This window comes from Superficieibacter sp. (genome assembly GCF_032071645.1).
Classification (GTDB): Bacteria; Pseudomonadota; Gammaproteobacteria; order Enterobacterales; family Enterobacteriaceae; genus Superficieibacter.
On sequence record NZ_DAMAPU010000012.1, the window covers coordinates 1 to 57527 of the forward strand.

The following is a 57527-nucleotide window of genomic DNA, read 5'->3' on the forward strand; positions in this document are numbered from 1 at the left end:
GCAGTTGACTTTTAATCAATTGGTCGCAGGTTCGAATCCTGCACGACCCACCAATGCAAAAAAGCGCCCTAAAGGCGCTTTTTTGCTATCCACGATACGAATGATTCGAACCTGCAGCAGGTTCGGGCCGAACGCAGTGAGGTAACGGAGCCGCCTGCGGCGACGGCCCGAAGGGCGAGCGAAGCGAGTCATCCTGCACGACCCACCAATGCAAAAAAGCGCCCTAAAGGCGCTTTTTTGCTATCCACGATACGAATGATTCGAACCTGCAGCAGGTTCGGGCCGAACGCAGTGAGGTAACGGAGCCGCCTGCGGCGACGGCCCGAAGGGCGAGCGAAGCGAGTCATCCTGCACGACCCACCAATGCAAAAAAGCGCCCTAAAGGCGCTTTTTTGCTATCCACGATACGAATGATTCGAACCTGCAGCAGGTTCGGGCCGAACGCAGTGAGGTAACGGAGCCGCCTGCGGCGACGGCCCGAAGGGCGAGCGAAGCGAGTCATCCTGCACGACCCACCAATGCAAAAAAGCGCCCTAAAGGCGCTTTTTTGCTATCTGCACTCCACCGCCTGCCAAATTGGCCTAATTCCGGTGACAATTCCTCTGCAATCCGCTATCTTGTTTAGTATATAAAACATCAGTGCTCTTTATCGCCGTCATAGCGGTAATTACAGAGCATTGCGTTAAGTCGGTAAAACGAGAAGCCCATGAGCATAATGTTTGATCCCCAAACTGCTATCTACCCATTTCCGCCGAAGCCTGCGCCGCTGAACCAGGATGAAAAAGTGTTCTATCGCGAAAAAATCAAACGTCTGCTGCGCGAGCGGGATGCGGTGATGGTCGCGCATTACTACACCGACCCGGAAATTCAACAGCTGGCAGAAGAGACCGGCGGTTGCATTTCTGATTCGCTGGAAATGGCGCGCTTCGGCGCGAAGCATCCTGCCTCAACGCTGCTGGTGGCAGGTGTGCGCTTTATGGGTGAAACGGCCAAAATCCTCAGCCCGGAAAAGACCATTTTAATGCCGACGCTTGATGCGGAGTGTTCGCTGGATCTCGGCTGTCCCATTGATGAGTTCAATGCTTTTTGTGATGCGCACCCGGATCGCACGGTGGTGGTTTACGCCAATACTTCAGCCGCCGTGAAGGCGCGAGCTGACTGGGTGGTCACCTCCAGTATTGCGGTTGAGCTGATTGAACATCTTGATAGCCTGGGCGAGAAAATCATCTGGGCACCGGATCGACATCTGGGCAGCTATGTGCAGAAACAGACCGGCGCGGACATCTTATGCTGGCAAGGTGCGTGCATCGTGCATGACGAATTTAAAACACAGGCGCTGTCACGGATGAAATCCCTCTACCCGGAGGCGGCAATCCTCGTTCACCCGGAGTCGCCGCAGTCGGTCGTGGCGATGGCCGACGCGGTTGGCTCGACCAGCCAGTTAATTAACGCCGCCAGAACGCTGCCACAGCAGGAGTTGATTGTGGCAACCGACCGGGGGATCTTTTATAAAATGCAGCAGGCGGTGCCGGAGAAAACGCTGCTGGAAGCCCCGACGGCGGGCGAGGGGGCAACCTGCCGTAGCTGCGCGCATTGTCCGTGGATGGCAATGAACGGTCTGAAAGCGATTGCTGACAGCCTCGAAACAGCAGATGCCCATCATCAGATTCATGTTGATGCCGCCCTGCGTGAAGGCGCGCTGCTTCCACTTAACCGCATGTTGGATTTTGCGGCTACACTACGTCCATAACAAAATTAACGCGTTTCTACGCTCTGGGGAAAAGATGGATTTTTTTAGCACGCAGAATATTCTCGTTCATATCCCGTTCGGCACCGGCGGTTACGATCTCTCATGGATCGAAGCGATTGGCACGCTGGCGGGCCTGCTCTGCATCTGGCTTGCCAGCCTGGAAAAAATTATTAACTACTTCTTCGGCCTGATTAACGTCACCCTGTTTGCGGTGATCTTTTTTCAGATCCAGCTCTACGCCAGCCTCCTGCTCCAGGTCTTCTTCTTTGCCGCCAATATTTACGGCTGGTATGCCTGGTCGCGACAAACCAGCCATAACGAGGCGGCGCTGCAAATCCGCTGGCTCTCGCTGCCGAAAGCTATCCTGTGGCTGGTGATTTGCGTAGTGGCTATCGGGCTGATGACGGTGTTTATTGACCCGGTATTCGCATTCCTGACCCGCATTGCCTTCGACATCATGTCTGCACTGGGGCTGAACGTCACTATGCCCGACCTGCAACCGGACGCCTTCCCGTTCTGGGATTCCTGCATGATGGTGCTGTCGATTGTGGCGATGATCCTGATGACGCGTAAATACGTCGAAAACTGGATTTTGTGGGTGATTATCAACGTAATCAGCGTAGCGATTTTTGCCCTCCAGGGCGTCTATGCGATGTCGCTGGAATACCTGATCCTCACCTTCATCGCGCTGAACGGCACCCGGATGTGGATTAACAGCGCGCGTGAGAGAGGCTCACACGCGCTTTCTCATTAATGGTGATGATGATGAGCATGACCGGACTGCGCCTCGTTAAGGTCGCATTCCGGTCCGCTACAGGGCTGATACTCCATCTGCACGGTAGCGTGTTCAATCTGATAGTGATGCTGCAAAAAATGGTGAATGCGAGCCAGTAACCCGTCGTGATCGTGCGGCGGAACGACCTGAACGTGGAGCGTCATAAGCGGTTTTTCACCCACGAGCCATACATGCACGTGATGAACATTGCGCACTTCCGGTATTTCTCGGTGCAGTCTGCGCTTCAGCGCCGCAATATCCAGCGCTCGCGGCGCGCCTTCCAGTAATTCATTGACGCTCTCTTTCAGCAACTGCCAGGCGCTGCGCAGCACCAGACACGACACCAGCACGGACAGAATCGGGTCAATCGGCATCCACCCCGTAGTCATAATAATCACCGCCGCGCCTATCGCGCCAATGGAACCCAGCAAATCGCCGAGCACATGCAGCATCGCCGCGCGGACGTTAAGATTTTTTTCCTCGCCGCCGCGATGCAGGATCCAGAAGGCCAGCACGTTTGCCAGCAGTCCGGCTATCGCGATGATCAGCATGGTCATTCCCGCCACCGGCTGCGGGTGATAAAAACGCTGAATCGCCTCCCAGACAATCAACAGGGTGATCACCACCAGTGCAATAGCGTTGACGAAGGCCGCGAGCGTCGTCAGCCGCAGCCAGCCAAAGGTATGTCGCGCATTGGGGGGGCGACGCGCAAACTGCACGGCCAGAAACGCAAACAGCAACGCTGCTGCATCCGTCAGCATATGGCCCGCATCGGCAAGAAGCGCGAGGGAACTGGCTATCAGCCCGCCCACCACTTCGATGACCATAAATCCTGCCGTAACGCTAAACGCCAGCAGCAAACGGCGAGCGTTGCTGTCTTCGGGTAAGTGAGAATGGGAATGGGAGTGCGCCATGACATTATCCTGCAATATTTATCATCATTAACGCATTACATCATTACAGATATTGCACGCGGGCGCATAAAAAAAGGAGAGCCGAAGCTCTCCTCTTTACGACATTCCGGGAAGATGATTAATGCGTAGTACCATCAGTTTTGGTATCAACGTCATTATTTACGCCATTGCCGGTCTCAACTTTTTTGTTAATGTCCGGGCAACGACCATCTTTACACATGGTATTTTTGTGAATGTCTTCTTTGCTCATGCCATCAGCGTCAGTGCTGGTGGATGAGGAGCTGTTCGGATGCAACAGGGTGCCGCCAGACGTGCTGTTAGTGGTCGACGTGCTGTTGGTATTGGTATTACCGGTATTAATGTTGCTGTTATCAACATTATTCGGTGCCACATTCTCTTTCGCGCCCGGATCAACCTGACCCGCATCCGCCGAAGAGTTGGACTGACCATTGTTCGATTGAGAACTTGAACTTGCAGCCAGAACCGCGCCGCTGGTCATAGAAAGGGTTGCTGCCAGAAAAATTGTCGCCAGTTTATTCATTTTCATCATGCTGCTCCTGTTCTCGTCGTCTGTCAGAGAGACCCCTGACAAAACAATGGACGTATTGCTCAGTAGTGAAAGATTCTGTAGCGTAAAATAACGCCAGCATAGAATCTGGTAAATAAAATCAAACACAGTAGTTACATTTAAAAAGTGTAGATTAGATCTCGTTTAGCGCTACTTTCTGGCGTTTTTTTAATTAATTCCAGGAATATTCTGCCCGAAGTGTAAAAGCCCGTTTACAGTTCTGGGCTGAAGAGATAGATTGAAAGGATTGCATTCACACTTATAAGTATGGCACGACTGGAAAGAAAATGAATTATCAGAATGACGATTTACGTATTAAAGAAATTAACGAATTATTACCCCCGGTAGCGCTTCTTGAAAAATTCCCGGCCACCGAAAACGCAGCGAACACCGTCGCCCACGCCCGTAAAGCGATTCACAAAATCCTCAAAGGGAATGACGATCGCCTGCTGGTGGTCATTGGCCCATGCTCTATTCACGATCCGTCAGCGGCGAAAGAATATGCATCCCGCCTGCTGGCCCTGCGCGACGAGCTGAAGGGCGAACTGGAAATTGTTATGCGCGTCTATTTTGAAAAACCGCGCACCACCGTCGGCTGGAAGGGGCTGATTAACGATCCGCATATGGACAACAGCTTCCAGATCAACGACGGCCTGCGTATTGCGCGTAAGCTGCTGCTGGACATTAACGACAGCGGACTGCCAGCAGCGGGTGAATTCCTCGATATGATCACTCCACAATATCTGGCTGACCTCATGAGCTGGGGAGCGATTGGCGCACGCACCACGGAATCTCAGGTTCATCGCGAACTGGCCTCCGGTCTTTCCTGCCCGGTCGGTTTCAAAAACGGCACCGACGGCACCATCAAAGTGGCTATCGACGCCATCAATGCCGCCGGTGCGCCGCACTGTTTCCTTTCCGTGACCAAATGGGGTCACTCGGCGATTGTGAACACCAGCGGTAACGGCGACTGCCACATCATCCTGCGCGGTGGCAAAGCGCCGAACTACAGCGCACAGCATGTGGCGGAAGTAAAAGAGGGGTTGACCAAAGCGGGTCTGCCTCATCAGGTGATGATTGACTTCAGCCATGCTAACTCCAGCAAGCAGTTTAAAAAGCAGATGGACGTCGGCGCGGACGTTTGCCAGCAGGTGGCGAACGGCGAAAAAGCGATTATCGGCGTGATGATTGAAAGCCACCTGGTGGAAGGCAATCAGAGCCTGGAGAGCGGCGAACCGCTGGCTTACGGCAAAAGCATTACCGATGCCTGCATTGGCTGGGATGATACCGACGCTCTGCTGCGTCAGCTGGCGAATGCAGTTAACGCGCGTCGCGGCTAATAAAAAACCGGATGCCGTCAGGCATCCGGTTTATTTCGTTTCTCAGAACGTCAATTACTTCGCTTTACCCTGGTTAGCGACCGCTGCGGCTTTCGCGGCGATTTCGTCTGCGTTACCCAGATAGTAGTGCTTAATTGGTTTGAAGTTTTCGTCGAACTCATATACCAGCGGTACGCCGGTCGGGATGTTCAGTTCGAGGATCTCATCTTCACCCATGTTATCCAGATATTTTACCAGTGCGCGCAGGGAGTTACCGTGAGCGGCGATGATCACACGCTCACCGCTTTTCAGGCGCGGCAGAATGGTGTCGTTCCAGTAAGGGATCACGCGATCAATGGTCAGCGCCAGGCTTTCGGTCAGCGGCAGTTCCTGCTCGGTCAGCTTCGCGTAACGCGGATCGTGGCCCGGAAAACGCTCGTCTTCTTTGGTTAACGCGGGCGGCGTCACCGCAAAACCGCGACGCCACTGTTTCACCTGCTCGTCACCGTATTTTTCAGCAGTTTCAGCTTTGTTCAGACCCTGCAACGCGCCGTAGTGACGCTCGTTCAGCTTCCAGGATTTCTCTACCGGCAGCCACGCCTGATCCAGTCCATCGAGGATATTCCACAGGGTGTGGATCGCGCGCTTCAGCACGGAGGTGTAAGCAAAGTCAAAGCTATAGCCTTCATCTTTCAGCAGCTTACCCGCTGCTTTGGCTTCAGTGACGCCCTTCTCCGACAGATCAACGTCGTACCAGCCGGTAAAGCGGTTTTCGTTGTTCCACTGGCTTTCACCGTGACGAACCAGAACCAGTTTAGTTACAGCCATACACTTACTCCTCAAGCTCATTGAATGATAATAATTCTCATTATATTGCCGTGACTAAGCCGGCGGCAATGCTTAACCCTAACCATAGCGAAAATAGTGGGCGAGTGTAAGATGCTTGTGAATTTGCAGTTATTATTTTGTCTTTAAATGGCGCTAATTTCAGCAAAATGGATAAAAAAAGCCCTCTTTTCAGAGGGCTGGTTATCAGGCCGGAATAAACTGATATGCCGTTACGCTGATATATTCATCGCCTGGACGCAGAACGCAGTCAGGCTGCGGCCATTCCGGGTGGTTCGGGCTGTCCGGCAGAAACTCGCTTTCCAGCGCCAGACCCTGCCACGCCTCGTAGCTTCCCGGCTCGCGGGACGGGGTGCCTTTCAGGAAGTTGCCGGAATAGAACTGGAGTGCCGGGGCAGTGGTATAAACTGCCATCTGCAACCGCTCATCGTCAGACCACAGGTGCGCCGCTTCACGCCTGACGTCGCCTTGCGTCTGGAGCAGGAACGCGTGATCGTACCCCTGCACCTTTTTCTGATCGTCGTCGCTTAAGAAATCATCGGCGATGCGCTTCGCGGTGCGGAAATCAAAGCTGGTTCCGGCTACCGCTTTCAGACCGCTACGCGGAATACCGCCTTCATCTACCGGCAAATACTCATCGGCCAGAATGTGCAGTTTGTGGTTGCGCACGTCAGACCGCTCCCCGTTAAGGTTGAAATAGACGTGGTTAGTCATATTCACCGGGCAGGGGGCATCGACGGTGGCACGGTATTCAATGGTGATGCGGTTATCGTCGGTCAGCGTGTAGCGCGCGGTGGCCTTCAGATTGCCGGGGAAACCCTGATCGCCATCGGCAGAGTCCAGTGAGAAAACCACTTCGCGATCGCTCTGACTTTGATAGGTCCAGCGGCGTTTGTCGAAACCTTCCGGCCCGCCGTGGAGCTGGTTAACGCCCTGGCTCGGCACAACGTTAATTTCTTTGCCATCCAGTTCGAAACGGCTGTCGGCGATGCGGTTCGCATAGCGGCCCACCGACGCGCCGAAATAGGCTTCATGCTGCGGGTACTGTTCCGGCCCGGCACAGCCGAGGATGGCTTCGCGCACGGTGCCATCGGAAAGCGGTACGCGCACGGAGAGCAACGTGGCACCCCAGTCCATCAGGGTGACAACCAGCCCCGCGCCGTTGCGCAGGGTGATCAAACGAAATGGCAGCCCATCCGGGGCGCTGGCGGGTGTATTTCTTAACACTGACCTGCTCCTTGTGACGGTTTACAGACGTAGAAGGTTTCTTTAATACCGGTCTTCGCTTCATACTGCTCCGCGACCGCTTTTTGCACGCGATCGACCAGCGCTTCCGGCATCAGCGCGACGATACACCCGCCGAAGCCGCCGCCGGTCATCCGCACACCGCCTTTATCACCGATTTCTGCTTTCACAATCTCGACCAGAGTGTCGATTTGCGGCACGGTGATTTCAAAGTCGTCGCGCATCGACGCGTGCGATTCGGCCATCAACTGGCCCATGCGTTGCAGATCGCCTTTCTCCAGCGCTTCTGCGGCTTCCACCGTGCGGATATTTTCCGTCAGCACGTGACGGACGCGTTTGGCAACCACCGGATCAAGCTCGTTCGCCACGGTATTAAACTCGTCCAGCTTAACATCGCGCAGGGCAGGCTGCTGGAAGAAACGCGCGCCGGTCTCACACTGCTCGCGGCGGGTGTTGTATTCGCTGCCCACCAGGGTGCGTTTAAAGTTACTGTTGATAATCACTACCGCCACGCCTACCGGCATGGAAACGGCTTTGGTGCCGAGGGTGCGACAGTCAATCAGCAGGGCATGATCTTTCTTGCCCAGCGCGGAGATCAACTGGTCCATAATCCCGCAGTTGCAGCCCACGAACTGGTTTTCGGCTTCCTGGCCGTTAAGGGCGATCTGCGCGCCGTCCAGCGGCAGATGGTAAAGCTGCTGAAACACGGTGCCGACCGCCACTTCCAGCGATGCCGACGAGCTTAAGCCTGCGCCCTGCGGCACATTGCCGCTGATCACCAGATCCGCGCCGCCAAAACTGGCATTACGCTGCTGGAGGTGTTTAACCACCCCGCGCACATAGTTTGACCACTGCTGAGTGTCATGCGCCACAATCGCCTCATCCAGCGAAAACTCATCGATTTGATTATCGTAGTCGGCGGCGATAACGCGCACGGTGCGGTCTTCGCGTGCTGCACAGCTGATAACCGTCTGGTAATCAATCGCGCAGGGCAACACAAAACCGTCGTTGTAGTCGGTGTGTTCACCGATCAAATTTACGCGGCCCGGTGCCTGAATGACATGAGTGGCAGGGTAGCCGAATTTTTCAGCAAACAGGGACTGGGTTTTCTCTTTCAGACTCATTGTTATTCTCCGGATTCGCGAAAATGGACGTCGCTGACCGCACGCAGGCGCTCTGCGGCTTGTTCTGCGGTGAGATCGCGCTGGGTTTCTGCCAGCATCTCGTAGCCCACCATAAATTTACGCACGGTAGCGGAGCGCAGCAGCGGCGGATAAAAGTGCGCGTGCAGCTGCCAGTGCGGGTTTTCTTCGCCGTTAAACGGCGCGCCGTGCCAGCCCATAGAGTAGGGGAAAGAGCACTGAAACAGGTTATCGTAACGGCTGGTGAGTTTTTTCAGCGCCAGCGCCAGATCGCGATTTTGTTCGTCGGTTAAATCGGTGATCCGCAATACGTGGGCTTTCGGCAGCAGCAGCGTTTCAAACGGCCACGCGGCCCAGTAGGGCACCACCGCCAGCCAGTGTTCGCTCTCAACGACCGTCCGGCTGCCGTCCGCCATCTCGCGCTGAACGTAATCGACCAGCATCGGAGAACCCTGTTCACCGTAGTAGGCTTTTTGCAGCCGGTCTTCGCGCTCAATTTCGTTAGGCAGGAAGCTGTTCGCCCAGACCTGCCCGTGCGGATGGGGATTGGAGCAGCCCATCGCTGCGCCTTTGTTCTCAAAAACCTGCACCCACGGATAGTCAGCGCCTAATTCTGCCGTTTGCTGTTGCCAGGTCTCGACGATTTCGGTCAGCGCAGGCACGCTGAGTTCCGGCAGCGTTTTGCTGTGATCGGGAGAAAAGCAGATCACCCGGCTGGTACCGCGCGCGCTCTGGCAGCGCATTAAAGGATCGTCGCTGTCCGGGGCGTCCGGGGTGTCGGTCATCAGCGCGGCGAAATCGTTGGTGAAAACGTAAGTGCCTTTGTAGTCCGGGTTTTTATCGCCAGTGACGCGGGTATTGCCAGCACACAGGAAACAGTCAGGATCGTGCGCGGGCAGCTTTTGCTGCGAAGGCGTTTCCTGCGCCCCCTGCCAGGGACGTTTTGCGCGGTGCGGCGAAACGAGAACCCACTGCCCGGTTAACGGGTTATAGCGGCGGTGCGGATGATCGACCGGATTAAATTGTGTCATCACTGTTCCTTAGTCTAAATAACCCTGGGGATGGCGTGACTGCCAGTGCCAGGTGTCCTGTGCCATTTCATCGAGATTGCGGGTAACGCGCCAGTCCAGTTCTTTATCGGCTTTGCTGGCATCTGCCCAGTAAGCGGGGAGATCGCCATCGCGACGCGGGGCGAAATGGTAGTTAAGCGGTTTGCCGCAGGCTTTGCTGAAAGCGTTAACCACATCCAGTACGCTGCTGCCGACGCCCGCACCGAGGTTATAAATATGCACGCCCGGCTTGTCCGCCAGTTTTTGCATGGCGGCAACGTGACCGTCTGCCAGATCCATAACGTGAATATAATCACGCACGCCGGTACCGTCTTGCGTCGGGTAATCGTTGCCAAAAATGGCCAGCGACTCGCGGCGGCCCACGGCAACCTGGGCGATATACGGCATCAGGTTATTCGGGATACCCTGCGGATCTTCACCCATATCTCCCGACGGATGCGCGCCAACCGGGTTAAAGTAGCGCAGCAGGGCAATGCTCCACTCCGGCTGGGCTTTTTGCAGATCGGTAAGGATTTGTTCGACCATCAGTTTGCTTTTGCCATACGGGCTTTGTGGCGTGCCGGTAGGGAAACTTTCAACATAAGGGATTTTGGGCTGATCGCCGTAAACGGTCGCCGAGGAGCTAAAAATGAAATTTTTCACGTTGGCCGCGCGCATCGCAGAAATCAGACGCAGGGTGCCGTTAACGTTGTTATCATAATATTCCAGCGGTTTCGCCACCGACTCACCGACGGCTTTCAGACCGGCGAAATGGATCACCGCATCAATGGCGTGATCGTGCAGGATCTCGGTCATCAGCGGCTCGTTACGGATATCGCCTTCCACAAAGGTCGGTTGCTTACCGCCAAGGCGCTCAATAACCGGCATTACGCTGCGCTTGCTGTTGCACAGATTGTCCAGAATGATGACCTCGTGGCCATTTTGCAGCAGTTGCACACAGGTATGACTTCCAATGTAACCGCTACCACCCGTAACCAGAACTCTCATATTTCGCTCCATCATGCTTATGATATGTCATTAAGATAGCATAACAAAGATGTGAAAAGTGTGACATGGGATATGTTTGTGGAATCGCTTACACTGGCGCGCAGAACGGCGAGATTTTTCTGTAAAACCATTTAAATCATTGGCTTAGACTGAGGTGTGATAAATCCTAAAATAAGTTGCCCGCAACGCGTGTATTTGTGTCTTTTCGCTGCGGGACAGAAGCACTGATGAGCTCAATTTACTCAGCCGTGGCGGGCGGTCAGGCACGCTGGCAGGGCCTACCTTTATCGCACCCGCGAGCGGGCGGATCTGTGCTTCGCTTAACGCTTTTCCAGCTCGTAACGGTAGCTTTCACCCTCCGGCACAAACGCCAGCCGGTGGGTGATGCACTCCGGCGCGTCTTCGGCATGATGAGACACAAACAGCAGCTGTGTTTCACCTTCGCCAATTAAAATATCAATAAACCGGCGCACCAGCTGACGGTTAAGCGGGTCCAGACCCTGAAGCGGTTCGTCGAGGATCAGCAGCGTCGGATGCTTCACCAGCGCGCGGGCAATCAGCGCCAGCCGCTGATGTCCCCAGGAAAGGCTGTGAAACGGCGCATCAGCGGTACGGGCATCAATACCCAGAATATCCAGCCAGCCCTGCGCCAGCTTATGCTGCCGATCGGATACCGCCTGATAAATGCCAATCGAGTCAAAATAGCCTGACAAAATGACGTTGCGCACGTTGGTACTGACGCGATAATCAAGATGCAGGCTGCTGCTGACGTAGCCAATGTGCTTTTTAATATCCCAGATAGTTTCGCCACTGCCGCGACGGCGGCCAAACAGGGTCAGATCGTTACTGTAGCCCTGCGGATGATCGCCGGTGATCAGGCTTAGCAGGGTGGATTTTCCCGCGCCGTTAGGCCCGATAATTTGCCAGTGCTCACCCGGCTGTACCGTCCAGCTTAAATGATTGAGAACAGGACGATCGTTATACGACACCACCGCATCGTTGAGCACAATGCGCGGCGTGTTGGCAGGCAGCGTCAGGCGGACAGAAGGTTCGTCGGATTCAGGAAGCTGAATACCGTCCAGACGCTCACTATGCGCCAGTTGCCCGATCAGCGCCTGCTGAAGCAGCACATCCTTTTCGCCGGTGTCGAGCAGCGTACAGTCCGCCAGCACGCCCGCGTACTGTACAAATGCCGGGATTTCATCGAAGCGGTTGAGCACCAGCACCAGCGTGTATCCCGACTGATGCAGCGTGGCAAGCAACCCGGCCAGCTGCTCGCGCGACGCCACATCCAGTCCGTCAAAGGGCTCATCAAGGATCAGCAAATCCGGCTCGCTCATCAGCGCCTGGCACAATAATGTTTTGCGGGTTTCGCCGGTGGAGAGATATTTAAAACGACGGGAAAGGAGTGGAGTAATACCAAACTGTGCGGCAAGACGGGCGCAGCGTTCAGGATCGTTGACGTCTGCCTGAATAATTTCCGCCGTCGTCCGTCCGGTGTCCTCTTCGCCCGGACTGAGCAAATCGGTGTTATTGCGCTGCCATTCATCGCTCACCAGCTTTTGTAACTGCTCGAAGGAGAGGCGGGTGGTGCGTGAAAAATCACTCTGGCGGGTGCCTTTTGTCAGCGAAAGCTCTCCCGACAGCGCCCGCGCCAGCGCGGATTTGCCGCTGCCGTTAGTGCCGACGAAGGCCCAGCTCTCGCCCGCACGCAGCGTCAAATCATTAATCGTTAACCGGCGCGCTTCCCCCAACTGAAACGTGCCTTGCGAAATATGCAACAATGACATGATTTATCCCGTTTTTTGCAGTATTTCAAACAGGGATACGATTTCCTGAAGGGAATGTCAATTCGCTTAACACAGCGTGGCGATGATTGCCCGGTCAGCGTTGAAATAAGCAATGACTTCGTTCCCCTCTGCCAGCCCTGCCGCCTGCGCGGTGGGGAGCGTGGCGCACAGGATCTGACCATCCGCCAGGGTCATCAACACTTCGCACTGCTCCGCGCCGCGCTCAACATGGTGAATAATGCCGGTAAGCTGGTTATCTGCCGTCGCTGCCTGCGCGCGATCTGCCGTGACGTTGACCCACGGCGCTTTCAGCAATACCAGCACCTCTTTACCCTCATCAAGGCCGAGCCGTTCACCGCTTTGCGCCGTAATCGCGACTTTCAGCCGGGTGGTGCCGTCGGCCAGCAGCACGTCAATATGCTGCTGTACCCGATCATCGTCGCGCGCCATTACCGTGCCGAACCACTGATTGCGGGCGCTGGTTTGCAGGGAAAAGCGGGAAATTGCCGCCAGCAGGCTGTTCAGCGGCAGCGCATCGTCGTCGCTCAGCACATCAAAGGCTTTTTGCTGGATTTGCGCCAGCAGATCGTAAAGCTGAATCAGCCGCTGACCATAACGCGTCAGCACTGCGCCACCGCCGCCTTTACCGCCGGTAGCGCGATCCACCAGCGGCTGCTCGCTTAACTGATTCATCTCGTTAATCGCATCCCACGCGCTTTTGTAGCTGATGCCCGCATTTTTCGCGCCCTGGCTAATCGAACCGGTTTGTTCAATGTGTTTAAGCAAGGCGATACGACGTGGATCGGCGAAAAGACGCTGCTGGAGTTTGAGAGTGAGGAGGATTTCAGCCTGCATAACCATGTCCTGGCAAAAAGGGTATTGTGACGTAAACGCTCGCTGACGCCAACCCATTGTAGGATAAGTACGTGAGAATATATCGAGGGTTACTATTTTATTAAATCATTTATCTGGCAAGGCCATTGCTGATTGAAAACATTTATTGTTAACGGCAAATAAGGGAATTATACGGGCAGCCGTTTTATTATTAATCTCAATACGCTAATAATTTATTCACATATAGTTTTACCTCGCAATGATAATTCGTAAAGTGGTTGTCCTTCCCCCCGCGCCACAGATACAGACCCTTTCCCCACCGCACAAAAGGGGAGTGCTTTTTGCCCATTTCTCGTTACAATAAAACCATTCACAATATCTGGAGTTCACCATGTTAGAGTTGTTGAAAAGTCTGCTTTTTGCTGTAGTCATGGTCCCAGTGGTGATGGCGATCATCCTGGGATTAATCTACGGCCTCGGCGAAGTGTTTAACGTCTTCTCCGGTATCGGTCGCAAAGACCGCTCTGAGCAGCGCCGCTGATCCCCCGACGCCCGCTTTTGCGGGCGTTTCCCTTCAAGTTTTTCTCTTCATTGCCGATAGTCTACTTACAGAATGGGTGTAATAAACGCTGGGAAATCCATGAGCATATCGTTATATTATTTGATATATAACGACACTCACAGGAGTTACAGATGGCACGTACATGGGTACGCTTTTTTGCAGGGGCAACATTAACGCTGACCGTTGCCGGACACGCGCTGGCAGACGACGCAAAAGTCACGGTTTTTGCGGCGGCATCATTGACCAACGCCATGCAGGATATCGCGGCAGAATATAAAAAAGAGAAAAACGTTGAGGTGGTGTCCTCCTTTGCGTCCTCCTCAACGCTGGCGCGGCAGATTGAAGCCGGTGCGCCTGCCGATCTGTTCATTTCTGCCGACCAGAAATGGATGGATTACGCGGTGGATAAAAAAGCGATTGATACCGCCAGCCGTGAAACATTGCTGGGCAACAGCCTGGTGGTTGTCGCGCCGAAAGCCAGCAAGCTCGGTGACGTCACCATTGACGGCAAAACCCAATGGACGCGCCTGCTGGACGGCGGGCGTCTGGCGGTAGGCGACCCGGATCATGTTCCGGCGGGCATCTACGCCAAAGAGGCGCTGCAAAAACTGGGCGCATGGGATACGCTATCGCCCAAACTGGCCCCGGCGGAAGATGTTCGCGGTGCGCTGGCGCTGGTTGAGCGTAACGAAGCGCCGCTCGGCATCGTTTACGGCTCTGATGCGGTCGCCAGTAAAGGCGTGAAAGTCGTGGGGACTTTCCCGGAAGATTCCCATCAAAAAGTAGAATACCCGCTGGCAATTATCGACGGGCATAAAAACGCGACGGTCAGCGCCTTTTACGACTATCTGAAAGGGCCGCAGGCGTCGGCTATCTTTAAACGTTACGGATTTACGACTCACTAATGATACTGACCGATCCCGAATGGCAGGCCGTGCTGCTGAGCCTTAAAGTGTCTTCTCTCGCAGTGTTATTCAGTTTGCCTTTTGGGATCTTCTTTGCCTGGTTGCTGGTTCGCCGTCGCTTTCCGGGCAAAGCGTTACTCGACAGCCTGCTTCATCTGCCGCTGGTACTGCCGCCGGTGGTGGTCGGTTATTTACTGCTCATCTCAATGGGGCGGCGTGGCGTGATTGGCGCGTGGCTGTATGACTGGTTTGGCATCACCCTCGCGTTTAGCTGGCGCGGTGCGGTGCTGGCGGCGGCGGTAATGTCTTTCCCGCTGATGGTCCGCGCAATCCGCCTTGGGCTGGAAGGCGTTGATATCAAGCTGGAACAGGCGGCGCGCACGCTGGGAGCCGGGCGGACGCGCGTTTTTCTGACCATCACGTTGCCGCTGATGCTGCCGGGCATTATCGTCGGTACGGTACTGGCCTTCGCCCGCTCGCTGGGCGAATTTGGCGCAACCATCACCTTTGTTTCCAATATTCCCGGTGAAACCCGCACCATCCCTTCTGCAATGTACACCCTGATCCAGATGCCCGGCGGCGAAAGCGCGGCCGCGCGGCTGTGTATTATTTCGATTGTACTGGCGCTTATTTCCCTGCTCATTTCCGAGTGGCTGGCGCGCATTAGTCGTGAACGGACCGGGAGATAATCATGCTGGAGCTTAATTTTACCCAGACGCTGGGCAATCACCGGCTTAACATTCACGAAACGCTGCCCGCCAGCGGTATCACGGCAATTTTCGGCATATCGGGCGCGGGAAAAACCTCGCTCATCAATGCGATTAGCGGCCTGACGCGGCCTGAACAGGGGCGCATCGTATTAAATAATCGCGTGCTGAACGATGCCGAAAAAGGCATTTGCCTGTCACCGGAGAAGCGCCGGGTTGGCTACGTCTTTCAGGACGCGCGACTGTTTCCGCATTACAAAGTGCGCGGCAATCTGCGCTACGGGATGGCGAAAAGCATGGCCGGGCAGTTCGACAAGCTGGTGGCGCTGTTGGGCATTGAGCCGCTGCTCGACCGCCTGCCGGGCACGCTTTCCGGCGGCGAAAAACAGCGGGTGGCGATTGGGCGCGCGCTGCTGACCGCCCCGGAACTGCTGCTGCTCGATGAGCCGCTGGCCTCGCTGGACATCCCCCGCAAGCGCGACCTGTTGCCTTATCTGCAACGGCTGGCGCGGGAGATCCATATCCCGATGCTTTACGTCAGCCATTCGCTGGACGAGATCCTGCATCTGGCGGATAACGTGCTGGTGCTGGAAAACGGTGAAGTCAAAGCCTTCGGCCCGCTCGAAGAGGTGTGGGGCAGCAGCGTGATGCATCCGTGGCTGCCGCAGGAGCAGCAAAGCAGTATTCTTAAGGTCAGCGTGCTGGAACATCATCCGCATTACGCGATGACCGCGCTGGCGCTTGGCGATCAGCATCTGTGGGTCAACAAACTGGAGCGCCCGGTGCAGTCGGTGCTGCGGGTGCGCATTCAGGCGTCGGATGTATCACTGGTGCTCCAGCCGCCCCAGCACAGCAGTATCCGTAATATTCTGCGGGCGAAAGTCGCCCAGTGCTTCGATGATAATGGTCAGGTCGAGGTGCAACTGGAGGTGGGCAGCCGCACGCTGTGGGCGCGGATCAGCCCGTGGGCCAGGGATGAGCTGGGCATCAAACCTGGCCTGTGGCTTTACGCGCAGATCAAGAGCGTGTCGATCACCGCGTAATTACAGAAGCTGGCTGTAAATAAAGCGGGCGATGCTGTCTTCTGTATTATCGCCGATGACCACGTTAGCCCGCGCTTTAACGTCATCCACCGCGTTGCCCATCGCCACGCCCGTGCCCGCCGCTTCCAGCATACTGATATCGTTCTGGTTATCGCCAAACGCCACCACGTCCTGCATAGACCAGCCCTGTGCTTCCACCCACTGCGTCAGGCGTTTGCCTTTGCTGTTGCCGTGGCGGGCGACATCAACCTGATCCTGCCAGGACCATTCGCACTCTAATTGCAGCGTTTCGCCGACGTTGAGCGCAAAATCCTGTAGCTTGCCGATATTCTCATCGGTCAGGGCAAACTTCCACACGCAGTTGACGTCGTGCGCTGCCTGGGTCAGGGAAGCGACCTGGTGGAATACCGGACGCTGGGCCTCCGGCAGAGTCTGCGCCCACTGGCTCATGCGGATCACGTGCCCGGTCGGGCGCTCATACAGCATGGCGTCATCCACATACATCAGGCCGTGAATATCATAGTCATTCAGCATTTCAATTAACTGTACTGCTTTCGCGACCGGCATCGGATCGGCTTCGAGCACCTTTTTTGCTTGATAATCATACAAGTAAGTGCCATTGCAGCAGATTGCAGGTGTATCGAGCGCCAGCGCCTGATAAAAAGGATGAATAGCGACGTGATGCCGTCCGGTGACGATAATCAGTTTATAGCCAGCCTCTTTCGCACGCATCAGGGCTTCAAGAGAAGAGGGAAGAAAGGTTTTTTGCGGCGTCAGCAGCGTGCCGTCTAAATCAAGGGCGATAACGCGCGTGGTCATGCGATTTTCCTGTCGTCGGAGAGTATTTTTACTGCCTGCGATGGTACACCGCCGCGCGGACAGGACAAATAAATTCAGCATTAACGGTCAAAAAAGTCTATTTTGGTTATTTACTTCCACGCTGTAGTAAGGAAAGGAGTATTCATGAAACAAACCGTTTATACCGCCAGCCCGGAAAGCCAGCAGATCCACGTCTGGGATCTTAATCCGGGGGGGACACTTACCCTGATTCAGGTCGTGGATGTGCCGGGACAGGTGCAGCCGATGGTGGTCAGCCCGGATAAACGCTACCTGTACGTTGGCGTGCGCCCGGAATTTCGCGTGCTGGCTTACAGCATCGCGCCGGATAACGGTGCGCTGACCTATACCGCCGAAGCACCGCTGCCCGGCAGCCCCACCCATATTTCGACCGACCATAGCGGGCGCTTTATTTTCAGCGGTTCATACAACGCGGGATGCGTCAGCGTCACGCGCGTCGAGAATGGCCTGCCCGTGGCAACCGTTGACGTGGTGGAAGGACTGGAGGGCTGCCACTCGGCAAATATCTCCCCGGATAACCGCACCCTGTGGGTTCCGGCGCTGAAGCAGGATCGCATTTGTCTGTTTACCTTAAGCGACGACGGTCATCTGGTGGCGCAAACCCCGGAAGCGGTGAATACGGTTGAAGGGGCTGGCCCGCGCCATATGGCGTTCCATCCGAATCATCAGTACGCCTACAGCATTAACGAACTGAACAGTTCCGTGGACGTCTGGGATTTAAACAATGCGCACGGTGAAATTGAGTGCATCCAGACGCTGGACAGTATGCCCGGCGATTTTGCCGACACCCGCTGGGCCGCCGATATCCATATCACCCCGGACGGACGTCACCTTTACACCTGTGACCGCACCGCCAGCCTGATCACCATCTTCAGTATTTCCGAAGACGGTAGCGTGCTGGCCGTTGAAGGCTATCAGCCGACGGAAACCCAGCCGCGCGGCTTTAATGTCGATCACAGCGGTAAATACCTGATCGCCGCCGGGCAGAAATCTCACCACATCGCGCTGTATGAAATTCAGGGCAAGCAGGGGCTGCTGGAAGAAAAAGGCCGCTACGCGGTCGGCCAGGGGCCAATGTGGGTGGTCGTTAACGCGTATTAAGAAATAAAAAGTGCTGATCGTTTGAGAGCACCTGAACGATCCAGCCAGTAAGAAGCAATCCGGGAGCGGCTTTCTGCTCCCGGATTTTTTATGTCTGAACATAATATTGAAAAATTCATTTTCTACTCGCTGGAGGCATCACCAGTTTCAGTCAGGCTCTGACTGCTTAAAAATATCTCCACAATTTTAAGCACATTTTTATCACAAGGTTTATAATTTAAATACATATCTATTGTTAAATGATGGTCTGGTATCAGGGTGATATTTTCACGCCGCCTTTTGCTCATATTTTCATACATTAATGCAGATATAAATCCCACCGAATTGGTTTTTTCAATAAATAGCAGGTTGATGTTTTGAGATGAACTCTCGAACACGACTTTTCTTTTTTTAAGTATTCTTGATAAATGACTGTTTTTGCGGATGCTCTGATAATGAATGTTCCCGGAATTGAGCGTTACCCAACATTGGTCAAGTAATTTTTTTTCATTATCTTTTTCAAGTAAAAGATCCTTTTCGGAATGATTGTTGTTAACTACAATATAAGAAGCCATTGTGTATAATTTTACACTAATAATGCCAGGGTGGACAATTTTCTCGTGAGTAAGCACAATATCCGCTTTTCTGAAGGCAAAAAGATCAATAGTTTCATTGGCTTCTAAAATGGCTGTGTGATGAATGACTTTTGGTAACTCTTCAGGGTTTTCTAATTTAGAATATTTATTAATGAAATCCAGCATCGGACCGTCCGGTGCATAGATTACAACTTCATCACGAGTGTCTACATTAAAAATCGACTGGTAAATATTATTAAAGCTTGCGCTGAGAGAGGCATGGAGCTGGTCGCAGAAAATTGTCGACTTAATTCCCTGGCCACATCTGACAAAGAGTGGGTCATTGAAATGCGCACGGAGCTTATTAATACTTTGGGTAATATTCGGCGGTGTCATCTGCATCTCGGCGGCGGCTTTGGTAATGCTCGAATGTTTGTAGACCGAAAAAAATAACGGTAAAACATTAAGATCGAATTGATGCAGATTGTTTAAGTTTGGCATTTTTGGGGGCCTGTCAATATTTCCATTTTAAGGAGAAATCCATTATCCGCGCAGGTTAATGCATTTCACAGGACAATACAATGTCACCACCAAAGAAGACACAGACGTTTAATTGATGGTTATTGATAAGAAAGAGACAGAACAGGGTATGAACTGTGCTGGCATGTGATGCCAGTTTTACCCCTGGTGTGAAATGTACTGCTTCAGGAGAGAATTCATTGATTAAGGGTGCGCTACCTCGGCACTGTTGCCTGGGCGTTGACTGCGCCCACTCACCCTGGCCACTTCCGGGGCTTCCCTCGCTTGCCGCGTTACCCGGTCTTGCAGACCTCGCCCTGCGGGCCAGCGCAAGCGTTGTTCAAAACGGCTTAGCTGTTTTGTCATCCAACTCGAATTATTCAGGGTATAAATATAACACTAATTAAAACCAGGCGGTAATTAATTATTTAATAAATGCGATCGCGCAGTTTAATAATTTTAATGGGATGTCATACGTCTCTGCTTCCGTATTATCGCATACTTACTGCTGGCATTTAGCGACTTTAGCAAACAATACACTTAAACAATGGATTAGGGTGCGAGTTCGTTAATCATGGCTTAATAATTAATTAATTTTTGATTAAGTGTGGTGTAAATTTACATGTTTATCAATGACATAAATCATTTTTTTCTTGCTCTTTGATGCAAGTAAAAACCTACAAAACATTCGAAAAAAAATGTAAGATTCATCGAGATACAAACTTTAATTGTCATTCGCTATTGCATTTTTCATGGATATGTATACCCGCCCGCTTAAATTCGGGGTATATAACATTTTAAAGGACTCTTTTAATGAAATATATTTCACGGACCCCCGCTTCCCGCAGAAGTGCGATATCATTATGTATTGCGCTTGCTCTGCAAGCCACCCCGGTTTGGGCTGATGAAGTTGAGACAATCAGATCTCTAAATAAAGGCAACCAAAGTAGTTGCCCCAAAGATATCAAATCATTAACCAAAGAACAAAAAGCAAAATTACCGGCAACCTGTCTGAAAGAAGAACCGTCATTCCTGGAAGAAAACTGGGAATGGGTGGCAGGCGGTATTGCGACGGTTGCTGCGGCGTTCGGAATCGCAGTGTCTAACGATGATGACGGCGACGACAACCACCATCGCAGTGATACCCCGCTGCCGCCTGACAACGGTGATGCCACACCGCTGCCACCTGACAACGGTGATGATACCCCGCTGCCGCCTGACAACGGTGATGATACCCCACTGCCGCCTGACAATGACGGTGATACTCCGCTGCCGCCTGATGATGGCAGTGATACCCCGACGCCTCCGGCACCTCATGCTCCGGGAACAGCCAGTTTCACCAACGGCGTGGAATGGGATGAAGCCAGCAGCACGCTGACCATCAAGGGTGTGGCATGGTCCTACAACAAAAATGCAGACGGGACTTACACCTTAACGCATCCTGCAACGGCTCAGACGGCTGTACTGGTGAATTGGACTATCAATGATGACGGCACCATTACACTGACCGGAAAAAATGCAGACGGCAGCAAAAACTGGCTGTATGACAATACGGGTACACGGACGTGGTGAATGACGACAGCGTCAGCGATGTGGCGAAAGCGCTGGATGCGGGTTACACCAGCAACGCGCTGTACAACAGCCTCAACCTGTCGACCTCTGCGGATGTGACCAGAGCGATGAAGCAAATCAGCGGCAGCATGGCGAACAGCGTTTCCCGCGACGCCCGGGTGCTGAGCAACCGTTTTGACATGCTGGCCGATACCGCGCCGGTGGTGAAAAACGGTCTGGCCTTCAACGTGGTGGCGCAGGGCGACAAACGCGCAGAACTGGGCAACAACACCAGGTACGACATGATGGCCCTGCGTCAGACGCTGGCGTTTGGCGGCAACCAGACGCTGTCCATGGAGTACGGGATTGCGCGCATCAACGGCGACAGCACCGGTATTTCTGCCGGGGATAACGGTCTGGCAGGCGGTTACAGCCAGTTCTTCGGTCTGAACCATGCCATGCCGCTGGGTGAAAACGGTCTGTCCTGGAATAACGGTCTGCGTTATGACGTGCACCAGTTCGACAGCAACCGCGCCATCAGCTACGGCGACGTGAGCGAAACGGCGAAATCAGCCACCCGCCAGCAGTACCTGGAGCTGCGCTCTGAAGGCCGCAGGACGTTCACCGTGCAGGAAGGGTTTGAGGTGGCGCCGTATGCGGGCGTGAAACTGCGCCACACCACCGAGGACGGCTATCAGGAGAAAGGCGCAGGCGACTTCAGCCTGAACATGAGCAGCAGCACGGAAACGGCGGTGGACTCGGTGGCGGGGATGCAGCTGAGCTACGCGGGTAAAGATGGCTGGGCAGCAACGGCGACGCTGGAAGGCGGGCCGAACCTGAGCCACATCAGCACCGGTAAAAAAGCCTCGCTGCAGGGAGCCGCAGGCCAGCGCTTTAACGTTGAGGACGGTCAGCAGGGGGGCGGCATCAACAGCAAAGCGCAGGCGGGCGTGAAGTATAACGCCGGTAACACCCGCGCCGGGCTGGAGGCGTACCACTGGAAAGAGGACGGTATCAGCGATAAAGGTCTGATGATGAACTATAACGTCAGCTTCTGATAACAACCGGCGCAGGGCCCTTTCACTGAAAGTAATGCCGATCGTTTAAGAAGAGACAATCCGGGATCAGCCCTCTGCTCCCGGATTTTTTATGTCTGAACATGCTATGGGTTTCGTTGTTAATGCCTGTCCTGATAAACTCAACGGTAGCTAACGAGGCAATAATTGTCACAAACAGGCCCCGCGAATCCAGGAAAACCACGTTGACGTTACCTTCAATGATTTTACTGTTCAAAATTAACGTTACCATCACCGCACTAATAACAGGGTACAGAGGGGGGCATTAATTCGCTGTGTGTGATGATAATTAATGGTTATTGCACAATAAACGGATAACGGCCCACAGGTAAAGGGCAGTTGTAGCAATGGCCCATACTCCGTAAAGAATTGACTTTCCTTCAGCACATTTTCTGATTGTTTAAATAAATCCTGGGCCTGGATAAAATCCTTTTGCTTCGCGGCCTGTAATTCGACGAGGATTTTTGTCGCAATAGCGTAATCATTAATCAGCGGGTGGATCATTAATGCCTGAATATCTTTATTATTTAAATAAAAATAAAGATATTCGTTGGGTAACTCATTGTCTGAAAGCGAAATCGTCCCTTCGTCGAACAATTTCATTTCTGTTTCTTTAAACAACGCCGTGTTTGCCAGTACCCGGGTGGAGACATCCTGACCATCAACGGTAAAATCACGGTAAAACGACAGGTGATTCAGGCCGTAGCAGGTAGCGGAAAAACGCATAATATCCACGAGAACGTCCGAAAAAAAACCTCGCCGTGGCGAGGTTTTCACTGTTTGCTGCCTGAAACCGATTATTTGTTCGGTGCAACGACCTGGCTGCCAACGCCCCGGTTGTTGAACTCCCACATGCGGTTAAACTGCGCATCGTTCAGGTCGCGCTGGATCTCACCTTTTTCGTTCTGGCTGCCGGTGTTGCCGTTAAACGCGCGTTTAGAGACGGCGCTGTCGGCCCACGGTTTTTCCACGTTAAAGCCCTGGTTAATCACGCTGTCGCGGATCACCACCTGCCCGTTAACGTTGCTGTCGATATCCAGCGAGCGGCCAAGCTGCGCCACGTTGTCACCGGCGGCGGTAAAGCGGCTGTTGGTGGCGAGGAAACCGAAATAAATATTCGATAACGTCGCTGGCGCAAAGACGTAGCCTTCTTGCTGGGTGCGGGAGTTAACGACGTGGAAATCGGTATTGTCGAAGACCACCGAGCCGCGACCGGAAACCAGATCGACATCGCCTTCAATGTAGCTGTTCGTCACCAGCGTGCGGGTCTGACGGTCATTTTGCAGGGTGTTCTGAATGCTGCTGTTGGTGACAAAGAAGGTGTTCTGGCGGCCCAGAATGTTGACGTTATTGATCTGTACCTGGTCGCCGTCGCTGCGCAGGGCCACTGCCTGATGAGTGCCAGCATCGACGCTGTCGCCGAGATTGTTGGCAATGGTCAGATTCTGCAATTGCAGACCATTGCTCTGTGACCAGAATACGGCAGAGCACATCAGGCCGACCGTTGCCGCGCGTTTGCTCTGGCATTTATCAAACATGTACCAGCCGGGTTTGCCGGGCATATATTTGCCTGCCGGGTTAACCAGACGACGCCAGCTGACCGGATCGATTTCAGAATCGATGGCTTCGCTGATTTTAACGTCGGCGGCTTTCTCGCCCGTGCCGTACAGCGTCAGGCTGCCAGGCGCAATCGGAATGTAAACGGTGCCCTGGTACTCACCCGGCATAATAGCAATGTACTGGCGGCTGCTGGTGTGGCGGGTGATAGCGGCATCAACGGCGGCCTGAATGGTGGTATGGGTCACGCCTGCGGTCCCTGCGGGTCCGACCACAAAATCAGGTTTAGCAGGAATATTAATCGCCGACGGCTTCCACGGCGCGGTGTTCGGCGTCATCGACAGGAAATAATGCGCAGCGTCAAAATTCTCTGCTTCGCTGGCGGTGAGCACCGGGCGTGCAGCGGTGCCAGGCGCGATTTGTGCAGACGGTTGTTCATCGGCCGGCGTTGAGCTGCATGCGGTCAGCGTCGCGCCCAGAAGCAGTGCCAGAGACAGGCGGGAAACCGAAAATGTGTTCAAGGGGAACTCCAGGCTGGTAAATGTTAAAGGGTCCTTTAAAGCCTGCTGTTTTATACTAAGTTGAGCGAAACGGGAAGCCAAATTACTAAAAAGTCACGACGAAAGGTGTTGATTTACAATCTGATGATTTTGGGTCGGAAAATCCCACCGAACGCGGGGCGTCGGCGGGGCAAAAATCAGGGATGTAATGACAGCCCTTTAATCACTTTATCGACCGCTTTTTTCGGGCCGCGCAGGGCGATTCCCACCAGATTCATCGCGTCGGCGTCTTCTTCCAGGAACACCGCGCGGTTATCTGCATCATTGCCGGTAGCGAACATCGCCTGTACGTAAGGCACAAGGATTAATTCCCGCTCAAGCCCCTTGCGATGGGTACGCTGGAGGGCGGCCAGATCGCCTGCGAAAATCAGCATCGGCTGGGCGGATATGCGGGAATAGGGGCGATGATGGGCGTCGATATAGGTCTCGCCCAGCACGTCAGGCGCGGCGGCGACAATACCGGTGGCAAGGAAGGCGACGACGTTTAGCCGCTGCCAGCTTTCCAGATCGTCTCGTACTACAAAGGCAATTTTGCTGTCGAACATGCGTCTCTTTTCTCCATCTGCACGGTAAAGACCCATCATCGGAGAATGCGGTTTAGCGGGATAGAACGTTTGTGCACTGCTGCTGAAAAGCGGCGGGTGACATCCGGTAAGCACGCTGGAACCAGCGCCCAAGATGGCTTTGGTCGGCAAAACCCACCTGTAACGCGACCTGCACCGGCTCCACGCCGTGACTAAGCAGCGCCCGCGCGCTACGCAGCCGCAGCCTGACCAGATAGGCGTGCGGCGTCTGGCCGAACGCCTTACTGAACTGGCGGCTGAGGCGAAAACGGTCAATGCCCGCCAGACGCGATAACTCATCAAGACCGATGTCATCGGCCATCCGCTCATGGAGGATCTCGCGCACGCGCTGCATCTGGCACAGCGGATCGTCCTTAAGCGACGGCGGTTTCTCTTTGATATGGCTCATCAGCATGGTCAGCAGGCGGTCAGTACTCTGATCCCGCGCCAGTCGGCCTTCATCATGATGGAAGGCAAAAAAGGTCTGCTGAATAGCGTGCATTAACAGGGGATCGTCGGTGAGGGTGTGGCAGAACGCCGCTTCGATCAGCGAAATATCATCCTGCCCGCGCCGGGCAAGCTGCGCTGAAACCCACGGCTGCGGCAGATACAGCATCGAATAGGTAAATCCGCCCGGCTCCGGGGCATGGCCGTCATGCACCGCGCCCGGCTCAATTAAAATTGCGCGCCCCGGGGTGCTGGTATGTACCGTGCGATGACAGCGAAAGCGCTGCACTCCCTGCCAGGTGACGCCGACCAGAATTTCGTCGTGGTCGTGAGGATCGTAGGCGTGTCCGGTGAAATGCGCGCTGACGCTGTCAATCCCGCTTTCCTTTTCGCGGTGAAAATCCAGCCAGTCGCCAGCCACGCTATTTTTCATCTCAGATGTAGTACGCGGTGATTGACGCGCTGCCGAGGGTGTGGAAATGAACGTTGAAACCGACCATGGCACCGCTGGCACCTTCATCTACCTCAATGCGATCCACATTGAGCGCGTGAACCGTAAAGATATAGCGATGGCTTTCCCCCTTGGGCGGTGCCGCGCCGTCGTAGCCGGTCTTGCCAAAGTCGGTGCGGGTCTGAATTGCGCCCTCCGGCAGAGGAAGCAAAGCAGAGCCGGAACCCTGCGGCAGCACGCGGGTGTCGGCGGGCAGGTTGGCGACCACCCAGTGCCACCAGCCGGAACCGGTCGGCGCATCGGGATCGTAGCAGGTGACGACAAAACTCTTCGTTCCCGCCGGGACGTCGTCCCACGCCAGATGCGGAGAAATGTTATCCCCTTCATAGCCCATGCCGTTAAAGACATGGCGGTTGTGCAGTTTATCGCCGTCCTGAAAATCTTTGCTGAGTAACTTCATCACTGCTCCTTAAGGTTGCTCACTCGCTAATTAAGAAGTGTAGCACCGCGTCTTACGCGCTAAAAAGCGTTTCATCCTGCACCGCAAGATTGACCGCCCGCGTCAGGCGCGACAACTGCTCCGGGTGGATGATGTAGGGCGGCATCAGGTAGATCAGCTTGCCGAAAGGACGGATCCACACGTTGCGATCGACAAAAAAGCGCTGGAGCGCTGCCATATTGACCGGGCGGGTCGTTTCTACCACGCCGATCGCGCCAAGCACGCGCACGTCGGCGACCAGCGCCGCGTCGCGCGCCGGTGCCAGTTCGGCCTTCAGTTGCTCTTCAATGGCTGAAACCTGCGCCTGCCAGTGGTTTTCCGCCAGCAGCGCCAGACTTTCGCTCGCCACCGCGCAGGCCAGCGGATTGCCCATAAACGTCGGGCCGTGCATAAAGCAGCCCGCTTCGCCGTTGCTGATCGTTTCCGCCACCGTGCGGGTGGTCAGCGCAGCAGAAAGCGTCATCGTGCCGCCGGTCAGCGCTTTGCCGAGGCACAGAATATCGGCGGTAATTCCCGCATGTTCACAGGCGAACAGCTTGCCGGTACGCCCAAAGCCGGTGGCAATTTCATCGGCAATCAGCAGGATGCCTTCGCGGTCGCACATTTTACGGATGCGCTTCAGCCACTGTGGGTGATACATGCGCATTCCGCCTGCGCCCTGCACCACAGGCTCGAGAATCACCGCGGCGATCTGCTGGCGATGCGCCGCCATCAGGCGGGCAAAGGGGATCATATCGTGCTCGTCCCATTCGCCGTCAAAACGACACTGCGGCGCGGGCGCAAACAGATGCTGCGGCAGATAGCCCTGCCACAGGCTGTGCATGGAGTTTTCCGGGTCGCATACCGACATCGCGCCAAATGTATCGCCGTGATAGCCATTGCGGAAGGTGAGAAAGCGCTGGCGCGGCTCGCCTTTGGCCTGCCAGTACTGCAACGCCATTTTCATCGCCACTTCAACCGCCACCGAGCCGGAATCGGCCAGAAATACGCACTCCAGCGCCTCCGGCGTCATCTCCACCAGCTTACGGCACAGTGCCACGGCGGAGGGATGAGTAATGCCGCCAAACATGACGTGCGACATCCGATCGATTTGCGCGGTCATCGCCGCATTCAGGCGCGGGTGATTATAGCCGTGAATCGCCGCCCACCATGACGACATGCCGTCCACCAGATGCTCTCCGCTGGCAAGCTGCAACTCGCAGCCCTGGGCGCTGACCACCGGATACACCGGCAGGGGAGAGGTCATTGAGGTATAGGGATGCCAGATATGGCGTTTATCGAAGGCGAGATCGTCCTGGGTCATAATCGACTTGTAAACCATTTTGAAAAGCTTTAGGTTTACGAGTATAAACCGAACCACGAATTAACTAAACCCTTTGGAGAGGCCCCATGGCTCACCACCCGCGCTGGACAATGTCGCAAGTCACCGAACTTTTTCAAAAACCGCTGCTGGATCTGCTGTTCGAGGCGCAGCAAATCCACCGTCAGCATTTCGATCCTCAGCAGGTGCAGGTCAGTACGCTGCTGTCGATTAAAACCGGTGCCTGCCCGGAAGACTGCAAATACTGCCCGCAAAGCTCGCGTTACAAAACCGGTCTGGCAACCGAGCGCCTGATGGAAGTTGAGCAGGTGCTGGAATCCGCGCGCAAAGCGAAACTGGCTGGATCGACCCGTTTTTGTATGGGTGCCGCGTGGAAAAACCCGCACGAGCGCGATATGCCCTACCTTGAGCAAATGGTGCAGGGTGTAAAAGCCATGGGGCTGGAAGCCTGCATGACCCTCGGCACGCTGGATGAAACGCAGGCCCGGCGCCTGGCGTCGGCGGGACTGGATTATTACAACCATAACCTCGACACCTCGCCGGAATTTTACGGCAATATCATCACCACCCGCACCTACCAGGAGCGGCTGGATACGCTGGATAAAGTCCGCGACGCCGGGATCAAAGTGTGCTCCGGCGGCATCGTCGGGCTGGGCGAAACGGTGAAAGATCGCGCCGGACTGCTGTTGCAGCTGGCGAATCTGCCCACGCCGCCGGAAAGCGTGCCGATCAACATGCTGGTGAAGGTTAAAGGCACGCCGCTGGCAGACAACGAAGACGTCGATGCTTTTGATTTTATTCGCACTATTGCGGTCGCCCGCATCATGATGCCGACGTCATACGTTCGCCTCTCCGCCGGGCGCGAGCAGATGAACGAACAGACCCAGGCAATGTGTTTTATGGCCGGGGCCAACTCAGTGTTTTACGGCTGCAAACTGCTGACCACGCCGAACCCGGAAGAAGATAAAGATTTACAACTGTTCCGCAAGCTGGGGCTGAATCCGCAGCAGACCACGGTGCATGAAGGTGACAACGAACAGCAGCAGCGCCTCGAACAGGTACTGAAAACGCCGGACACCGATGCGTACTACAACGCGGCGGCGGTATGAACTGGCAGCAACGCATTGATAACGCTTTAGAACAACGTCGCGCCGCCTGTGCCCTGCGCCAGCGTCAGACGGTCACACAGGGGGCGGGACGCTGGCTGGAAACCGACGGGCGTCGTTTTGTGAATTTCTCCAGTAACGATTATCTCGGCTTAAGCCAGCACCCGCGCGTTGTGCGCGCGTGGCAGCAGGGCGCGGAGCGCTACGGCGTCGGCAGCGGCGGCTCCGGTCACGTCAGCGGCTACACGACCGCCCATCAGACGCTGGAAGAGGCGCTGGCACACTGGCTGGGCTACCCGCGCGCGCTGCTGTTTATCTCCGGCTTTGCCGCTAATCAGGCCGTTATCGCGGCGCTGGCAGGAAAAGAGGATCGCATTCTCGCCGACCGCCTGAGCCATGCCTCGCTGCTGGAAGCCGCCAGCCTCAGCCCGGCGCAGCTTCGCCGCTTCACGCACAACGATCCGCAGCACCTGCAAACTCTGCTGGCAAAACCGGTGGACGGACAGCAGCTGGTGGTGACCGAAGGCGTTTTCAGCATGGACGGCGACAGCGCGCCGCTAAAAGAGCTTAGCGCGGCGGCGCGGGCGGCAGGGAGCTGGCTGATGGTGGACGACGCGCACGGCGTGGGCGTCACCGGCGACGGCGGGCGCGGAAGCTGCCACGCGCAGCAGGTGCAGCCGGAACTGCTGGTCGTCACCTTCGGCAAAGGCTTCGGGGTCAGCGGCGCGGCGGTGCTGTGCAGCGAGCCTGTCGCGGACTACCTGATTCAGTTTGCCCGCCATCTGATTTACAGCACCAGTATGCCGCCCGCGCAGGCGGTGGCGCTGGGTGCCGCGCTTTCGGTGATCCAGAGCGATGACGGCCAGCAGCGGCGCGAAAAACTCCGTCAGCACATCACCGCGTTTCGGCGCGGCGCGGCGGCATTAGAGGCTCGCCTGACCGATTCCGCCAGCGCCATTCAGCCGCTGATTGTGGGCGACAACGCCCGTGCGCTGAACATGGCGGATGCCCTGCGCAGGCAGGGATGCTGGGTGACGGCCATCCGCCCGCCAACGGTGCCGGAAGGCACCGCCCGGCTGCGCTTAACCCTGACCGCAGCGCACGAAACGGAAGACATCGCCCGTCTGCTGGAGGTGCTGGATGCCATCGGTCGATAAACAGGCGGTTGCCGCGGCGTTTGGTCGCGCGGCATCGGTGTATCTTCAGCATGATGAACTACAGCGCCAGAGCGCCCGGGCGCTGCTGACCGCGCTCCCTGAACGCGAATTTGCCAGGGTGCTGGACGCCGGATGCGGGCCGGGGGCGATGAGCCGTTACTGGCAGACGCGCGGCAGCCAGGTCACCGCGCTGGATCTCTCGGCGCAGATGCTGGCGGAAGCGCAGCGCCAGCAGGTCGCGCACCAGTACGTGCTGGCGGATATTGAATCTCTGCCGCTGGACGCGGCGAGCTTCGACCTGGCGTGGAGTAATCTGGCGGTGCAGTGGTGCGACGATTTACGTCAGGCCATCGGGCAACTCTGCCGGGTGGTGCGCCCCGGCGGGACGGTGGCGTTCACCACCCTGATCGCCGGATCGCTGCCGGAAGTGGCGCAGGCGTGGCGGGCGGTCGATGCGCACCCGCACGTCAACCGTTTTATGTCGGTGGAGGCCATCCACGAGGCGCTGGCGGGCTGGCGCTATCGCAGCCATCAGCAGTCGATTAGCCTGACCTTCGCCGATGCGCTAAGCGCCATGCGCTCTCTGAAAGGGACCGGGGCGACGCACCTGCATCAGGGCCGGGAGCGTCGTCCGCTGACCCGCAGCCAGTTGCGCCAGCTACAGCTGGCATGGCCGCAGCAGCAGGGCGCGTATCCGCTGACGTATCATCTTTTTACGGGAATTATTGCACGTGACTAAACGTTTTTTTATCACCGGGACCGACACCGAAGTGGGCAAAACCGTTGCCAGCTGCGCGCTGTTACAGGCCGCCGCCCGTCAGGGGCTGAAGACCGCAGGCTATAAACCGGTGGCCTCCGGCAGCGAAATGACGGCGGACGGGCTGCGCAACAGTGACGCGCTGGCCTTACAGCGCTACAGCACGCTGGCGCTACGCTATCCGCAGGTTAACCCTTTCACTTTCGCAGAGCCGACCTCGCCGCATATCGTCAGCGCCGATGAAGGGCGTCCCATCACCGCCGGGGCGCTGTCAGCAGGCTTGCGGGCGCTGGAAGCGCAGGCGGAGTGGCTGCTGGTGGAAGGTGCCGGAGGCTGGTTTACGCCGCTGTCGCCGACGCTGACCTTCGCCGACTGGGTGACGGCAGAACAACTGCCGGTGATCCTGGTCGTGGGCGTTAAGCTGGGCTGTATCAACCACGCGATGCTGACCGCGCTCGCCGTGCAGCAGGCGGGACTGACGCTGGCAGGCTGGATCGCCAACGACGTAACCCCGCCGGGTAAACGTCATCAGGAGTATCTCGCCACCCTGCAACGCGTGTTGCCCGCGCCGCTGCTCGGCGAAATCCCCTGGCTTAAGACGACGCCAGAGGAGTGCGATCCCGGTCAGTATCTCGACCTCAGTGTCCTGCACCCGGCGTCATCCACTGCGCCAGCAGGCGCTGGTCAAGTTGATTAACCTGTCCCTGAGCGACGTTGCGCCCCTGATGCAGCAGCAGAAAGCGGTCGGAAACCTGATGGATGAATGACAGATGCTGCTCTGCCAGCAGGATCGTCAGCCCCAGCTCGCGTTTCAGGCGCAGAATAAACTCGCCCAGCCGGAGTAAAAATGCCTGCCCCACGCCGCGCGTCGGTTCGTCAAGGATCAGCAGGCGCGGGCGGGTCACCAGCGCGCGCGCCAGCGCCAGCTGATACTGGTTATCGTCTGACAGGGTAGCCGCTTTGCTCTGACGCAGCGTGCGCAGTTCCGGGAACAGCTCGTAGATCTCCCCGTTTACCGCGCCGCCGTCCTGACGAGAGGCGCGGGCAATATGCAGGTTTTCCTCCACCGTCAACTGCGAAAAAATGCGCTTATCCTGCGGCACATGGCTGATCCCAAGCGCGGTGCGGTGCGGCACCGACACCGGCAGCAGATCGCAGGGCAAGGCATCCGCGTCCTGCCAGACGATACTGCCGCTCTCGATGGGCAAATACCCGGTAATACAGTTAATCAGGGTGGTTTTGCCCATCCCCGGCAGCCCAATGACGCTGGTACATTGCCCCGGCTGTAGATCGAGCGTGATATTCCACAGCGTATGCTGACTTCCGTAAAACTGATTTACAGCGCGTAGACTCAACATCGGTTTCTCCTCAATTCAGCACGTGCAGTTCGACAATCCACTATTTCAGCAGGTATGTTGCAAAAGGCTTGCCATTTCCGGCATGCGTGCGCAAAAAGAGGCTTATTTCGGAAACCGCCGAGGAAAAGGGGAAAAATGTTAGCGAAGCGAAGCATCGCTATGCACTTTGTCGGTGCCAGCGCCCGATAATAGTGGTGCATGTAGCCCGCGCTGTCACCGCCGTCTTAAGATGATTAACGTCAAAAAATAGTGATAAATATTTTTTACAGGGGCCATTTTGCGGCGTCGGCGATTTTCGCCAGATAGCGGCGGCTAAGGGCTGGAGATAGTTATCCACTATTCCTGTGGATAACCTTGTGTATGAGAGTGAGAAAACGTGTGGCAAACGAGAGAATACGCGGCTTGCGCCTGAATTGACGGCAAACGCATCTTTTCTGATATATCATCTGATATCAACAGGTTATATAAAATCAATATTTGCAAGAAAAGTGTCATCTGCTGCCACAAAAGCGTCATGACGTTACTTGACAAAAGTTAAAAATTGAAATTTTCTGGGGATAACCCGTTCCGACTGGCATTTTCCTCATCGGACGCTACGCTTTTGCTGTTGTTCCCGGGCGCAACGGAATCACTTTTACCGTTTACTGGTTTTTTGTCCAGTATTAATTGTTGGCAAAATCGTCAACCACAGGTAAAATTATCCTCCTGCTCGCTTCTTCCTTTCAGGTAGCCATTTAATGAGTAAACCGTTCAAACTGAATTCCGCATTCCGTCCGTCTGGCGATCAGCCGGAGGCGATTCGTCGTCTGAAAGAAGGTCTTGAAGATGGCCTGGCCCATCAGACGCTTCTTGGCGTAACGGGCTCAGGGAAGACGTTTACCGTGGCGAACGTGATCGCCGATCTCCAGCGCCCAACAATGGTGCTGGCACCGAACAAAACCCTGGCGGCGCAGTTGTACGGCGAGATGAAAGAGTTCTTCCCGGATAACGCGGTAGAGTATTTCGTCTCGTACTACGATTATTATCAGCCGGAAGCCTACGTCCCCAGTTCAGACACCTTTATTGAGAAAGACGCCTCGGTCAACGAACACATCGAGCAAATGCGTCTGTCCGCCACCAAAGCGCTGCTGGAGCGGCGGGACGTGGTGGTGGTGGCGTCGGTCTCGGCGATTTACGGCCTTGGCGACCCCGATCTCTATTTAAAAATGATGCTGCACCTGACCATCGGCATGATTATCAACCAGCGCGATATTCTGCGTCGGTTGGCAGAGTTGCAGTACGCCCGCAACGATCAGGCATTCCAGCGCGGCACCTTCCGCGTGCGCGGTGAAGTGATCGACATCTTCCCGGCGGAATCCGATGACATGGCGCTGCGCGTTGAGCTTTTTGACGAAGAGGTCGAGCGTCTGTCGCTTTTCGATCCGCTGACCGGGCATATTGAATCGACCATTCAGCGTTTCACCGTGTACCCGAAAACCCACTACGTTACCCCGCGCGAGCGCATTCTGCAGGCGATGGAAGACATCAAAGTGGAGCTGGCCGACCGGCGCAAAACGCTGATGGCCAATAACAAACTGCTGGAGGAGCAGCGGCTGACCCAGCGCACCCAGTTTGACCTCGAAATGATGAACGAGCTGGGCTACTGCTCCGGCATCGAAAACTATTCGCGCTATCTGTCCGGGCGCGGGCAGGGTGAAGCGCCGCCGACGCTGTTTGACTATTTGCCCGCTGACGGCCTGCTGGTGGTCGATGAATCGCACGTCACCATCCCGCAAATTGGCGGCATGTATCGCGGCGACCGCGCGCGTAAAGAAACCCTCGTTGAGTACGGTTTCCGACTGCCGTCGGCGCTGGATAACCGCCCAATGAAATTTGAAGAATTCGAAGCGCTGGCTCCGCAAACCATTTACGTTTCCGCGACCCCCGGCAAGTACGAACTGGAGAAATCCGGTGATGAAGTGGTCGATCAGGTGGTCCGTCCGACCGGCCTGCTGGACCCGATTATCGAAGTGCGTCCGGTCGCCACCCAGGTGGACGATTTGCTGTCGGAAATCCGCAAGCGCGTCACCATCAACGAGCGCGTGCTGGTGACGACTCTGACCAAGCGGATGGCGGAAGATTTAACCGAATATCTGGAAGAGCACGGCGAGCGGGTGCGCTATCTGCACTCGGACATCGACACGGTGGAGCGTATGGAAATCATCCGCGACCTGCGCCTCGGTGAGTTTGACGTGCTGGTGGGTATCAACCTGCTGCGAGAAGGGCTGGATATGCCGGAAGTGTCGCTGGTCGCCATCCTTGATGCCGACAAAGAAGGCTTCCTGCGTTCAGAGCGCTCGCTGATCCAGACCATCGGCCGTGCCGCGCGTAACATTAACGGCAAGGCGATCCTTTACGGGGATAAAATCACCCCGTCGATGGAAAAAGCGATTAGCGAAACCGAGCGCCGCCGCGAGAAGCAGCATCAGTACAACCTCGAGCATGGTATTGTGCCGCAGGGTCTGAACAAGAAAGTGGTCGATATTCTGGCGCTGGGCGAAAACATCGCCAAAACGAAAGCCAAAGGTCGCGGCAAGTCACGTCATCCGGTGCAGGATGACGCCAGCGAACTGACGCTGACGCCGAAAGCGTTGCAGCAGAAAATCCACGAGCTGGAAGGGAAAATGATGCAGCACGCGCAGAATCTGGAGTTTGAAGAAGCGGCCCAGGTGCGCGACCAACTGCATCAGCTGCGCGATCTGTTTATTGCTGCTTCCTGACGCCGCGTTAGTCAATACCAGGCCGGAATAGCGAAACGCTATCCGGCCTTTTTAATGTCGCGCAGACCCCGGAATTTGACCCACGCGCGTGCGCCTGGCCCCGGCTGTCGGTTGTGCAAAAAGAACTGCGCGTCGTGAAGCTGGGCGATACGGGTCACGATGCTCAGCCCCAGCCCGATGCCGCCGTAACGGCTGTCCATGCGCACAAACGCTTTACTCAGCTCTCCGCCTTTCGACTCGTCGATCCCCGGCCCTTCATCTTCCACTATTAGCACCGGCTCCGGGCCGGGCTCAATACTCACGCTAATCACCGACCCCACCGGGCTGTAACGGTAAGCGTTTTCCACCAGATTGCGCAGCAGCACTCCCAGCAGCGTGGCATCACCGAGCACCGCAGCGTTATTCTCAGCGGGCAGCTGTAGCCGCTGTTGACGCTGCGCCAGCATACTTTCCAGTTCACCCTGCAACGGCAGCACCACGTCCGTATACAGCGCCACTTGCTGATAGCTGCCTGCGGAGAACGACTGTCCGACGCGGGCGAGTTGCAACAACTGGGCAATGCTGGTGGTCATCTGATCCAGACGTTGCAGCAGCGGCTCCACGTTGGCGGTGCCCGCGCGGCCAATCAGCTCCAGATGCAGGCGCAAACCGGCAAGCGGGGTGCGCAGTTCGTGGGCCACGTCGGCGGTAAACAGGCGTTCGCGCTCGATGGTGACGTTCAGGCGGGAAACCAGTTGATTGATGGCGGAGGTCACGGCCTCCACTTCGCTGACCGAATCGCTGATGGCAATCGGCTGGAGATTATCCGGCGTGCGCGTATCCAGTTCGCGCTGAAGTTCTTCCAGCGGGCGGGTGATCTTTTTCACCGCGTGAAAGCAAATCAACAGCGCCATGCCGATAATCAGAAGGCTCGGCACCAGCAGGCTGGCGACCGCCTCGTGGATCTCATGTTCAACGTGCTTATGGTTATTGAGATTATGAACCGCGCTCTCGACCAGCAGTTCGATCTGTTCTTTGCTCTCATGCCAGAGCCAGAACACGCTGAAAACCTGACACACTACCAGCACCGCGCCAATGGTCAGCAGAAGCTGGCTGCGCATGGTGGACTTTCTGGGCCACAATCGCATCATTGCTTATCCTGCTCCGGCATCATGTAGCCGAAACCGCGCACCGTGCGAATGCGCGTTTTACCGATCTTTTCGCGTAAATTATGGATGTGCACCTCCAGCGTATTGGTGGAAGGCTCGTTGTCCCAGTTATAAATATCGTTAAACAGGATCTCACGGTGCACCGGGCTTCCGGCCTTCAGCATTAGCCTGGAGAGAAGCGCATACTCTTTCGGTGTCAGATCCAGCAGTTGCCCGTCGAGCCATACCTGACGCCGCGTGACGTTAACCGTCAGATTTCCAAGCGTCAGTTCGCTGTCACCCTGATTATGATGACGGCGCAGCAGGGCGCGAATGCGGGCGTTCAGTTCATCCAGGGCAAAGGGTTTGATCAGATAATCATCCGCGCCGGTGTCCAGCCCGGCGATGCGGTCGCCGACGGTATCGCGGGCGGTGAGGATCAGCACCGGCTGGGTAAATTTCTCCCGGCGCAGATTCGCCAGCAACTGTAAGCCGTCCTGATCGGGCAAGCCTAAATCCAGCACCACCAGACTGTAATGGGCGCTGGACAAACAGAGTTTTGCATCGCGGGCGGTTGCAACGCCATCGCAAACATATCCCTCGTTTTGCATTGCGAGGAGCAGCCCCTGCAATAATAAAGCATCATCCTCGACAACTAATATTTTCACTTAGTCAGCTCCTCTGCACGGCATTAAAATATCCTCATTACGTTGATAAACCTGGGTATTCACGCCGGTCATCCCCAGCAGCGTGTGGAAAAGATTATCCTGCGAGTAGGGCAACGTTGCCGCATTTTTTTGCAGACAGGTTTTGTCGATGCCGTAGCGTTTCTGATAATCCTCTGACAGCCAGATCAGCATCGGAATGTGCGTCTGCTCTTGCGGGGCAATGGACCAGGGTAGCCCATGTAAATAGACACCGTTTTCCCCCAGCGATTCACCGTGATCGGATAAATAAACCAGACTGGTGGTGAATTTATCCTGCTTAGTTTGCAGCAGTTTTATCGCCTTATCGACAATATAATCGACGTACAGGATCGTATTGTCATAAGTATTGACCAGCTGCTGCTGGCTACAGCCTTGAATTTCGTTGGTATCGCAGGTCGGGGTAAATTGGCGGAACTGCGGCGGATAGCGGTGCCAGTAGGTCGGCCCGTGGCTGCCGATGGTATGCAGGACAATCACGCCGTCGCCCTGCAAATGGTCAATGTCTTTTTCTAAATCGTCGAACAGCACCTCATCGTAGCACTCGCCGTCAATGCACTGGCCCGGCAGCTTGCGGTTGGTCATATCCTGGGTCGGCACCCGCGTACACGCGCCTTTGCAGCCGCCGTCGTTTTCGTTCCACAGCACCTTTATTCCGGCTCGCTGGAGCACATCCAGCAGCCCTTCCTGGTGATGCGCCAGCTGCGCGTCATAATGCTGGCGCGGCATCCCGGAAAACATACAGGGAACCGAGACGGCGGTGGCGGTGCCGCAGGAGGTGGTCTGCGGATAGTAAATCACGCCATCCTGCTTCAGCCGGGGATTGGTTTCACGCGGATAATCGCCGAGGGAGAAATTCGCTGCCCGCGAGGTTTCGCCGACGATCACGATGGTCAGGTTTTTTCTTCCGCCCTGCATTTTGCGATCCTGCTGCGCGTCTTCACCGATTTTCACCAGCGGCAGGTTATCCAGCCGGTTATGGATGTACCACGACCAGCTGGCGACAAGACTGTTCGACGGATTCAGCGATTTCACCAGCTGTTTATTATTGCGAAACAGAGAGGCGTAATCTTTGTAGAAAAGCAGCGCGACCAGCAGGATCGCCAGCATCGAGAGCGTCAGGGTGATGATACGCACCAGCGCCCCGCGCATCCGGGTGGTGGGATAGCGGATTTTCACCCACCAGGCAATGACCACCATCAGCACGCCGGAAGTCAGCAGGGTGAGCACCAGCCGCGACGAGAGCAGGGCAAAACTCTCCGCCGGAGTGGTATCGAGGATGTTATCGATCATCCCCCGGTCGATCACAATCGAGAAGTTAACGATAAAATATTGTGCCGCCGCGCTGAGCAAGACAAAAAGGCTGACCGCCAGGCGATGCAGGCGCACAAACGAGGTTAGCGTCAGGATAATCAGCAGCGCACAAAAGAGCACAACCGGCATGGAGAGATACACCAGCGCCGAATGCAGGGAGTGCACCGGCAGCAGCCGGTACGCCTGCTGCCAGAATGCGAGATTTAAAAACAGTGCGATATAGAGTGCAAAAAGGCTCAGATAAGTCAGCAGTCCGAGCGTCGGCCTGCGCAGAGTGAATGCCCGCATGATGCGATCCCAGCAGAAAAGAGAACGCCATCCTCGCAGGGAATAATTAAGACAACCTTAAGATTTCAGGCCGCAGGAAAATCTCAACCCAGCGCCTGCACCGCCTGCTCCAGCGCCTTGCGCAGCAGGCCACGGTCATGGAGATAGGGGATATCGCTGGCCTCCAGCGGCTGCTGGATCACCACCCGATCGTGAAGCCCGTGGGTGTCGGTTTCCGGCCCAATGACTACCGCATCGATCACCCGCTTACCGATATATTGCTCCATCAGGGTGAGTTTATCGATCACCTGTAGCTCCGCCGCCGGAAGGCTGACTTCGCGCCCCAGATTGCCGATGTAAATCATCGGCGCAGGCGTGCGCCGTAGCGCCTGGGTGATATCGGAAAGCAGCAGGATCGGCAGCAGGCTGGTGTAAAAACTGCCGGGACCGATGAGGATCAAATCCGCTTCGCCAATTGCCTGCACCGCCTCGCGGGTGGCGGGCACCGCAGGCGAAAGCAGCAGTTCTGCAGGCGGTTGCCGAAGCTGATCGATATTCACTTCGCCATACACTTCATGACCGTCGTTATCCAGCGCCATGAGATCGACCGGCACTTCCGACATCGGGATCAGCAGCGCATCGACCTTCAGCAGATTGCGAATAAGATTTATCGCCTCCAGCGGGCGCACGCTCAGATGGTCGAGGGCTTTTAACATCAGATTGCCGAGATTATGGCCGGAAAGTTCGCCATTGCCGCCGAAACGGTACTCAAACATCGCGGAGGCCACGCTGGGCTCAGTGATCAGTTGATTAAGACAGTTACGCATATCGCCCCACGCAATGCCGCCCTCGGCGCGGCGAATGCGTCCGGTAGAACCGCCGTTATCGGTAGTAGTGACAATCCCGGTCAGCCGTGAGCCGAGCGATGACAGTGAAGACATCACGCGCCCCAGACCGTGTCCGCCGCCCAGCGCCACCACTCTGTCCAGATCCGCAAACGTGCGATTTCGCATAACTTTCCCTTAATGATTTATCCAGCGCTACAGTAGCGTAACTGCGCCTGAAAGACGATGGGGCAGATGCGATGAACTGATGCATATCAATGCAAAAGCGTGAAATACCCGTATCCTGTAGTGAAATGACACGATCGTGACGCTATATACAGGTTTATATAGCGTTATGCGTCTGGCGAAAACGCCGCTGACGCGCTACTATCGGCATAATCACTCTAGCCCCTGCGCCTAAGTCACACGATATGGCGCTTCGGCCGTGGCATAAGCCACCAGGGTACAGGAAGAAATGACTGTGCCTCCCGAACTGGAAAGGTGTACATGGCCTCACAACTTACCGATGCGTTCGCCCGCAGGTTTTACTATCTGCGTTTGTCGATCACCGATGTGTGTAACTTTCGTTGCACCTACTGTCTGCCTGACGGCTACCGGCCCAGCGGCGTTAACAACAAAGGTTTTTTGACCACCGATGAAGTGCGGCGGGTGACCCGCGCGTTTACCGCGCTGGGAACCGAGAAAGTGCGCCTCACTGGCGGCGAGCCTTCATTGCGCCGCGATTTCACCGATATCATCGCCACCGTGCGCGAGAACCGCGCAATCCGCCAGATTGCAGTCACCACCAACGGCTACCGGATGGCGCGGGACGTCGCGCAGTGGCGCGACGCGGGCCTGACCAACATTAACGTCAGCGTGGACAGCCTCGACGCCCGCCAGTTTCATGCCATCACCGGCCAGGATAAATTCCGCCAGGTGATGGACGGCATCGACGCCGCCTTCGCCGCCGGTTTTGCGCGCGTGAAGGTCAATACCGTCCTGATGCGCGACGTTAATCATCATCAACTCGACACCTTCCTCGCGTGGATCAAACCGCGCCGCATTCAGTTACGGTTTATTGAACTGATGGAAACAGGGGAGGGCAGCGATCTGTTTCGCAAACATCACATTTCCGGCATGGTGCTGCGCGATGAGCTACTCCGGCGCGGCTGGATCCACCAGCTTCGCCAGCGCAGCGACGGCCCGGCGCAGGTGTTTTGCCACCCGGACTACGAAGGCGAAATCGGCCTGATCATGCCGTATGAAAAAGATTTTTGCGCCAGTTGCAACCGCCTGCGCGTGTCGTCCACCGGCAAACTGCATCTGTGCCTGTTCGGTGACGGCGGCGTTGAACTGCGCGATCTGCTGGAAGATGACCAGCAGCAGGCCGCGCTGGAGTCGCGGATCGCGGCGGCGCTGGCCCATAAGAAGCAGACCCATTTCCTGCATCAGGGAAATACGGGCATCACGCAGAACCTTTCTTATATTGGCGGTTAACCGCCCGCAAGGAGAAGTCACATGAGTCAGGTCAGTGCAGAATTTATCCCGGCGCAGATCGCCATTCTTACCGTGTCCAGCCGTCGTGGCGAAGAGGATGACACCTCCGGCCATTTCCTGCGCGATTCCGCGAGCGAGGCGGGGCATCGGGTGGTGGATAAAGCCATCGTCAAAGAAAATCGCTACGCCATCCGCGCCCAGGTTTCGGCGTGGATCGCCCACGAAGAAGTGCAGGTAGTTTTAATTAACGGCGGCACCGGCTTTACTGAAGGCGATCAGGTTCCCGAAGCGCTGCTGCCGCTGTTTGACCGCGAAATCGAAGGTTTTGGTGAAGTGTTCCGCATGTTGTCGTTTGAAGAGATCGGCACCTCCACGCTGCAATCGCGCGCGGTGGCGGGCATCGCCAATAACACGCTGATTTTCGCCATGCCCGGCTCAACCAAAGCCTGCCGCACGGCGTGGGAAAACATTATCGCCCCGCAGCTTGATGCCCGCACGCGCCCGTGTAATTTTCATCCCCATTTGAAGAAATAAGTTATGTCACAACTCACCCACATCAACGCCGCCGGTGAAGCGCATATGGTGGATGTGTCGGCGAAAGCGGAAACCGTGCGCGAGGCGCGCGCGGAAGCCTTCGTCACCATGCTGCCGGAAACGCTGAAAATGATCGTTGACGGTAGCCACCATAAAGGTGACGTCTTCGCCACCGCCCGCATCGCCGGTATTCAGGCCGCCAAGCGAACCTGGGATCTCATCCCGCTGTGTCATCCTTTAATGCTCAGCAAAGTGGAAGTTAACCTCCAGGCGCAGCCGGAGCACAGCCGCGTGCGCATTGAAACGCGCTGCCGCCTGACCGGGAAAACCGGCGTGGAAATGGAAGCGTTGACCGCCGCGTCGGTGGCGGCGCTGACCATCTATGACATGTGCAAAGCAGTGCAAAAAGATATGGTGATTGGCCCGGTACGCCTGCTGGCAAAAAGCGGCGGCAAATCGGGTGACTTTACGGTGGACGCTCATGATTAACGTTTTATTTTTCGCCCAGGTGCGCGAACTGGTGGGCAGCGACCGCCTGACTCTGGCAGCGGAATTCACCAGCGTGGAAAACCTGCGTCAGCACCTCGCCGCCAGAGGCGACCGCTGGGCGCTGGCGCTGGAGGAGGGCAAACTGCTCGCCGCCGTCAACCAGACGCTGGTGGCCTTCGATCATCCGGTTAATGATGGCGATGAAGTTGCGTTCTTTCCACCGGTTACCGGAGGCTGAAATGGCTGAAACCCGAATTTGCGTCGGTCACGCCCCGTTTCGCGTGGGCGATGAATACCCGTGGCTGGCGGAGCGCGATGAAGACGGCGCGGTCGTCACCTTCACTGGCAAAGTGCGCAATCATAATCTCGGCGACAGCGTGAAGGCGCTGACGCTGGAGCACTACCCGGGGATGACGGAAAAAGCGCTGGCGGAAATCGTTGCTGAAGCCCGCGCCCGCTGGCCACTGGGCCGCATTACGGTGATCCACCGCATCGGTGAACTGTGGCCGGGCGATGAAATTGTCTTTGTCGGCGTCACCAGCGCCCATCGCAGCAGCGCCTTTGAAGCCGGGCAATTTATTATGGATTATCTGAAAACCCGCGCGCCGTTCTGGAAACGGGAAGCGACCCCGGAAGGCGAACGCTGGGTTGACGCGCGGGACAGCGATAAGCAAGCCGCGCAGCGTTGGTAAGACGAGTTTTTCAGGATGTAGTAGGCTTACATGAGTATTCACCTTATAAGGAGTTTCTCATGGAGCGATTTCCAAAGTCCGATTCCATCGTCCAGCAGTCCCGCAGCGGCCTGCAAACCTACATGGCGCAGGTTTACGGCTGGATGACCTGCGGCCTGCTGCTCACCGCTTTTGTGGCCTGGTATTCCGCCAATACCCCCGCCGTGATGATGTTTGTCTTCTCAAGCCAAATCACCTTTTTTGGCCTGATCATCGCGCAGCTGGCGCTGGTGTTTGTGCTCGCCGGGCTGGTACACAAGCTGAGTGCGGGCATGGCGACGACGCTGTTTATGCTCTATTCGGCGCTCACCGGCCTGACCCTGTCGAGCATTTTCATCGTCTACACTTATTCTTCCATCGCCAGCACCTTTGTGGTGACCGCCGGGATGTTCGGCATCATGAGCCTGTACGGATACACCACTAAACGCGATCTCAGCGGGCTGGGCAACATGCTGTTTATGGGCCTGATTGGTATTATCCTCGCCTCGCTGGTTAACTTCTGGCTGAAGAGCGAAGCGCTGATGTGGGCGGTGACCTACATCGGGGTGGTAATTTTTGTCGGCCTGACCGCCTGGGATACCCAGAAGCTGAAAAATATCGGTGAGCAGATCGATACCCGCGACGGCAGTATGCTGCGTAAATACTCCATTCTTGGCGCATTGACGCTGTATCTGGACTTTATCAACCTGTTTCTGATGCTGCTGCGTATTTTTGGCAACCGCCGTTAAACGCTCGCGCTACCGCTATCCATCCCGGAACCTGTTTCCGGGATTATTTTTTGTCGGCGGGGCTTGTTAATCCATTTAACAATATACTGTTATTCCCTTTTCATTCTGGTTGCATTTTTAATAAATAATCGCATGTCGCTGTCTCTTTTTATTCCGGGACGGCGTTTTAATTATTTTCTCTCCGGCAAATAAAATGCCGAAGATAAGCCGATGCTGCCCTATTAACGCGACAAATAATTCGCGCGTGCAGTATAACAATTTGAAAAAACTTACCCGGTTGCAGAATAGGGTGAAGTATGTTAGCTTCGTCGAGTATTTTAAAAAGATCCCGTTAAGGGTATATTTGGCGTTGCCCTGAAAAAAGGATTTTCTATTATGATCCAGCCTGCAGAACACCCCCGCAAAGACTCCAACACCAAAAGCGTAAGCAAAACTTTAGCAATACTCGCTACATTTAATGAGTCGGTGCCAGTACAACGCACTTCCGACATCGCGGTAAAACTGCAGATGAATATTAGCACCGTCTCCCGCCATCTTAATACCATGCTCGATTGGGGTTTTCTGGAACGCGATGAGGCCACCGGTTTTTATTCCCCCGGTCTTGGGATTGTGGCGCTTGCGGGCGTCACGCTGCAAAATAATGACATCTTTCGTCATGCTTTCCCGGAGCTTCAGCGGCTCTCTCACCAATATAATATTCACAGCCACATGTCTGTTCCGCACATGACCGATATCGTCCACCTGATCAGCAACTGCTGTAAAAGCACGGTGGATCTGCTCATCCCGATGGGTCATCGTCACCCGATGCACTGTTCAGCTATGGGCCGCGTGCTGCTGGCGTACATGCCCGAAGCGCAGGCGCAGGACATTCTCCAGCGCTCGGAACTGCAAAAATATACTGCCGCTACCAAAGTCGATCTCCGCGAAATCAAACAAGAACTGGTGATCACGCGCCAGCGCGGTTACTGCACGATTTTTAATGAACTGAACGAAGGGAAAGGCTCGCTTTCCGCCCCGGTTTTCGACCGTAATCGCGCGCCCGTCGCCGCCATCAGCGTATCCACCAGCGTGCACAGCCTCAGCCAGCCGGAGCGCGAGCGGGAGCTTGCCAGAGCGGTAATGATGGCCGCCAGCAAAATATCCGGCAAGCTGGGCTATTTCCCCAAATAAAAAAGTGGCATAAAGGACGCAATGCTTTTATGCCTTTTTCCATTAGCTGTTCTACTGTTACGGTATTATTATTTCCCGGCGTTTAATTAGTGGATGGGATGATATTCTTTGTCTCTTTTGCAATGCTTTTGTTTCGTTTGAATATTACATTCACTGCCAGAAAATTACCTGTGAAAATAATTATTGTATAGCCATTAAGAAGATAATATTGAGTTGCATAATATGCAATTGTCTTGCATCAGGTAAAATATAATTTTGTAATGTGAGAATTAATTGCAATAATCAAAAAAACAAACTTGCCTATTGTTATTTTGTTCGAATGCATATAGTGTAAATGGCAACGATCTTTCGAAGTTTTCTAACTATATTACTGACGCTATGGAACGCAGATAGAACATTCGGCGGTGTATTCTTTCGTTAAGTTGATAAACCTCAGTCAGCGGTACGGCGCCATTGTGCCTGTATTTTGGCGCGCGTGAAATAAGACAATCTCTGTCGGCACACGTTTAAAAATCGTTAAAAGGATAATATGCCATGGAGCCAGTTAAACGTTTATTTTACATTCTTGCCGGTCCGGGCGTCCTTGGGATTTCCACTTTTCTGCTCTCCGATCTGCTGACTCTCCACGGCGCGCAGGCCATCGGGATTTTATTCTGGATGATTTTGTGGTGGATCGCGCGCCCGGTACATATTGCGGTTACCGGTTTTGTGCCCGTCATCGCCAATGCGCTGCTCAATATTGTGCCGATGGGGGTGATTACCGGGCAGTATTTTTCTGACAGCATCATTCTGATTTTCGGCTCCGGTCTGCTCTGCGCGCCCTGGGCGACCATTGGCCTTGACCGTCGCGTGGCGCTGAAAGTGCTGTCGGTGATTGGCCCCTCAATGCGGTCCCAGGTGACCGTCTGGCTGCTGGCCAGCATCCTGATGTCCTGCCTGCTGCCTAACGTGGCGGTCTGCGCGCTGTTTACGCCGATGGCGGTAGCGATGCTGACCACAGCGGGCTACAGCGATATCACCAAATGCCAGCCTGCCGTTCCCATTTTGTTGGCTATCGGCTGGGGCGTCGGCATCGGCGGTCTGGGAACGCCGCTTGGCGGGGCGATGAATCTCGCCGCCATCTCTATTTTTGAGGAGCACGTCGGCCACGAATTTATGTACGTTGACTGGCTTATCCGCATCAGCCCGTTTTTCATCATCATCAGCCTCGTCACCCTGGCCTGTATGCTGCTGATCCCGATGAAGGTCAAAACCCTGAATGGCACCCGCGAATATTTTACCCAACGCTATCGCGCGCTGGGGCCGATGACGCGCGACGAAAAAATCTGCGGCTCGCTGTTTGTGATTGGACTGATCGGCGCGTTCACCCGCCCGCTGTACGTCAGTATTTTTCCCGCGCTGACGCCCGCCCATCTTTACCTGATCCTCGGCTGCCTGTGTTTTGTGATTACCCTCGCCAATAAGATGCCGATGCTGTCGTGGGAAATCGCTGAGAAAGAGACGATGTGGGGGATGATGATCCTCTTCGGCGGCGGTCTGGCGCTTGGCAAGCTGATGAATGATTCCGGTGCCAGCGTGGGCATTGCCGAACTGGTTTCCGGTATGTCGCTGGACGGCGGCCTGCTGACCATCATCATTTTTGTGGTGTTCGCCAGAGCGATTTCGGAATCCACCAACTCGACGACCTCCGCCGCCGTCACTATTCCCATTGTGCTTGGCTTTACGACCAAACTGGGTCTTAACCCGGTCCCCTACTGGTTTATCACCATTCTGGCGCTCAATGCCGAATTTATGCTGCCGATCAGCGTCAGAGCAATCCCCGTCGCGTATGGCCTGGACGCCAGAAAAATGCTCAAAGGCGGGGCGGTGATGGCTCTGGTACATATCGTGATGGTGACTGTTTTTGGCTACGCCTTTATGCAGCTGTGGCCCACCTTCAGCCAGCTTTCCTGTGTCTTCAGTAAATGAAAAGAGATAAGAGCCCATGGACAGAGCGTTAACCGTTGAAGCGCTGGTCGCCCGTTCGCAGGCGGCGCAGGCGCAGTTTGCCTTTGCCAGCCAGCAGCAGGCCGATGCAGCGGCGCGGGCAATCTGCAAAGTGGTTTATGACAATGCCGCCACCCTGGCGGCGCTGGCCGTTACCGAAACGCGAATGGGCAACGTGGCGGACAAAATCAGCAAATGCCGGATGAAACCCGCGCTCATCTGGCAAAGCATAAAAGATAAAAAATCGGTCGGCGTGATTGCCAGAAACGACGCGCGCCGGACGCTCGACATCGCCAAGCCGATGGGCGTGGTCGCCAGCATCATTCCTGCCACCAACCCGATTGTGACCCCCATGAGTAACGCCGCGTTTGCGCTGAAAACCCGTAACGCGGTGATCTTCGCCCCGCATCCGCGCGCGGTGGACTGCACCCGGCGGCTGGTGGCGATGTTCCGCGCCGAGCTTGAAAAGCTGGCGCTCCCGGCGGATCTGGTGCTGGGGCTGGAGAGTGTCTCCATCGACAACAGCGCGCAGTTAATGAGCGCCGCTGACGTGATTGTCGCCACCGGCGGCGCGAATCTTGTGAAGGCGGCTTATTCCAGCGGCAAGCCCGCGCTGGGCGTCGGCGTTGGTAACGTGCAGTGCATCGTGGATCGGGATGTCGATGTAGCCGACGCCGCCGGGAAAATCCTCCTCGGACGCAGCTTTGATAACGGCCTGATCTGCCTGAGCGAACAGACGGTTTTTGTCCACCAGAGCCAGTTAAGCGCGTTTATCCGCGAGATGGAAAAGCAGGGCGCGTATTCGGTGAACGGTACAGAACACGCGCAGCGCCTGCGCGAAACGCTGTTCCCCGGCGGCGGGGCGATTAACCGCGACGTGGTGGGCCAGAACGCAGAGCAGGTTGCTGCCCGGGCGGGCCTTGAGGTGCCGCGCGGTACGCGGGTGATTATGGTTCAGGTGCCGGAAGTGGGGCCGCGCGAGGTGCTGTGCCGCGAAAAAATGTGCCCGGTACTGGCCGTTATGCCTTACCCGACGTTTGCCGAAGGCGTCGCCATGATGGTTGAAAATCTCAACTGTGAAGGCAAGGGCCACAGCATCGCCGTCCACTCGGCGACGCCCGCCAATGTTGAATATGCCGCCATTCAGTGCGCGGTGTCGCGGGTGATTGTAAATCAGCCTGCCGGAACCAGCGGCGGCGGTAGCCCGACCAACGGTTTCATCGCCACCACCACGCTGGGCTGCGGCTCCTGGGGCAATAACAGCTTCAGCGGCAATCTCAGTTTTGAACACCTGATGAATATCACCCGTGTCGGTTATCCGCTGCAACAGTCGTGGCTTCCCGATCCCGATGGGATCTGGTGCCAGTCTCCTGTTGACGAGCACGACATTTTTCACATGGAAGGAATTTAATAATGAAAAACTTTGGCTTTAAGATCCCGCAGAATATTGAGTTTGGTATGGGGAGCCTGCAAAAGCTGCCGCAGATCCTCAGACAGCTTAATGCGGAGCACGTCTTTTTGATCTCCGATCGCGGCCTTGACGCCGTTGGGGTGGTCAAAAAAGTTCAGGAGATTATCACCTCCGGCGGGGTAAGTCTGACTACCTGTCTGGAGGTCAAACCCAATCCGACCGTCGATATCGTTAACGACGCCGCCGCCTGCTACAAAGCCTGCGGCGCGACGGCGATTATCGCGCTGGGCGGCGGCAGCCCGATTGATGTCGCCAAAGCGGTGGGCGTACTGGTCAATTACGGCGGCAGCATTACCGACTACGAAGGGCCGAACAAGGTTCCCGGTCCGATTACGCCCATCGTGGCGATCCCGACCACTGCCGGGACGGGCAGTGAAGTCACCGCGTCGGCGGTCATCACTGACGAGGCCCGGAACTATAAGCTGTCGGTGATCAGCTACGAAATGCTGCCGAAGTACGCCATTCTCGATCCCGAACTGATTATGACCCTGCCCGCGTCCATCGCGGCGGCCTGTGGTATTGACGCGCTGATCCACGCGCTGGAAGCCTATCTGTCCACCAGCGCCTCACCCTTCACCGACGCGATGGCGGAAAAAGCGATGCAGCTCATCGGCAAAAATATCCGCCGCTTTGTTGCCAACCGTCAGGATGCAGAGGCTGCCAGCGCGATGATGGCCGGAAGCAATTTCGCCGGGATCGCTTTTGCGTGGGCAAGGCTGGGTAACGTCCACGCCATGAGCCATCCGGTCAGCGCCTTCTTCAACGTACCGCACGGCGTGGCGAATGCCATTCTGCTGCCAACAGTGGTGGAATATAACGCGCTGGCTGATACCGGACGTTACGAAGTGATTTACCAGTTTATTCGTCAGGACACACACACCGGCGGCTGTTTTAAACCTGAAATGCTGGTGGCAGAAATTAAAGAATTAAACCGCACGCTCGGTATTCCGGCCTCGCTGTCCGCCGTCGGCGTCACCGAAGAGAGTATTCCGGCAATGGCTAAAGACGTGATGAAAAGCGGTAACGTGCTGGTGAATCCTCGTCAGTCAACCATTAACGACATTATCCGGCTTTATCACCAGGCGCTGTAAGCGGACGTTATTATGCAAACGGGAGAGGATAACGTGTCTCTGCGGGGAAATGTTTTTAATATTCAGCGCTTCACGCTGCATGACGGACCGGGGCTGCGCACCGAATTATTTTTAAAAGGCTGCCCGTTAAAATGCGCCTGGTGCAGCAATCCTGAAAGCCTGAAACCCTACAGCCAGCCAGGGGTTTTTAAATCTAAATGTATTTCCCAAAAGAAATGCGGCTTATGTGAAGACGCTTGCCCGCATTCCGGCGCGCTGAATTTTACGCGCGGTAAACTTAGCGCGATTGACCGTGACCTGTGCAGCAACTGCCTCGCCTGCGCCGATGCCTGCCCGTCAGAAGCCATTAAGCCATGGGGAAAATCCATGACGGTGGAAGAGTGCATGGCGGTCATCCGCAAGGATATTGGCTATTACCAGCGCTCCGGCGGCGGGGTAACCGTTTCCGGGGGCGAGCCGCTGCTGCAAAGTGAATTCGTCGCCGCGCTATTTAAAGCCTGCAAGGATGAAAATATTCAGACCTGCTGTGAATCCTCTTTCTGTGTTAACTGGAAAGATATCGCCCGCGTACTGCCGTGGACCGATATTATTATTTCCGATATTAAACATATGGACCCCCTGGTTCATAAAAAATATACGCGGGTCGAAAATGGTCGAATTCTCGAAAATTTACAGCGACTGACCCGCGAGCATCGCGAACTGATCCTGCGCATTCCGCTTATTCCGGGCGTTAACGACGATATGGACAATATCAGCGCCACGGCGGATTTCATTCTCAGTGAATTAGGCGGGCAGGTAAGAACGCTCCAGCTATTAAGTTTTATGCGACTCGGCGAAGAAAAATATCGCTCATTAGACATGCCTTATGAAATGCAAAGCCTGCGGGTCAACAGACGCTCGTTTCAGAAACGGGTAAACGACATCGCCCGCTATTTCAATGGTCGCGGTATTCACTGCCTGGTCGGTACAAAAGAAAAACAGTAAAAAAATACCAAGGAGATATTTCATGAAAACTTACCATACACAAGCACGGGGCACCGAGCCTTTTGATCGTACCTACAGTCTGGGTTATGAGGTCAATCACGAAGACTGGTCGCCGTACCCGCGTGTTAATCGTCTGCGTCAGACTTTCCTCGACCGCCCCTATGAAGTGGACGTCGAAAGACTGCGGCTGGTGACTGAATCCTACAAAAAACACGAAGGCTATCCGCGTAAATTGCAGTGCGCCAAAGCGTTTGAAAATATCCTGCTCAATACCACGCTGTATATTTATGAAGACGATTTGATCCTCGGCGAAATTGCGGCCCCGGCCAAAGCCTCGCCGATTTACCCGGAATTCTCGGTAAACTGGATTATCGATGAAATTCTGCATTCGCCGTTTGAAGAGCGTCCGAACGATCAGTTCTATATCCGTAATGACGCAGAGCGTCAGGAAATTATTGAACTGTGCAAGTACTGGCAGGGCAAAACCGTTGACGATCTGATTAACCTGCGGCTGGAAGACGATCAGATCAAAGGTTCTGAAGTCGGCGAGCGCATTTTCCAGACCAACCTTTACCATTACGCGGGGGCGGGTCATCTGGCGATTGATTACGGCCTGCTGATGCAGCTCGGCTATGACGGACTGATCGCTCGCGCCAAAGCTAATCAGCAAAAACTGAGCAAACGCGACCCGGAATATGGTGATAAGCGCGACACCTACACCGCGATGATTATCATGCTGGAGGCCGCGAAAAAATATGTTACCCGCTATGCGACGCTGGCCGAACAGTGCGCCGCCGGGGAAAGCAATCCGCAGCGTAAACAGGAACTGCTGGCGATGGCGGAAAACTGCCATGCCGTCGCCGGGGGCGCACCGAAAACTTTCTGGCAGGCGCTGCAACTGTTTAATATCGCCACCGCGCTGATTCAGGTCGAAAGTAACGGTCACTCCATTTCTTATGGTCGCATGGATCAGTGGCTGTATCCCTACTACGCCGCCGATATTAAAAATGGCGTTATCAGCAAAGAATTTGCGCTTGAGCTGATTGAAGTTGAATACGTCAAAATGAATAACCCGACCAAGCTGAAAGACAAAGGCAGCATGGCGTTGCGTAACGGTCGCGGTTTCGGCGGCGAAAGCCTGACCATCGGCGGGATGGATCGCGATGGCCATGACGCCACCAACGATTTAACCATGCTGATGCTGGAAGGCTCTGCGCATACCCGCATGATGAACCCGTGGGTCTGCGTGCGTATGCACGAAAAAACGCCGTATGAGCTAAAAGTGAAAACGGTGGAGTGTATCCGCGCGGGCTACGGTCATCCGAAGCTCTTCAACGACGCGCCAACCATCAAAGCCATGATGAAAAAGGGCATGACCCTGGAAGAAGCCAGAGAGTATTGCGTGGTGGGCTGCGTGGAAATCGATCTGCCGGGCAAAGAATATGGCTGGCACGATGCGGCCTACGTCAATACGCCAAAAATGATGGAAATGGTGGTCAACGGCGGGCGCAGCCTGAGCACCGGCAAACAGCTCGGCCCGGATACCGGCAGCCTTGATACCTATCAGAGCTTTGATGACGTATTGGCGAGCGTCGATAAGCAGTTTGAATACTGGACCGATCAAATGTGCAGCAGCCTGAATATTATCGACAACGCGCACCGGGCGCTGAAGCCGGTGCCGTTTGTCTCCGCATTCTATGAAGACTGCATGGCGTCCGGTAAAGATCTGACCGAAGGCGGCGCGAAGTACAACGGCATTGGCCCACAGGCCAGCGGCATGGCGACCTGCGCGGATTCTCTGGCGTCCATCAAACAACTGGTGTTTGATGAAAAACGCTGCACCGGCGCAGAACTGCTCCGGGCGGTGAAAGAAAACTGGGTCGGCCACGAAAAAATCTACGCGCTGGTCAACAGCTCGAAGGTGCACCATTACGGTAATGACGATCCCTACGCCGATGAACTGTTCAAATTTATGTTCGAATGCTACTGCCGTCATATCAGCGGCAGGAAAATCCCGCGCGGCGGCGAATTCAGCCCCGGCGTGTATTCGGTGAATGCCAACGTGGCGATGGGTCTGAACACCAATGCTTCCGTGGACGGGCGTAAGAAGGGCGAGGCGATCTCCGACAATATGGGTCCGGTGCATACCGACGCCGGGTCGCATGATATCTGCGGACCCACCGCGCTGGTCAATTCGCTCTGCAAAGTGGATCACAGCCTGGCGACCAACGGCACGCTGATGAATCTGCGCTTCCCGCAGGAAGCGGTGGCCGGAACCGAAGGCCGCGATAACCTCATCAGCTTTATCGATGAATACATGTCGAAGCAGGCGATGCACGTTCAGTTCAATATTATGAGCTCTGCAACCATGCGTGCCGCGCAGAAAAAACCAGAGGATTATAAAGATATGCTGGTACGCGTGGCGGGCTACAGCGCTTATTTTGTTGAGCTGGGTAAACCGTTGCAGAAAGATTTAATTCAGCGCACGGAACTTCATTTCTGAGGGTGATAACGGCACCGCCTGACAGGCGGTGCCGGTTTATGGCAATGCGGAAAATATCAATACCAGGACGGATATCATGAGCTTTGAATCTATCTTCATTATTATTGGCCTGATGCAAATCTTTGGCTTTTTCATCCAGGGATGCACCGGCTTTGGCTGTACTGTTATCGCGGCGGCGGTCGTCACCGGGCTGCTGGGGACGGCGGAGGGCGTACCTTACGGCACGATTATCACCTTGCCATTCCTGTTCTATCTGGGATTTAAAACCATTAAAGAGGTTTCCTGGAAAGACTTAATTAAAATTGTGGTGCTGTGCGCGCCGGGCATTTTATTAGGCAATTATCTGTTTTATAAAATCAGCCCCACCACGGCGAAAATCTGTATTGGTGCGATGATCACCGCGATTGCCTTAATGAATATTTATAAATATATCATTATGCCGCTGGTGCTGAAAAAGATCCTCACCGAAGAGGTCCCCGATACGGCCATTAAAAAAAGCTTTCGTAACGGCTGCCTGTTATTAGGCGGGGTGGTGCACGGCGCGTTTAATATCGGCGGGCCACTGATTACCGTTTACACGATCGACGCGGTAAGGGAAAAAGAAAAATTCCGTAATACCATGAACTGGGTATGGATTGTTCTGAACACCTTCAATGCCGTGAACCAGTATCTCAACGGGGCCTGGACGCCGCGCCTGTGGAGCGCGCTGGCGGTCGGTTTCCCGATGGCGGCAATCGGCTTTTTCCTCGGCATGGCGTTTCTCAAACGCATTAACCGCGAACAGTTCCTGCGGATTGTGTATCTCGTGCTGCTGTTTATCGGCGGCGATATGCTGATCCGTAACGTGCTGGCGGTGGTCTGAGGCATGAGCCCGGCACAGTCTGCCGGGCTCATCGTTATTTCGCCATCGCCCGTTCGTTCCTGGCCCGCAGCTTTTTGGCGCGGCTTTCCAGAATCAGATAGCACACCAGCGCCAGCAGCAGCGGGGCGATGTAGTAGAGCATCCGGTAGGCAAGCAGGGCGGCGATGATCGTCCCCTGCGAGGTATGCTCTCCCGCCAGCAGCGCCAGAAATACCGCTTCCAGCACGCCTATCCCGGCGGGAATATGCACAATTACCCCGGCAATACTGCTCACCAGCAGCACGCCCAGCACGAAGAAGTAATTCACCTCCTGACCGAGCAGCAGCCAGATAATCAGCCCCATCACCATCCAGTTGGCGCTGGAGATAGCCATCTGCGCAATGGCGAATTTCCACGACGGCAGCACCAGCTTCTGGCCTTTAATGGTCATGTGACGACGCTTAGCGAACGCGCATCCCCACATATACAGCGCCACCAGTAACAGCAGCACTATACCGACGATCCGTAATGTACCTTCGTCGATATACCAGTGCGAGGGAAGCTGGACCACGCCAAAGGTGAAGATCAGCCCGCCGAGCAAAATATAGCCCAGCCAGTTGGTGGTAATGCTCAGCGAGAAAATTCGCGTGATGGTACTGCTCGGCAGACCGAGGCGCGAATAAAGCCGGTAGCGCATCCCGATGCCGCCGACCCAGGTACTGAGCGTCAGGTTAAAGGCATAGCAAATAAACGACACCAGCATCACCTGCCGCTTCGCCAGCTTATGCCCGCAGTAGGCGCGCCCCAGTAAATCGTAAAAGCCGTACATCACGTAGCTGACCACCACCAGCGCCACGGCACTCAGCAGCGCAAGACGGTTGTAGTCGCGGATCACCTTCCAGACGTCTTCCCAGTTTACTTTTTTCGCGTACACCACCAGTAAAACCGCCACGGCAATAAAAAACAGCCAGGTGAGGATTTTCTTGACCAGTCGCCAGCGGGGATGAGATTTAGCCATCAGGAATTCACTCCAGAATTTTCAGTGTTCACGCGATCCTGCGTTTCAATCTCCGGCTGTACCGGAGGATCAACCTGCGCCAGCAGCGGCGTATGGGCAGGCAACCAGCCAACCAGCGCCGGGAAATGGCGCAGGAAGTGGAATACCACCACGCTTTTACCGAGATTCCACCAGGTGCGCTTCGGCATCATGGTTTCATCCACCTGTTTGCAGTCCTGCTCAATAATGGTATTGAGGTTTTCGCGCAGCGTCTGGTTAAACTCGCGGTCATGTATGATCAGATTCGCTTCGAGGTTAAGCGACAGGCTGAGCGGGTCGAGGTTGCTGGAGCCCACGGTGGCCCAGTGATCGTCCATCAGCGCCACTTTACCGTGCAGCGGGCGGCGGCAATATTCGTACACGTCGACGCCGCCTTTGATCAGGTAGTTATACAGCAGACGCGCGCCCACTTTAACGATCGGCATATCCGGTTCGCCCTGAACGATCAGCTTCACCGTCACGCCGCGTCGGGCGGCATTGCGCATCGCGTGCAGCAAACGATAGCCGGGGAAGAAGTAGGCGTTGGCGATAATCACCTCGCGGCGCGCTTTCGCCAGCATCTTCAGATAATGGCGCTCGATATCGTCACGATGCTCGTCGTTATCACGCCAGACAAACAGCGCCTGCGCTTCGCCGGGCGTGTTGTTTTCTACCGCGCGATGACGGCGACGCCACCAGCGGCGCACCGACGCATTGCCCGGCAGGTTTTCAACTTCAAATTGCAGAATATCCTGCACCACCGGGCCTTCAATACGGATGGCGTAATCCTGCTTGGCCTGTGGGCCATAGTCGGACATATGTTCGTCGGAATAGTTGATCCCGCCGACGAAGGCCACATCGGTATCAATGACCACGATTTTCCGGTGCATCCGGCGAAAGACGTTGGTACGCATTCCCATCAGGCGCGGACGCGGATCGTAATAGCGGAATACCACGCCCGCCGCCGTCAGCTCGTTGACGAAACTATCGCTCAGATCGGGCGAGCCGTAGCCGTCGAGCAGCACGTCAATCTTCACGCCGCGCTGGGCGGCACGCAGCAGAACTTCATGCAGTTTTTTTCCGACGCCATCTTCAAACCAGATAAAGGTTTCAAGAATGACCCGGCTTTTCGCGTCGTCGATGGCGGCATGTACCGCCGGATAAAACTGGTCGCCGTTCTCCAGTAACTGGATGCGGTTTCCTTCTCGCCAGTCACATTTCATAAGTGGATCTCCGCGCTCAGAGGGGCATGATCGGATAAATGACGCCAGTTACGCAGCATCAGCGCCGTCGGGCTGCTGGCGTGGGCATTCTTGACGTAGATCCGATCGAGTCGTAACAGAGGAAAACTCACAGGAAATGTCCGCGCCGGGCGGCCTTTAGCACGGGTGAAAATTTCTTCCAGCCCCGCTTTCGCTTTCAGCGGATGATTGGCTTTTTGCCGCCAGTCGTTGAAGTCGCCCGCGACCACCACCGGATCACCTTCCGGCAGTCCGTTAACCCATTGCGCCAGCATATCAAGCTGCGCCTGGCGATGCGCCTCGCGCAGTCCTAAATGGACGCAGAGCACATGGATCGGATATCCCAGATCCGGCGGCGCAATCCGGCAATACAGCAGGCCGCGTTTTTCGCTGCCGTCCACTGAAACATCGTGATTCTCATAATGTTCAATCGGGTAGCGCGACAGCACCGCGTTGCCGTGATGCCCTTCCGGGTAAACGGCATTGCGACCGTAGGCGAAATCGCTCCACATGGTATCCGCCAGAAACTCGTAATGCGTGGTGTCCGGCCAGTTTTCCACGTGCAGCGGATGCACCTCATGTGCGCCCATCACTTCCTGCAAACAGACGATGTCCGCGCCGACGGTCCTCACCGCATCGCGTAATTCGGGCAATATAAAACGGCGGTTAAATGCGGTGAATCCTTTGTGTGTGTTAATGGTGAGCACTTTTAATGAAAAATGTCGCGCGTGTTGGGTCATGATTCTCCTGCCAGCGTCACTATCCTGTTTGAAATAGTGTAGTCGTCGTCACAAAAAGATGCGCTGTTACGGAATTTTCCGTAAAGTCCGGTAGTCTGACTTATCAGTTAAAAATTCTTCAGGAGAATAGCCATGAGGTGGCAACAGCGAGTTCGTGTCGGAACAGGATTAAGTTGCTGGCAGATTATGTTGCATTTGCTGATTGTGGCGCTGCTGGTAACAGGCTGGATGAGCGGCACGCTGGTGCGCGTTGGTCTGGGTTTGTGCCTGATTTACGCCGTGACGGTGGTGATGATGCTGGCGCTACAGCGCCACCACGAGCAGCGCTGGCGCGAAGTGGCTGACGTACTGGAAGAGCTGACCACCACCTGGTATTTCGGTACGGCGGTGATCGTACTGTGGCTGATTTCCCGCGTCGTACACAATAATTTACTGCTGGCGCTGGTCGGGCTGGCGATCCTTGCCGGTCCGGCGGTGTTTTCGCTGCTGGCGAAAGATAAAAAGCTACGCGATCTTGCGGCGAAACATCAGATACGCCACTGAGCCCGTGGTGGCCGCTATCACCAGTAGCGGCCACAAACTTCCCCAGACAATCCCCAGGCTCGCATCCTTCAAATAAATCTGCTTGGTAATATCGGTAAAGTGACGGATTGGGTTAACCCACGTCAGATTCTGCAACCACACCGGCATATTCTCGACCGGCGACACGTAGCCGGAGAGCAGAATCGCGGGCATCATAAACACAAAGACGCCGATAAACGCCTGCTGCTGGGTCGAGCACAGGGACGAGATCAGCAGCCCGAACCCGACCAGCGACAGGCCGTAAATCAGCATGGTGAAGTAAAACAGCGCCAGCGATCCGGCAAACGGAATGTCATACGCCCAGATGCCTACCCCCAGCACCACCGACGCCTGAAAGGTCGCCACCACCAGCGCCGGAACCGCTTTGCCGATAAAAATTTGCCACGTTGCCAGCGGCGAAACCAGGAGCTGATCCAGCGTGCCCTGTTCCCGTTCGCGCGCCACCGACAGCGAGGTGACGATCATTACGCCGATGGTGGTGATCATCGCGATCAGCGACGGCACGATAAACCATTTGTAGTCCAGATTCGGGTTATACCAGTTGCGCACTACCAGCTCGCTGTTATTCGGCTTCGGCTGGCTGTCGGTCAGTTCCTGCTGATAGGTTTTGACGATCTGCTGAAGATAGTTGGCGGCAATTTGCGCGCTGTTTGAATTACGCCCGTCGAGAATAAGCTGCATCGGCGCAGGCTGGAAGGCGTCGAGATTGCGCGAAAAATCCGCCGGGAACCGCACCAGCAGCAGCGCCTTTTGCGTATCCAGCGTCGGGCGAATTTCCTGCGGGCTGTGCAGCAGCAGAACATGGGTGAACGCCTTTGCGCGGGCAAAGCGCTGGGTCAGTTCCACCGCGTGTTTGCCGTTATCTTCATTATAAATAGCGATGGTGGCGTTACTGACCTCAAGCGTGGCGGCAAACGGAAACAGGAAAACCTGGATCAGCACCGGCAAAATCAGGATTGCCCGCGTCTGCGGCTCGCGCAGCAGCGACTGTAGCTCTTTGCGGATCAGCGTCCATA

General features: G+C 55.5%; 55 protein-coding genes, 3 other RNA genes and 1 riboswitch (1 of these 59 running past the window's edge). Of the genes, 32 read left to right on the forward strand and 26 right to left on the reverse strand.

From position 1 onward, the window contains the following. Positions 1–82 precede the first annotated feature (82 nt). The 5 genes from RT197_RS17320 (at position 83) to pnuC (ending at position 2504) form a co-directional block, all read left to right on the forward strand. A non-coding RNA gene (locus RT197_RS17320) (RtT sRNA) lies at positions 83–208 on the forward strand. Between the two features lie 29 nt (positions 209–237). Continuing rightward, a non-coding RNA gene (locus RT197_RS17325) (RtT sRNA) lies at positions 238–363 on the forward strand. Positions 364–392: 29 nt separating this feature from the next. Then, positions 393–518: non-coding RNA, RtT sRNA (locus RT197_RS17330), on the forward strand. Positions 519–706: 188 nt separating this feature from the next. Beyond that, on the forward strand, positions 707–1750 hold the full coding sequence (gene nadA / locus RT197_RS17335) for a quinolinate synthase NadA (RefSeq protein WP_312952388.1): 1044 nt from the start codon (positions 707–709) through the stop codon (positions 1748–1750). A gap of 34 nt (positions 1751–1784) precedes the next feature. Then, complete coding sequence (pnuC, locus tag RT197_RS17340; RefSeq protein ID WP_312952389.1) at positions 1785–2504, forward strand: nicotinamide riboside transporter PnuC; 720 nt, start codon at positions 1785–1787, stop codon at positions 2502–2504. Here pnuC and zitB read toward each other — a convergent pair. Both zitB and RT197_RS17350 read right to left on the reverse strand, forming a co-directional pair. Then, the gene (gene zitB, locus RT197_RS17345) at positions 2501–3439 is read right to left on the reverse strand and encodes a CDF family zinc transporter ZitB (protein WP_312952390.1); all 939 of its coding nucleotides are present in this window, start codon (positions 3437–3439) and stop codon (positions 2501–2503) included. The two genes, pnuC and zitB, sit on opposite strands and share 4 nt — an antisense overlap. 118 nt (positions 3440–3557) lie before the next feature. Beyond that, a complete protein-coding gene (locus RT197_RS17350) occupies positions 3558–3986 on the reverse strand; it encodes a YbgS-like family protein (RefSeq protein WP_312952471.1) in 429 nt (142 codons plus the stop codon). Between the two features lie 308 nt (positions 3987–4294). Between RT197_RS17350 and aroG the strand changes: the two genes are divergently transcribed. After that, on the forward strand, positions 4295–5347 hold the full coding sequence (gene aroG / locus RT197_RS17355) for a 3-deoxy-7-phosphoheptulonate synthase AroG (RefSeq protein WP_312952391.1): 1053 nt from the start codon (positions 4295–4297) through the stop codon (positions 5345–5347). A 54-nt stretch (positions 5348–5401) separates the two neighbouring features. On the opposite strand, the gene gpmA is transcribed toward aroG, so the two are convergent. The 7 genes from gpmA to modE form a co-directional block, all read right to left on the reverse strand. Continuing rightward, entirely contained in the window at positions 5402–6154 is a 753-nt protein-coding gene (gene gpmA, locus RT197_RS17360) for a 2,3-diphosphoglycerate-dependent phosphoglycerate mutase (RefSeq protein WP_312952392.1), read from the reverse strand. A 204-nt stretch (positions 6155–6358) separates the two neighbouring features. Further along, the gene (gene galM, locus RT197_RS17365; protein WP_312952393.1) at positions 6359–7399 is read right to left on the reverse strand and encodes a galactose-1-epimerase; all 1041 of its coding nucleotides are present in this window, start codon (positions 7397–7399) and stop codon (positions 6359–6361) included. Further along, positions 7393–8541: a galactokinase gene (gene galK, locus RT197_RS17370; RefSeq protein ID WP_312952394.1), complete on the reverse strand. Its 1149-nt coding sequence runs from the start codon at positions 8539–8541 to the stop codon at positions 7393–7395. The genes galM and galK overlap by 7 nt, the downstream gene beginning before the upstream one ends. A gap of 2 nt (positions 8542–8543) precedes the next feature. Beyond that, positions 8544–9590: a galactose-1-phosphate uridylyltransferase gene (galT, locus tag RT197_RS17375; protein WP_312952395.1), complete on the reverse strand. Its 1047-nt coding sequence runs from the start codon at positions 9588–9590 to the stop codon at positions 8544–8546. Positions 9591–9599: 9 nt separating this feature from the next. Continuing rightward, positions 9600–10616: a UDP-glucose 4-epimerase GalE gene (gene galE, locus RT197_RS17380; protein WP_312952396.1), complete on the reverse strand. Its 1017-nt coding sequence runs from the start codon at positions 10614–10616 to the stop codon at positions 9600–9602. Between the two features lie 320 nt (positions 10617–10936). Continuing rightward, on the reverse strand, positions 10937–12406 hold the full coding sequence (gene modF, locus RT197_RS17385) for a molybdate ABC transporter ATP-binding protein ModF (protein WP_312952397.1): 1470 nt from the start codon (positions 12404–12406) through the stop codon (positions 10937–10939). A gap of 66 nt (positions 12407–12472) precedes the next feature. Next, positions 12473–13261: a molybdenum-dependent transcriptional regulator gene (gene modE / locus RT197_RS17390; protein ID WP_312952398.1), complete on the reverse strand. Its 789-nt coding sequence runs from the start codon at positions 13259–13261 to the stop codon at positions 12473–12475. Between the two features lie 370 nt (positions 13262–13631). Here modE and RT197_RS17395 point away from each other — a divergent pair, with 370 nt between their 5' ends. The 4 genes from RT197_RS17395 (at position 13632) to modC (ending at position 16457) form a co-directional block, all read left to right on the forward strand. Next, positions 13632–13781: an AcrZ family multidrug efflux pump-associated protein gene (locus tag RT197_RS17395; RefSeq protein WP_312952399.1), complete on the forward strand. Its 150-nt coding sequence runs from the start codon at positions 13632–13634 to the stop codon at positions 13779–13781. A 152-nt stretch (positions 13782–13933) separates the two neighbouring features. After that, a complete protein-coding gene (gene modA / locus RT197_RS17400) occupies positions 13934–14707 on the forward strand; it encodes a molybdate ABC transporter substrate-binding protein (RefSeq protein WP_312952400.1) in 774 nt (257 codons plus the stop codon). Further along, positions 14707–15396 (forward strand): molybdate ABC transporter permease subunit, encoded by a 690-nt coding sequence (gene modB / locus RT197_RS17405; protein ID WP_312952401.1) that lies wholly within the window; start codon positions 14707–14709, stop codon positions 15394–15396. Before modA ends, modB begins: the two co-directional genes overlap by 1 nt. A 2-nt stretch (positions 15397–15398) precedes the next feature. Continuing rightward, positions 15399–16457, forward strand: coding sequence for a molybdenum ABC transporter ATP-binding protein ModC (gene modC / locus RT197_RS17410; protein ID WP_312952402.1), 1059 nt, complete (start codon positions 15399–15401; stop codon positions 16455–16457). Here the strand turns inward: modC and RT197_RS17415 are convergent, their stop codons facing one another. Beyond that, a complete protein-coding gene (locus tag RT197_RS17415; RefSeq protein WP_312952403.1) occupies positions 16458–17276 on the reverse strand; it encodes a pyridoxal phosphatase in 819 nt (272 codons plus the stop codon). A 144-nt stretch (positions 17277–17420) separates the two neighbouring features. Here RT197_RS17415 and pgl point away from each other — a divergent pair, with 144 nt between their 5' ends. Beyond that, complete coding sequence (gene pgl / locus RT197_RS17420) at positions 17421–18416, forward strand: 6-phosphogluconolactonase (protein ID WP_312952404.1); 996 nt, start codon at positions 17421–17423, stop codon at positions 18414–18416. A 122-nt stretch (positions 18417–18538) separates the two neighbouring features. Here the strand turns inward: pgl and RT197_RS17425 are convergent, their stop codons facing one another. Next, positions 18539–19471, reverse strand: coding sequence for a LysR family transcriptional regulator (locus RT197_RS17425; RefSeq protein WP_312952405.1), 933 nt, complete (start codon positions 19469–19471; stop codon positions 18539–18541). A gap of 831 nt (positions 19472–20302) precedes the next feature. Between RT197_RS17425 and RT197_RS17430 the strand changes: the two genes are divergently transcribed. Both RT197_RS17430 and RT197_RS17435 read left to right on the forward strand, forming a co-directional pair. Continuing rightward, positions 20303–21061: a hypothetical protein gene (locus RT197_RS17430; RefSeq protein WP_312952406.1), complete on the forward strand. Its 759-nt coding sequence runs from the start codon at positions 20303–20305 to the stop codon at positions 21059–21061. Then, positions 21055–22098: an autotransporter outer membrane beta-barrel domain-containing protein gene (locus tag RT197_RS17435; RefSeq protein ID WP_312952407.1), complete on the forward strand. Its 1044-nt coding sequence runs from the start codon at positions 21055–21057 to the stop codon at positions 22096–22098. Before RT197_RS17430 ends, RT197_RS17435 begins: the two co-directional genes overlap by 7 nt. A 249-nt stretch (positions 22099–22347) precedes the next feature. On the opposite strand, the gene RT197_RS17440 is transcribed toward RT197_RS17435, so the two are convergent. The 6 genes from RT197_RS17440 to bioA all read right to left on the reverse strand — a co-directional run bounded on the left by RT197_RS17440 (position 22348) and on the right by bioA (position 27496). After that, positions 22348–22893 carry a hypothetical protein gene (locus RT197_RS17440; RefSeq protein ID WP_312952408.1) on the reverse strand — a complete coding sequence of 182 codons (546 nt, stop codon included), beginning with the start codon at positions 22891–22893 and terminating at the stop codon, positions 22348–22350. Between the two features lie 20 nt (positions 22894–22913). Then, positions 22914–24194, reverse strand: coding sequence for a putative acyl-CoA thioester hydrolase (locus RT197_RS17445; RefSeq protein WP_312952409.1), 1281 nt, complete (start codon positions 24192–24194; stop codon positions 22914–22916). Between the two features lie 176 nt (positions 24195–24370). After that, positions 24371–24778, reverse strand: a complete 408-nt coding sequence (locus RT197_RS17450; protein ID WP_312952410.1) for a DUF2000 family protein — start codon at positions 24776–24778, stop codon at positions 24371–24373. Positions 24779–24830: 52 nt separating this feature from the next. Beyond that, entirely contained in the window at positions 24831–25676 is an 846-nt protein-coding gene (locus RT197_RS17455; protein ID WP_312952411.1) for an AraC family transcriptional regulator, read from the reverse strand. 1 nt (position 25677) lies between these two features. Beyond that, the gene (locus tag RT197_RS17460; protein WP_312952412.1) at positions 25678–26154 is read right to left on the reverse strand and encodes a kinase inhibitor; all 477 of its coding nucleotides are present in this window, start codon (positions 26152–26154) and stop codon (positions 25678–25680) included. Between the two features lie 52 nt (positions 26155–26206). Further along, a complete protein-coding gene (bioA, locus tag RT197_RS17465; protein ID WP_312952472.1) occupies positions 26207–27496 on the reverse strand; it encodes an adenosylmethionine--8-amino-7-oxononanoate transaminase in 1290 nt (429 codons plus the stop codon). A gap of 86 nt (positions 27497–27582) precedes the next feature. Here bioA and bioB point away from each other — a divergent pair, with 86 nt between their 5' ends. From bioB to bioD, 4 genes are read left to right on the forward strand one after another with little or no spacing between them, the layout of a single operon-like run. Next, complete coding sequence (gene bioB / locus RT197_RS17470; protein ID WP_312952413.1) at positions 27583–28623, forward strand: biotin synthase BioB; 1041 nt, start codon at positions 27583–27585, stop codon at positions 28621–28623. Beyond that, on the forward strand, positions 28620–29777 hold the full coding sequence (bioF, locus tag RT197_RS17475) for an 8-amino-7-oxononanoate synthase (RefSeq protein WP_312952414.1): 1158 nt from the start codon (positions 28620–28622) through the stop codon (positions 29775–29777). Before bioB ends, bioF begins: the two co-directional genes overlap by 4 nt. After that, positions 29761–30516: a malonyl-ACP O-methyltransferase BioC gene (gene bioC / locus RT197_RS17480; RefSeq protein ID WP_312952415.1), complete on the forward strand. Its 756-nt coding sequence runs from the start codon at positions 29761–29763 to the stop codon at positions 30514–30516. The genes bioF and bioC overlap by 17 nt, the downstream gene beginning before the upstream one ends. After that, positions 30509–31231 (forward strand): dethiobiotin synthase, encoded by a 723-nt coding sequence (bioD, locus tag RT197_RS17485; protein WP_312952416.1) that lies wholly within the window; start codon positions 30509–30511, stop codon positions 31229–31231. The genes bioC and bioD overlap by 8 nt, the downstream gene beginning before the upstream one ends. Here the strand turns inward: bioD and RT197_RS17490 are convergent. Continuing rightward, a complete protein-coding gene (locus RT197_RS17490; RefSeq protein ID WP_312952417.1) occupies positions 31173–31892 on the reverse strand; it encodes an ABC transporter ATP-binding protein in 720 nt (239 codons plus the stop codon). The genes bioD and RT197_RS17490 overlap by 59 nt on opposite strands. Before the next feature lie 737 nt (positions 31893–32629). On the opposite strand from RT197_RS17490, the gene uvrB reads away from it, so the two are divergent. Continuing rightward, on the forward strand, positions 32630–34651 hold the full coding sequence (gene uvrB, locus RT197_RS17495) for an excinuclease ABC subunit UvrB (RefSeq protein WP_312952418.1): 2022 nt from the start codon (positions 32630–32632) through the stop codon (positions 34649–34651). Positions 34652–34689: 38 nt separating this feature from the next. Here uvrB and pmrB read toward each other — a convergent pair whose 3' ends face one another. The 4 genes from pmrB to yvcK form a co-directional block, all read right to left on the reverse strand. Next, positions 34690–35778 (reverse strand): two-component system sensor histidine kinase PmrB, encoded by a 1089-nt coding sequence (gene pmrB, locus RT197_RS17500; protein WP_312952473.1) that lies wholly within the window; start codon positions 35776–35778, stop codon positions 34690–34692. Continuing rightward, complete coding sequence (pmrA, locus tag RT197_RS17505; protein WP_312952419.1) at positions 35778–36446, reverse strand: two-component system response regulator PmrA; 669 nt, start codon at positions 36444–36446, stop codon at positions 35778–35780. The genes pmrB and pmrA overlap by 1 nt, the downstream gene beginning before the upstream one ends. Beyond that, entirely contained in the window at positions 36447–38084 is a 1638-nt protein-coding gene (gene eptA, locus RT197_RS17510) for a phosphoethanolamine transferase EptA (protein WP_312952420.1), read from the reverse strand. It lies immediately after the preceding gene. 83 nt (positions 38085–38167) lie between these two features. Further along, on the reverse strand, positions 38168–39076 hold the full coding sequence (gene yvcK, locus RT197_RS17515; RefSeq protein ID WP_312952421.1) for a uridine diphosphate-N-acetylglucosamine-binding protein YvcK: 909 nt from the start codon (positions 39074–39076) through the stop codon (positions 38168–38170). A gap of 200 nt (positions 39077–39276) precedes the next feature. Continuing rightward, positions 39277–39407, forward strand: a riboswitch (molybdenum cofactor riboswitch). Between yvcK and moaA the strand changes: the two genes are divergently transcribed. The 13 genes from moaA to RT197_RS17580 all read left to right on the forward strand — a co-directional run bounded on the left by moaA (position 39395) and on the right by RT197_RS17580 (position 52933). Then, positions 39395–40384 (forward strand): GTP 3',8-cyclase MoaA, encoded by a 990-nt coding sequence (moaA, locus tag RT197_RS17520; protein WP_312952422.1) that lies wholly within the window; start codon positions 39395–39397, stop codon positions 40382–40384. Its footprint overlaps the riboswitch before it by 13 nt. Positions 40385–40405: 21 nt before the next feature. Then, the gene (gene moaB / locus RT197_RS17525) at positions 40406–40918 is read left to right on the forward strand and encodes a molybdenum cofactor biosynthesis protein B (protein ID WP_312952423.1); all 513 of its coding nucleotides are present in this window, start codon (positions 40406–40408) and stop codon (positions 40916–40918) included. A 3-nt stretch (positions 40919–40921) separates the two neighbouring features. Then, complete coding sequence (moaC, locus tag RT197_RS17530) at positions 40922–41407, forward strand: cyclic pyranopterin monophosphate synthase MoaC (RefSeq protein WP_312952424.1); 486 nt, start codon at positions 40922–40924, stop codon at positions 41405–41407. Then, positions 41400–41645 carry a molybdopterin synthase sulfur carrier subunit gene (gene moaD / locus RT197_RS17535; protein ID WP_312952425.1) on the forward strand — a complete coding sequence of 82 codons (246 nt, stop codon included), beginning with the start codon at positions 41400–41402 and terminating at the stop codon, positions 41643–41645. Before moaC ends, moaD begins: the two co-directional genes overlap by 8 nt. A gap of 1 nt (position 41646) precedes the next feature. Beyond that, a complete protein-coding gene (gene moaE, locus RT197_RS17540) occupies positions 41647–42099 on the forward strand; it encodes a molybdopterin synthase catalytic subunit MoaE (RefSeq protein WP_312952426.1) in 453 nt (150 codons plus the stop codon). Between the two features lie 59 nt (positions 42100–42158). After that, the gene (locus tag RT197_RS17545) at positions 42159–42866 is read left to right on the forward strand and encodes a Bax inhibitor-1/YccA family protein (protein WP_312952427.1); all 708 of its coding nucleotides are present in this window, start codon (positions 42159–42161) and stop codon (positions 42864–42866) included. A gap of 375 nt (positions 42867–43241) precedes the next feature. Beyond that, positions 43242–44036 (forward strand): IclR family transcriptional regulator, encoded by a 795-nt coding sequence (locus RT197_RS17550; RefSeq protein ID WP_312952428.1) that lies wholly within the window; start codon positions 43242–43244, stop codon positions 44034–44036. Between the two features lie 534 nt (positions 44037–44570). Next, positions 44571–46004 (forward strand): SLC13 family permease, encoded by a 1434-nt coding sequence (locus RT197_RS17555; protein ID WP_312952429.1) that lies wholly within the window; start codon positions 44571–44573, stop codon positions 46002–46004. A 16-nt stretch (positions 46005–46020) separates the two neighbouring features. Further along, on the forward strand, positions 46021–47433 hold the full coding sequence (locus RT197_RS17560; protein ID WP_312952430.1) for an aldehyde dehydrogenase family protein: 1413 nt from the start codon (positions 46021–46023) through the stop codon (positions 47431–47433). A 2-nt stretch (positions 47434–47435) separates the two neighbouring features. Then, positions 47436–48584 carry an iron-containing alcohol dehydrogenase gene (locus RT197_RS17565; RefSeq protein WP_312952431.1) on the forward strand — a complete coding sequence of 383 codons (1149 nt, stop codon included), beginning with the start codon at positions 47436–47438 and terminating at the stop codon, positions 48582–48584. 12 nt (positions 48585–48596) lie between these two features. Then, complete coding sequence (locus RT197_RS17570) at positions 48597–49568, forward strand: glycyl-radical enzyme activating protein (RefSeq protein ID WP_312952432.1); 972 nt, start codon at positions 48597–48599, stop codon at positions 49566–49568. Positions 49569–49590: 22 nt separating this feature from the next. Beyond that, a complete protein-coding gene (locus tag RT197_RS17575) occupies positions 49591–52071 on the forward strand; it encodes a formate C-acetyltransferase/glycerol dehydratase family glycyl radical enzyme (protein WP_312952433.1) in 2481 nt (826 codons plus the stop codon). A gap of 76 nt (positions 52072–52147) precedes the next feature. Further along, on the forward strand, positions 52148–52933 hold the full coding sequence (locus RT197_RS17580; protein WP_312952434.1) for a sulfite exporter TauE/SafE family protein: 786 nt from the start codon (positions 52148–52150) through the stop codon (positions 52931–52933). Between the two features lie 34 nt (positions 52934–52967). Here the strand turns inward: RT197_RS17580 and RT197_RS17585 are convergent, their stop codons facing one another. From RT197_RS17585 to RT197_RS17595, 3 genes are read right to left on the reverse strand one after another with little or no spacing between them, the layout of a single operon-like run. Beyond that, positions 52968–53930, reverse strand: coding sequence for a YbhN family protein (locus RT197_RS17585; protein WP_312952435.1), 963 nt, complete (start codon positions 53928–53930; stop codon positions 52968–52970). Next, the gene (gene clsB / locus RT197_RS17590; RefSeq protein WP_312952436.1) at positions 53930–55171 is read right to left on the reverse strand and encodes a cardiolipin synthase ClsB; all 1242 of its coding nucleotides are present in this window, start codon (positions 55169–55171) and stop codon (positions 53930–53932) included. Before clsB ends, RT197_RS17585 begins: the two co-directional genes overlap by 1 nt. Continuing rightward, positions 55168–55929: an endonuclease/exonuclease/phosphatase family protein gene (locus tag RT197_RS17595; RefSeq protein ID WP_312952437.1), complete on the reverse strand. Its 762-nt coding sequence runs from the start codon at positions 55927–55929 to the stop codon at positions 55168–55170. The genes clsB and RT197_RS17595 overlap by 4 nt, the downstream gene beginning before the upstream one ends. 132 nt (positions 55930–56061) lie before the next feature. Here RT197_RS17595 and RT197_RS17600 point away from each other — a divergent pair, with 132 nt between their 5' ends. Next, the gene (locus tag RT197_RS17600; RefSeq protein ID WP_312952438.1) at positions 56062–56472 is read left to right on the forward strand and encodes a YbhQ family protein; all 411 of its coding nucleotides are present in this window, start codon (positions 56062–56064) and stop codon (positions 56470–56472) included. On the opposite strand, the gene RT197_RS17605 is transcribed toward RT197_RS17600, so the two are convergent. Next, positions 56434–57527, reverse strand: partial view of an ABC transporter permease gene (locus RT197_RS17605; RefSeq protein WP_312952439.1) — the 3' portion only. It continues 13 nt past the right edge of the window; the window shows 1094 of its 1107 coding nt (coding positions 14–1107); its start codon lies off the right edge, out of view; its stop codon occupies positions 56434–56436. The two genes, RT197_RS17600 and RT197_RS17605, sit on opposite strands and share 39 nt — an antisense overlap.

Bases quoted from the DNA above. Each gene is read 5' to 3' on its own strand.
- RT197_RS17460 (WP_312952412.1), bottom strand. From the start codon at position 26,154: ATGAAGTTACTCAGCAAAGATTTTCAGGACGGCGATAAACTGCACAAC.
- RT197_RS17595 (WP_312952437.1), bottom strand. From the start codon at position 55,929: ATGACCCAACACGCGCGACATTTTTCATTAAAAGTGCTCACCATTAAC.
- modC (WP_312952402.1), top strand. From the start codon at position 15,399: ATGCTGGAGCTTAATTTTACCCAGACGCTGGGCAATCACCGGCTTAAC.
- nadA (WP_312952388.1), top strand. From the start codon at position 707: ATGAGCATAATGTTTGATCCCCAAACTGCTATCTACCCATTTCCGCCG.
- RT197_RS17430 (WP_312952406.1), top strand. From the start codon at position 20,303: ATGAAATATATTTCACGGACCCCCGCTTCCCGCAGAAGTGCGATATCA.
- RT197_RS17550 (WP_312952428.1), top strand. From the start codon at position 43,242: ATGATCCAGCCTGCAGAACACCCCCGCAAAGACTCCAACACCAAAAGC.
- bioB (WP_312952413.1), top strand. From the start codon at position 27,583: ATGGCTCACCACCCGCGCTGGACAATGTCGCAAGTCACCGAACTTTTT.
- RT197_RS17350 (WP_312952471.1), bottom strand. From the start codon at position 3,986: ATGAAAATGAATAAACTGGCGACAATTTTTCTGGCAGCAACCCTTTCT.
- galT (WP_312952395.1), bottom strand. From the start codon at position 9,590: ATGACACAATTTAATCCGGTCGATCATCCGCACCGCCGCTATAACCCG.
- uvrB (WP_312952418.1), top strand. From the start codon at position 32,630: ATGAGTAAACCGTTCAAACTGAATTCCGCATTCCGTCCGTCTGGCGAT.
- modF (WP_312952397.1), bottom strand. From the start codon at position 12,406: ATGTCATTGTTGCATATTTCGCAAGGCACGTTTCAGTTGGGGGAAGCG.
- yvcK (WP_312952421.1), bottom strand. From the start codon at position 39,076: ATGCGAAATCGCACGTTTGCGGATCTGGACAGAGTGGTGGCGCTGGGC.
- galK (WP_312952394.1), bottom strand. From the start codon at position 8,541: ATGAGTCTGAAAGAGAAAACCCAGTCCCTGTTTGCTGAAAAATTCGGC.
- RT197_RS17570 (WP_312952432.1), top strand. From the start codon at position 48,597: ATGCAAACGGGAGAGGATAACGTGTCTCTGCGGGGAAATGTTTTTAAT.
- modA (WP_312952400.1), top strand. From the start codon at position 13,934: ATGGCACGTACATGGGTACGCTTTTTTGCAGGGGCAACATTAACGCTG.
- RT197_RS17425 (WP_312952405.1), bottom strand. From the start codon at position 19,471: ATGCCAAACTTAAACAATCTGCATCAATTCGATCTTAATGTTTTACCG.
- gpmA (WP_312952392.1), bottom strand. From the start codon at position 6,154: ATGGCTGTAACTAAACTGGTTCTGGTTCGTCACGGTGAAAGCCAGTGG.
- moaB (WP_312952423.1), top strand. From the start codon at position 40,406: ATGAGTCAGGTCAGTGCAGAATTTATCCCGGCGCAGATCGCCATTCTT.
- bioC (WP_312952415.1), top strand. From the start codon at position 29,761: ATGCCATCGGTCGATAAACAGGCGGTTGCCGCGGCGTTTGGTCGCGCG.
- moaE (WP_312952426.1), top strand. From the start codon at position 41,647: ATGGCTGAAACCCGAATTTGCGTCGGTCACGCCCCGTTTCGCGTGGGC.
- moaA (WP_312952422.1), top strand. From the start codon at position 39,395: ATGGCCTCACAACTTACCGATGCGTTCGCCCGCAGGTTTTACTATCTG.
- moaC (WP_312952424.1), top strand. From the start codon at position 40,922: ATGTCACAACTCACCCACATCAACGCCGCCGGTGAAGCGCATATGGTG.
- pgl (WP_312952404.1), top strand. From the start codon at position 17,421: ATGAAACAAACCGTTTATACCGCCAGCCCGGAAAGCCAGCAGATCCAC.
- RT197_RS17455 (WP_312952411.1), bottom strand. From the start codon at position 25,676: ATGAAAAATAGCGTGGCTGGCGACTGGCTGGATTTTCACCGCGAAAAG.
- aroG (WP_312952391.1), top strand. From the start codon at position 4,295: ATGAATTATCAGAATGACGATTTACGTATTAAAGAAATTAACGAATTA.
- RT197_RS17450 (WP_312952410.1), bottom strand. From the start codon at position 24,778: ATGTTCGACAGCAAAATTGCCTTTGTAGTACGAGACGATCTGGAAAGC.
- modB (WP_312952401.1), top strand. From the start codon at position 14,707: ATGATACTGACCGATCCCGAATGGCAGGCCGTGCTGCTGAGCCTTAAA.
- pnuC (WP_312952389.1), top strand. From the start codon at position 1,785: ATGGATTTTTTTAGCACGCAGAATATTCTCGTTCATATCCCGTTCGGC.
- RT197_RS17545 (WP_312952427.1), top strand. From the start codon at position 42,159: ATGGAGCGATTTCCAAAGTCCGATTCCATCGTCCAGCAGTCCCGCAGC.
- RT197_RS17575 (WP_312952433.1), top strand. From the start codon at position 49,591: ATGAAAACTTACCATACACAAGCACGGGGCACCGAGCCTTTTGATCGT.
- modE (WP_312952398.1), bottom strand. From the start codon at position 13,261: ATGCAGGCTGAAATCCTCCTCACTCTCAAACTCCAGCAGCGTCTTTTC.
- RT197_RS17490 (WP_312952417.1), bottom strand. From the start codon at position 31,892: ATGTTGAGTCTACGCGCTGTAAATCAGTTTTACGGAAGTCAGCATACG.
- RT197_RS17600 (WP_312952438.1), top strand. From the start codon at position 56,062: ATGAGGTGGCAACAGCGAGTTCGTGTCGGAACAGGATTAAGTTGCTGG.
- pmrB (WP_312952473.1), bottom strand. From the start codon at position 35,778: ATGCGATTGTGGCCCAGAAAGTCCACCATGCGCAGCCAGCTTCTGCTG.
- clsB (WP_312952436.1), bottom strand. From the start codon at position 55,171: ATGAAATGTGACTGGCGAGAAGGAAACCGCATCCAGTTACTGGAGAAC.
- bioF (WP_312952414.1), top strand. From the start codon at position 28,620: ATGAACTGGCAGCAACGCATTGATAACGCTTTAGAACAACGTCGCGCC.
- eptA (WP_312952420.1), bottom strand. From the start codon at position 38,084: ATGCGGGCATTCACTCTGCGCAGGCCGACGCTCGGACTGCTGACTTAT.
- RT197_RS17555 (WP_312952429.1), top strand. From the start codon at position 44,571: ATGGAGCCAGTTAAACGTTTATTTTACATTCTTGCCGGTCCGGGCGTC.
- RT197_RS17580 (WP_312952434.1), top strand. From the start codon at position 52,148: ATGAGCTTTGAATCTATCTTCATTATTATTGGCCTGATGCAAATCTTT.
- RT197_RS17565 (WP_312952431.1), top strand. From the start codon at position 47,436: ATGAAAAACTTTGGCTTTAAGATCCCGCAGAATATTGAGTTTGGTATG.
- galE (WP_312952396.1), bottom strand. From the start codon at position 10,616: ATGAGAGTTCTGGTTACGGGTGGTAGCGGTTACATTGGAAGTCATACC.
- RT197_RS17415 (WP_312952403.1), bottom strand. From the start codon at position 17,276: ATGACCACGCGCGTTATCGCCCTTGATTTAGACGGCACGCTGCTGACG.
- zitB (WP_312952390.1), bottom strand. From the start codon at position 3,439: ATGGCGCACTCCCATTCCCATTCTCACTTACCCGAAGACAGCAACGCT.
- RT197_RS17395 (WP_312952399.1), top strand. From the start codon at position 13,632: ATGTTAGAGTTGTTGAAAAGTCTGCTTTTTGCTGTAGTCATGGTCCCA.
- RT197_RS17560 (WP_312952430.1), top strand. From the start codon at position 46,021: ATGGACAGAGCGTTAACCGTTGAAGCGCTGGTCGCCCGTTCGCAGGCG.
- bioA (WP_312952472.1), bottom strand. From the start codon at position 27,496: ATGACCCAGGACGATCTCGCCTTCGATAAACGCCATATCTGGCATCCC.
- moaD (WP_312952425.1), top strand. From the start codon at position 41,400: ATGATTAACGTTTTATTTTTCGCCCAGGTGCGCGAACTGGTGGGCAGC.
- RT197_RS17585 (WP_312952435.1), bottom strand. From the start codon at position 53,930: ATGGCTAAATCTCATCCCCGCTGGCGACTGGTCAAGAAAATCCTCACC.